Origin of the sequence: Mangrovivirga halotolerans, from assembly GCF_026241165.1 — a bacterium.
GTDB lineage: Bacteria > Bacteroidota > Bacteroidia > Cytophagales > Cyclobacteriaceae > Mangrovivirga > Mangrovivirga halotolerans.
Map to the genome: position 1 here is coordinate 113,846 of NZ_JAPFQN010000007.1, position 57,671 is coordinate 171,516.

At 37.1% G+C, this 57,671-nt stretch carries 45 protein-coding genes and 4 tRNA genes (2 of these 49 running past the window's edge); 15 read left to right on the forward strand and 34 right to left on the reverse strand.

The features are described from left to right. The 14 genes from rpoC to OO013_RS14350 form a co-directional block, all read right to left on the reverse strand. Positions 1–3,428: the 5' portion of a DNA-directed RNA polymerase subunit beta' gene (rpoC, locus tag OO013_RS14285; protein WP_266057593.1), read on the reverse strand. 877 nt of this gene lie to the left of the window's left edge; the window shows 3,428 of its 4,305 coding nt (coding positions 1–3,428); its start codon is at positions 3,426–3,428; its stop codon lies beyond the left edge, outside the window. Positions 3,429–3,474: 46 nt separating this feature from the next. Beyond that, on the reverse strand, positions 3,475–7,341 hold the full coding sequence (gene rpoB / locus OO013_RS14290) for a DNA-directed RNA polymerase subunit beta (protein WP_266057594.1): 3,867 nt from the start codon (positions 7,339–7,341) through the stop codon (positions 3,475–3,477). Between the two features lie 148 nt (positions 7,342–7,489). Then, on the reverse strand, positions 7,490–7,870 hold the full coding sequence (gene rplL / locus OO013_RS14295) for a 50S ribosomal protein L7/L12 (protein WP_266057595.1): 381 nt from the start codon (positions 7,868–7,870) through the stop codon (positions 7,490–7,492). A gap of 49 nt (positions 7,871–7,919) precedes the next feature. Further along, positions 7,920–8,456 carry a 50S ribosomal protein L10 gene (rplJ, locus tag OO013_RS14300; protein ID WP_266057596.1) on the reverse strand — a complete coding sequence of 179 codons (537 nt, stop codon included), beginning with the start codon at positions 8,454–8,456 and terminating at the stop codon, positions 7,920–7,922. A gap of 2 nt (positions 8,457–8,458) precedes the next feature. After that, entirely contained in the window at positions 8,459–9,157 is a 699-nt protein-coding gene (rplA, locus tag OO013_RS14305) for a 50S ribosomal protein L1 (protein WP_266057597.1), read from the reverse strand. A 16-nt stretch (positions 9,158–9,173) separates the two neighbouring features. Continuing rightward, a complete protein-coding gene (rplK, locus tag OO013_RS14310) occupies positions 9,174–9,614 on the reverse strand; it encodes a 50S ribosomal protein L11 (protein WP_137089613.1) in 441 nt (146 codons plus the stop codon). Positions 9,615–9,616: 2 nt separating this feature from the next. Next, positions 9,617–10,174 (reverse strand): transcription termination/antitermination protein NusG, encoded by a 558-nt coding sequence (gene nusG / locus OO013_RS14315; protein ID WP_137089612.1) that lies wholly within the window; start codon positions 10,172–10,174, stop codon positions 9,617–9,619. Between the two features lie 20 nt (positions 10,175–10,194). Then, a complete protein-coding gene (secE, locus tag OO013_RS14320; protein WP_266057598.1) occupies positions 10,195–10,389 on the reverse strand; it encodes a preprotein translocase subunit SecE in 195 nt (64 codons plus the stop codon). 19 nt (positions 10,390–10,408) lie between these two features. Then, positions 10,409–10,484 (reverse strand) — tRNA-Trp (locus OO013_RS14325). Positions 10,485–10,589: 105 nt separating this feature from the next. Next, positions 10,590–11,777: an elongation factor Tu gene (gene tuf, locus OO013_RS14330; RefSeq protein ID WP_266057599.1), complete on the reverse strand. Its 1,188-nt coding sequence runs from the start codon at positions 11,775–11,777 to the stop codon at positions 10,590–10,592. A gap of 130 nt (positions 11,778–11,907) precedes the next feature. Next, positions 11,908–11,979, reverse strand: a tRNA-Thr gene (locus OO013_RS14335). 20 nt (positions 11,980–11,999) lie between these two features. Continuing rightward, positions 12,000–12,072 (reverse strand) — tRNA-Gly (locus OO013_RS14340). 68 nt (positions 12,073–12,140) lie between these two features. Beyond that, positions 12,141–12,223, reverse strand: a tRNA-Tyr gene (locus tag OO013_RS14345). Between the two features lie 148 nt (positions 12,224–12,371). Next, on the reverse strand, positions 12,372–14,924 hold the full coding sequence (locus OO013_RS14350; RefSeq protein WP_266057600.1) for a M1 family metallopeptidase: 2,553 nt from the start codon (positions 14,922–14,924) through the stop codon (positions 12,372–12,374). Between the two features lie 145 nt (positions 14,925–15,069). On the opposite strand from OO013_RS14350, the gene OO013_RS14355 reads away from it, so the two are divergent. The 3 genes from OO013_RS14355 to frr are packed head-to-tail and all read left to right on the forward strand — an operon-like array spanning position 15,070 to position 16,934. Beyond that, complete coding sequence (locus OO013_RS14355; protein WP_266057601.1) at positions 15,070–15,585, forward strand: acyl-CoA carboxylase biotin carboxyl carrier protein subunit; 516 nt, start codon at positions 15,070–15,072, stop codon at positions 15,583–15,585. A 59-nt stretch (positions 15,586–15,644) separates the two neighbouring features. Continuing rightward, positions 15,645–16,349, forward strand: coding sequence for a UMP kinase (gene pyrH, locus OO013_RS14360; RefSeq protein ID WP_266057602.1), 705 nt, complete (start codon positions 15,645–15,647; stop codon positions 16,347–16,349). A 24-nt stretch (positions 16,350–16,373) separates the two neighbouring features. Beyond that, the gene (gene frr / locus OO013_RS14365) at positions 16,374–16,934 is read left to right on the forward strand and encodes a ribosome recycling factor (protein WP_266057603.1); all 561 of its coding nucleotides are present in this window, start codon (positions 16,374–16,376) and stop codon (positions 16,932–16,934) included. Between the two features lie 38 nt (positions 16,935–16,972). On the opposite strand, the gene OO013_RS14370 is transcribed toward frr, so the two are convergent. The 6 genes from OO013_RS14370 to OO013_RS14395 all read right to left on the reverse strand — a co-directional run bounded on the left by OO013_RS14370 (position 16,973) and on the right by OO013_RS14395 (position 25,156). Next, positions 16,973–19,546: a DUF5686 and carboxypeptidase regulatory-like domain-containing protein gene (locus tag OO013_RS14370; protein ID WP_266057604.1), complete on the reverse strand. Its 2,574-nt coding sequence runs from the start codon at positions 19,544–19,546 to the stop codon at positions 16,973–16,975. Between the two features lie 39 nt (positions 19,547–19,585). Continuing rightward, positions 19,586–20,164 (reverse strand): nicotinate (nicotinamide) nucleotide adenylyltransferase, encoded by a 579-nt coding sequence (gene nadD / locus OO013_RS14375; protein ID WP_266057605.1) that lies wholly within the window; start codon positions 20,162–20,164, stop codon positions 19,586–19,588. Positions 20,165–20,169: 5 nt separating this feature from the next. Beyond that, on the reverse strand, positions 20,170–20,742 hold the full coding sequence (gene gmk / locus OO013_RS14380) for a guanylate kinase (RefSeq protein WP_266057606.1): 573 nt from the start codon (positions 20,740–20,742) through the stop codon (positions 20,170–20,172). Positions 20,743–20,838: 96 nt separating this feature from the next. After that, positions 20,839–21,666 (reverse strand): DUF4249 domain-containing protein, encoded by an 828-nt coding sequence (locus OO013_RS14385; RefSeq protein ID WP_266057607.1) that lies wholly within the window; start codon positions 21,664–21,666, stop codon positions 20,839–20,841. Beyond that, complete coding sequence (locus tag OO013_RS14390) at positions 21,667–24,069, reverse strand: TonB-dependent receptor (protein ID WP_266057608.1); 2,403 nt, start codon at positions 24,067–24,069, stop codon at positions 21,667–21,669. A gap of 106 nt (positions 24,070–24,175) precedes the next feature. Beyond that, on the reverse strand, positions 24,176–25,156 hold the full coding sequence (locus tag OO013_RS14395) for a sulfotransferase family protein (protein ID WP_266057609.1): 981 nt from the start codon (positions 25,154–25,156) through the stop codon (positions 24,176–24,178). Positions 25,157–25,241: 85 nt separating this feature from the next. Between OO013_RS14395 and OO013_RS14400 the strand changes: the two genes are divergently transcribed. Beyond that, positions 25,242–26,186, forward strand: a complete 945-nt coding sequence (locus tag OO013_RS14400; protein WP_266057610.1) for a DUF1295 domain-containing protein — start codon at positions 25,242–25,244, stop codon at positions 26,184–26,186. Positions 26,187–26,189: 3 nt separating this feature from the next. Here the strand turns inward: OO013_RS14400 and OO013_RS14405 are convergent, their stop codons facing one another. The 6 genes from OO013_RS14405 to rsfS form a co-directional block, all read right to left on the reverse strand. Continuing rightward, positions 26,190–27,539 carry a sensor histidine kinase gene (locus tag OO013_RS14405; RefSeq protein WP_266057611.1) on the reverse strand — a complete coding sequence of 450 codons (1,350 nt, stop codon included), beginning with the start codon at positions 27,537–27,539 and terminating at the stop codon, positions 26,190–26,192. Beyond that, a complete protein-coding gene (locus tag OO013_RS14410; protein WP_266057612.1) occupies positions 27,529–28,911 on the reverse strand; it encodes a sigma-54-dependent transcriptional regulator in 1,383 nt (460 codons plus the stop codon). Before OO013_RS14410 ends, OO013_RS14405 begins: the two co-directional genes overlap by 11 nt. 160 nt (positions 28,912–29,071) lie before the next feature. Then, positions 29,072–29,857, reverse strand: coding sequence for a hypothetical protein (locus OO013_RS14415; protein WP_266057613.1), 786 nt, complete (start codon positions 29,855–29,857; stop codon positions 29,072–29,074). Beyond that, positions 29,839–30,612, reverse strand: coding sequence for a UDP-2,3-diacylglucosamine diphosphatase (locus OO013_RS14420; protein WP_266057614.1), 774 nt, complete (start codon positions 30,610–30,612; stop codon positions 29,839–29,841). The genes OO013_RS14415 and OO013_RS14420 overlap by 19 nt, the downstream gene beginning before the upstream one ends. Before the next feature lie 106 nt (positions 30,613–30,718). Further along, positions 30,719–32,827 carry an ATP-dependent zinc metalloprotease FtsH gene (gene ftsH, locus OO013_RS14425; RefSeq protein WP_266057615.1) on the reverse strand — a complete coding sequence of 703 codons (2,109 nt, stop codon included), beginning with the start codon at positions 32,825–32,827 and terminating at the stop codon, positions 30,719–30,721. 72 nt (positions 32,828–32,899) lie between these two features. Next, the gene (gene rsfS / locus OO013_RS14430) at positions 32,900–33,256 is read right to left on the reverse strand and encodes a ribosome silencing factor (protein ID WP_266057616.1); all 357 of its coding nucleotides are present in this window, start codon (positions 33,254–33,256) and stop codon (positions 32,900–32,902) included. Between the two features lie 45 nt (positions 33,257–33,301). On the opposite strand from rsfS, the gene OO013_RS14435 reads away from it, so the two are divergent. The 4 genes from OO013_RS14435 to OO013_RS14450 all read left to right on the forward strand — a co-directional run bounded on the left by OO013_RS14435 (position 33,302) and on the right by OO013_RS14450 (position 38,497). Beyond that, positions 33,302–34,072: a biotin--[acetyl-CoA-carboxylase] ligase gene (locus OO013_RS14435; RefSeq protein WP_266057617.1), complete on the forward strand. Its 771-nt coding sequence runs from the start codon at positions 33,302–33,304 to the stop codon at positions 34,070–34,072. A 114-nt stretch (positions 34,073–34,186) separates the two neighbouring features. Next, the gene (gene ahcY / locus OO013_RS14440) at positions 34,187–35,500 is read left to right on the forward strand and encodes an adenosylhomocysteinase (RefSeq protein WP_266057618.1); all 1,314 of its coding nucleotides are present in this window, start codon (positions 34,187–34,189) and stop codon (positions 35,498–35,500) included. A 577-nt stretch (positions 35,501–36,077) separates the two neighbouring features. Continuing rightward, positions 36,078–37,007, forward strand: a complete 930-nt coding sequence (locus OO013_RS14445) for a TraB/GumN family protein (protein ID WP_266057619.1) — start codon at positions 36,078–36,080, stop codon at positions 37,005–37,007. An 80-nt stretch (positions 37,008–37,087) separates the two neighbouring features. Next, positions 37,088–38,497, forward strand: a complete 1,410-nt coding sequence (locus tag OO013_RS14450; RefSeq protein ID WP_266057620.1) for a sigma-54-dependent transcriptional regulator — start codon at positions 37,088–37,090, stop codon at positions 38,495–38,497. Here the strand turns inward: OO013_RS14450 and OO013_RS14455 are convergent. Together OO013_RS14455 and OO013_RS14460 are read right to left on the reverse strand one after the other, a co-directional pair. Then, positions 38,472–41,066 (reverse strand): ATP-binding protein, encoded by a 2,595-nt coding sequence (locus OO013_RS14455; RefSeq protein WP_266057621.1) that lies wholly within the window; start codon positions 41,064–41,066, stop codon positions 38,472–38,474. The genes OO013_RS14450 and OO013_RS14455 overlap by 26 nt on opposite strands. Before the next feature lie 25 nt (positions 41,067–41,091). Further along, positions 41,092–42,540, reverse strand: a complete 1,449-nt coding sequence (locus OO013_RS14460) for an NAD-dependent succinate-semialdehyde dehydrogenase (RefSeq protein WP_266057622.1) — start codon at positions 42,538–42,540, stop codon at positions 41,092–41,094. Positions 42,541–42,676: 136 nt separating this feature from the next. Here OO013_RS14460 and OO013_RS14465 point away from each other — a divergent pair, with 136 nt between their 5' ends. Beyond that, positions 42,677–44,038 carry a M28 family metallopeptidase gene (locus OO013_RS14465; protein WP_266057623.1) on the forward strand — a complete coding sequence of 454 codons (1,362 nt, stop codon included), beginning with the start codon at positions 42,677–42,679 and terminating at the stop codon, positions 44,036–44,038. On the opposite strand, the gene OO013_RS14470 is transcribed toward OO013_RS14465, so the two are convergent. Beyond that, positions 44,035–45,063: a hypothetical protein gene (locus OO013_RS14470; RefSeq protein ID WP_266057624.1), complete on the reverse strand. Its 1,029-nt coding sequence runs from the start codon at positions 45,061–45,063 to the stop codon at positions 44,035–44,037. The two genes, OO013_RS14465 and OO013_RS14470, sit on opposite strands and share 4 nt — an antisense overlap. 121 nt (positions 45,064–45,184) lie before the next feature. Here OO013_RS14470 and OO013_RS14475 point away from each other — a divergent pair, with 121 nt between their 5' ends. Further along, complete coding sequence (locus tag OO013_RS14475) at positions 45,185–47,029, forward strand: LTA synthase family protein (RefSeq protein ID WP_266057625.1); 1,845 nt, start codon at positions 45,185–45,187, stop codon at positions 47,027–47,029. A 14-nt stretch (positions 47,030–47,043) separates the two neighbouring features. Here OO013_RS14475 and OO013_RS14480 read toward each other — a convergent pair whose 3' ends face one another. From OO013_RS14480 to polX, 3 genes are read right to left on the reverse strand one after another with little or no spacing between them, the layout of a single operon-like run. Then, a complete protein-coding gene (locus OO013_RS14480) occupies positions 47,044–47,250 on the reverse strand; it encodes a hypothetical protein (protein ID WP_266057626.1) in 207 nt (68 codons plus the stop codon). A 34-nt stretch (positions 47,251–47,284) separates the two neighbouring features. Then, the gene (locus tag OO013_RS14485; RefSeq protein ID WP_266057627.1) at positions 47,285–48,307 is read right to left on the reverse strand and encodes a glycosyltransferase family 9 protein; all 1,023 of its coding nucleotides are present in this window, start codon (positions 48,305–48,307) and stop codon (positions 47,285–47,287) included. Beyond that, entirely contained in the window at positions 48,308–50,008 is a 1,701-nt protein-coding gene (gene polX / locus OO013_RS14490) for a DNA polymerase/3'-5' exonuclease PolX (RefSeq protein ID WP_266057628.1), read from the reverse strand. A gap of 79 nt (positions 50,009–50,087) precedes the next feature. On the opposite strand from polX, the gene OO013_RS14495 reads away from it, so the two are divergent. The 5 genes from OO013_RS14495 (at position 50,088) to OO013_RS14515 (ending at position 55,665) form a co-directional block, all read left to right on the forward strand. Beyond that, on the forward strand, positions 50,088–50,492 hold the full coding sequence (locus OO013_RS14495) for an EVE domain-containing protein (protein WP_266057629.1): 405 nt from the start codon (positions 50,088–50,090) through the stop codon (positions 50,490–50,492). Between the two features lie 13 nt (positions 50,493–50,505). Next, entirely contained in the window at positions 50,506–52,035 is a 1,530-nt protein-coding gene (locus tag OO013_RS14500; RefSeq protein ID WP_266057630.1) for a hypothetical protein, read from the forward strand. A gap of 56 nt (positions 52,036–52,091) precedes the next feature. Next, positions 52,092–52,631, forward strand: coding sequence for a bifunctional pyr operon transcriptional regulator/uracil phosphoribosyltransferase PyrR (gene pyrR / locus OO013_RS14505; protein ID WP_266057631.1), 540 nt, complete (start codon positions 52,092–52,094; stop codon positions 52,629–52,631). Between the two features lie 7 nt (positions 52,632–52,638). Further along, the gene (locus tag OO013_RS14510; RefSeq protein WP_266057633.1) at positions 52,639–53,589 is read left to right on the forward strand and encodes an aspartate carbamoyltransferase catalytic subunit; all 951 of its coding nucleotides are present in this window, start codon (positions 52,639–52,641) and stop codon (positions 53,587–53,589) included. A gap of 93 nt (positions 53,590–53,682) precedes the next feature. After that, on the forward strand, positions 53,683–55,665 hold the full coding sequence (locus OO013_RS14515; protein WP_266057634.1) for an OmpA family protein: 1,983 nt from the start codon (positions 53,683–53,685) through the stop codon (positions 55,663–55,665). Between the two features lie 70 nt (positions 55,666–55,735). Here the strand turns inward: OO013_RS14515 and rseP are convergent, their stop codons facing one another. Together rseP and OO013_RS14525 are read right to left on the reverse strand one after the other, a co-directional pair. Then, a complete protein-coding gene (gene rseP / locus OO013_RS14520; RefSeq protein ID WP_266057636.1) occupies positions 55,736–57,064 on the reverse strand; it encodes an RIP metalloprotease RseP in 1,329 nt (442 codons plus the stop codon). A gap of 10 nt (positions 57,065–57,074) precedes the next feature. After that, on the reverse strand, positions 57,075–57,671 hold the 3' portion of the coding sequence (locus tag OO013_RS14525; protein ID WP_266057637.1) for a 1-deoxy-D-xylulose-5-phosphate reductoisomerase. 576 nt of this gene lie beyond the right edge of the window; only the last 597 of its 1,173 coding nucleotides appear in the window; its start codon lies beyond the right edge, outside the window; its stop codon occupies positions 57,075–57,077.

The following is a 57,671-nucleotide window of genomic DNA, read 5'->3' on the forward strand; positions in this document are numbered from 1 at the left end:
TCAGTAACTCTTGGAAGACCCCCTGTAATATCTCTGGACTTACCAGCGGTTCTAGGTATCTTAGCCAGTACCTGACCAGCCTTGATAGTTTGCCCCTCATCTACTGCAAGGTGAGCTCCTACAGGAATGTTATATCCCTTAGAATCACCTTTTGTAGGGTTAACTATAACCGTTGGGTTTTTAGTCTTATCTCTGGTTTCAATAATTACTTTTTCTCTGTGTCCTGTTTGCTCATCAGACTCTTCTTTATAGGTTATACCTTCTTCGATACTTTCGAATTCGATTGTACCATCAAATTCTGACAAGATAACAGCGTTATAAGGATCCCAGTAGCAAAGCTCTTGGCCTTTTTCTACTTTTTCACCTTCCTTAACAGTTAATGTAGCTCCATAAGGAACGTGATTACTGCTAAGCATTGTTTTCGATTTTGGATCGATGATCTTAACTTCTGTCATTCGACTCATTACGATCTCGATATTCTTACCTTCCTCATCTTTGGTCTTGATAGCTCTAAGACCTTCGAATTCGATAATACCGCTATTTCTTGCAGTGATTTTAGCATCAACTGCAATGTTTGAAGCAGTACCACCCACGTGGAAAGTTCTTAATGTTAACTGAGTACCTGGTTCACCAATAGATTGCGCAGCAATTACACCTACTGCCTCACCTTTCTGAACCATGTTACCAGTAGCAAGGTTTCTACCATAACACTTAGCACAACCTCCCTGTCTGGTTTCACAAGTTAAAAGAGACCTGATTTCAACTTCTTCAACTCCTGCTTCCTCAATATAATCAGCAATCTCATCTGTGATCTCCTCTCCTGCAGCCATGATTAATTCATCTGTTTCAGGATGGAAGATGTCGTGTACTGCTACACGACCAGCAATACGCTCAGCTAAAGATTCAACTACTTCTTCGTTATCTTTTAAAGCAGAAACTGCAAGTCCTCTTAATGTTCCACAATCTTCTTCTGAAACAACAAGATCCTGAGCAACATCAACAAGACGACGTGTTAAGTAACCAGCATCAGCTGTTTTAAGAGCTGTATCGGCCAGACCTTTACGAGCACCGTGTGTTGAAATAAAGTACTCAATTACATCGAGTCCCTCTTTAAAGTTAGAAAGAATCGGGTTTTCAATAATAGCACCAACAGATCCACTAAGGTTTTTCTGTGGTTTCGCCATCAATCCTCTCATTCCTCCCAACTGTCTGATCTGCTCTCTGGAACCTCGAGCTCCTGAGTGCATCATCATGTAAATACTGTTGAATCCCTGATTATCTTCTTCAAGTTGGGTCATCAAAGTATTAGTCAACTGAGAGTTAATTCTTGTCCAGATATCAATAACCTGGTTATAACGCTCGTTGTCAGTAATCAGACCCATCAGGTAGTTATTCCAAACTGCATCAACCTCTTCCTTGGCCTTATCAACCAATTCTTCTTTCGCTGTTGGAATAATAATATCACCAAGACCCATTGAAAGACCGCCTTTGTAGGCCATCTGGAATCCCAGTTCTTTAATATCATCAAGGAAATGTGCTGTCTTAGCCATTCCTGCGATATTGAATACTCTGGCTATAATCTGCTGAAGTTTTTTCTTTGTTAATAATTCATTAACAAATCCTACTTCCTCAGGTACATATTGGTTAAATAAAACTCTACCGGCAACAGTTTCAATTAATTGCTCTTCCAGTTCACCTTTAGAGTTTCTTGCCTTAGCTTTTACTTTAATATGTGCGTGTTTAGAGATTCTCTTCTCATTAAGAGCGATAATCACTTCTTCTGCACCATAGAAAGTCATTCCTTCTCCTGCAACCGGATGATCATCAGTAGATTTACGTCCTTTAGTAACGTAATAAAGACCAAGAACCATATCCTGTGAAGGTACTGCGATAGGAGCACCATTAGCAGGGTTAAGAATATTGTGCGATGATAACATCAGTACAGATGCTTCCAGAATAGCCTCGTGTCCCAGAGGAACGTGAACAGCCATCTGGTCACCATCGAAGTCGGCGTTAAAAGCTGTACAAACCAAAGGATGCAACTGGATAGCTTTTCCTTCGATAAGTTTAGGCTGGAACGCCTGAATACCAAGTCTGTGAAGAGTTGGAGCACGGTTAAGAAGTACAGGGTGTCCTTTCAATACATTCTCAAGAATATCCCATACTACCGGATCTTTTCTATCAACAATCTTCTTAGCAGACTTAACAGTTTTTACTATACCCCTTTCAATTAGCTTACGGATAATGAAAGGCTTGAATAACTCTGCAGCCATATCCTTAGGAAGACCACACTCATGAAGCTTAAGTTCAGGTCCTACAACAATTACAGAACGACCTGAATAGTCAACCCTTTTACCCAATAAGTTCTGACGGAATCGACCTTGCTTACCTTTAAGCATATCACTTAAAGATTTAAGTGCTCTGTTTCCATCAGATCGAACAGCATTTACCTTACGGCTGTTATCAAAAAGAGAATCAACTGCTTCCTGAAGCATACGCTTTTCATTACGTAAAATCACTTCAGGAGCCTTAATATCAATCAGCCTTTTCAGACGATTATTTCTAATTATAACCCTTCTGTAAAGGTCGTTAAGGTCAGAGGTTGCGAATCGACCGCCATCTAATGGCACAAGAGGCCTTAGTTCTGGTGGAATAACAGGTACCATACGGATAATCATCCACTCAGGTCTGTTTTCAATTCGTGTTTTAGCATCTCTGAATGCTTCAACAACCTTAAGTCTTTTCAGGGCTTCCGCTTTTCTTTGCTGAGAAGTATCAGTTGCTGCCTGGTGGCGTAACTGATAAGATAAATCATCAAGATCAAGTCGAGAAAGTAGCATCTCGATCCCTTCAGCTCCCATTCTTGCGATGAATTTATTTGGATCATTATCATCTAGGAGTTGATTTTCTCTTGGTAATTTATCCATGATATCAAGATATTCATCCTCTGTCAGGAAGTCCATCTGTTCGATACCATCTTCAGCTTTTAAACCTGGCTGAACAACAACGTAGCGCTCGTAATAAATAATTTGATCGAGCTTTTTAGTCGGAAGACCCAAAAGGTATCCGATTTTATTTGGCAATGAGCGGAAATACCAGATATGTGCTACAGGAACTACCAATTCAATGTGTCCCATGCGCTCACGTCGAACTTTCTTTTCAGTAACTTCAACACCGCAACGGTCACAGATAATTCCTTTATATCTGATTCTTTTGTATTTACCGCAATGACATTCCCAGTCTTTTACCGGACCAAATATTCTCTCACAGAACAAACCACCCATCTCTGGCTTGTAGGTTCTGTAATTGATAGTTTCCGGCTGGGTTACTTCACCAAAAGAGCTTTCCAGGATTGACTCCGGAGAAGCAAGGCTTATCGTAACCGTTGAAAAGTCATTGTTAATTTTTTTGTTTTTTCTAAATGCCATAATGTTCCTTATCTATAGGTAGGCACATCGCCTTAATTTAACATTTTTACTTGAGCGTAATTTCTAGAGCCAATCCTCTCAATTCATGAATCAATACGTTGAATGACTCAGGAATGTTCGGTCTTGGAAGATTATCTCCTTTTACAATTGCCTCGTAAGCTTTTGCTCTTCCTACAACATCATCAGACTTAATTGTCAGGATTTCCTGTAGAATATTAGCAGCACCGAATGCTTCGAGAGCCCAAACCTCCATCTCACCAAATCTCTGTCCACCAAACTGAGCTTTACCTCCGAGTGGTTGCTGAGTAATAAGTGAGTAAGGTCCAATTGAACGGGCGTGCATCTTGTCATCAACAAGGTGGCCCAGTTTCAACATATAAATTACACCCACAGTTGTAGGCTGGTCAAAACGCTCACCACTAAGTCCATCATGAAGGTGTGTTCTACCTAAATGCGGAAGACCTGCTTCTTTAAGCTCTGCATCAACTTCATCAGCAGTTGCTCCATCAAAGATCGGTGTAGCATATTTACGACCTAATTTTAATCCAGCCCAACCCAGTACGGTTTCGTATATCTGTCCAAGGTTCATACGTGAAGGTACACCTAGTGGGTTCAATACGATATCTACCGGGCTTCCATCCTCAAGGAATGGCATATCTTCTGCTCTAACGATTTTGGCTACAACACCTTTGTTACCGTGACGGCCTGCCATTTTATCACCAACTTTTAGTTTACGCTTCTTAGCAATATAAACTTTAGCGAGTCTAACAATTCCAGCAGGAAGCTCGTCACCAACCTCCAAGGTAAATCGCTCACGCTTAAATTCACCTGCAAGTTCGTTACGTCTATTTAAGTAATTCTTAACAAGAGTTACAAGTAGCTCATTAGTTTTTTCATCATCAGTCCAGTTTTCAAGGATAACATCTGCAATCAAGTTAACCTCTTCCGGAACTGCATAACCAGATTCGTCTCTGTATATATTCTTTTCAGGGAATAAGTTATTCTCAATATTCTGGTGATTGAATTTAACTCCTTTGCTGAGCAGTTCATCCCCAAATTTATGTTTAACACCCTGTGAAGTTTTGCCTTCAAGAAGAGATACAAGCTTATTAATCATTTTAGCTCTCAATCCTCTAAGGTTTTTAGAGTACTCAGCCATCAGAGTTTGAACCTCTTTTTTAGCTCTTGCTCTTGATTCCTTATCTTTTTTAGGTCGAGAGAATAATTTTGTATCAATTACCACACCTTTAACTGATGGAGGAACGCGTAGAGATGCATCTTTTACATCACCAGCCTTATCTCCAAAGATAGCGCGAAGTAATTTTTCTTCCGGAGTTGGATCACTTTCTCCTTTTGGAGTGATCTTACCGATCAAAATATCTCCTTCTTTAACTTCAGCTCCGGTTCTGATAACACCATTTTCATCAAGATGTTTAACCGCTTCCTCACTTACGTTAGGAATTTCAGAAGTTAATTCTTCTTCACCACGTTTTGTATCTCTAACTTCTAATTCATATTCATCAATGTGAATAGAAGTGAAAATATCATCTCTTACAACTTTTTCAGAAATAACGATCGCATCCTCAAAGTTATATCCCTGCCATGGCATGAAAGCTACTTTCATGTTTCTACCAAGAGCAAGCTCACCCTGATCAGTTGCGTAACCATCACACAATACCTGGCCTTTTTCAACTCTCTCGCCTTTCTTCACGATTGGCACAAGGTTAAGGCTGGTATCCTGGTTAGTTCTTCTGAATTTAATCAGATTATAAGTAACTACATCATCATCAAAGCTTACTAGACGCTCATTTTCAGATCTGTCGTAACGAACTTTGATAACCGTAGAATCTACGAAATCTATTTCACCATCTGCCTCTGCAACAACAAGAGTTCTTGAATCCAGGGCAACTCGCTTCTCAAGACCAGTTCCAACAATAGGAGCTTCTGGTCTTAATAAAGGAACAGCCTGGCGCTGCATGTTCGATCCCATCAACGCACGGTTTGCATCATCATGCTCAAGGAAAGGAATCATTGATGCCGCAACAGATACAATCTGGTTTGGAGCAACGTCCATGTAAGAAAGCTCATGCGGCTCCATTACCGGGAAGTCACCTTCATATCTGGCCTTTACTCTGTCATTCACATAATCACCGTTATCAGTGATTGGTGCGTTTGCCTGAGCAATGTAATGATTGTCTTCTTCTTCAGCAGTAAGGTAAACTACATCACTTGTCACTTTACCATCCTGAACTTTTCTATATGGAGTTTCGATGAATCCCATGCTATTCACTTTCGCGTGAACACAAAGAGATGAAATCAATCCAATATTTGGACCTTCAGGAGTCTCGATCGTACAAAGACGACCGTAGTGAGTATAGTGAACGTCACGAACCTCGAAACCAGCTCTTTCTCGAGAAAGACCTCCAGGTCCTAATGCAGACATTCTTCTTTTATGAGTAACCTCAGCTAATGGGTTAGTTTGATCCATGAACTGAGATAACTGGTTAGTACCAAAGAAAGAGTTGATCACTGAAGATAACGTTCTGGCGTTGATCAGATCAACAGGCTTGAAGTCTTCGTTATCTCTAACATTCATTCTTTCTTTAATAGTACGAGCCATTCTCGCAAGACCAACTCCAAACTGAGAGTAAAGTTGTTCACCAACTGTTCTTACCCTTCTGTTACTTAAGTGGTCAATATCATCAACAACTGCTTTACTGTTGATCAATCCGATCAGATATTTAACAATTAGGATTATATCCTCAGTAGTTAATACTCTTGAATCTTTAGAATGATCAAGACCAAGCTTTGTGTTAATTCTGTAACGTCCAACTTCACCCAGGTCATAACGTTTATCACTAAAGAAAAGGTTTTGAATAATCTCTCTTGCAGTGGCTTCGTCAGGAGCCTCAGTATTACGAAGTTGTCTGTAAATCTGTTCTACTGCTTCCTTCTCAGAATTTGAGTTATCCTTTTGAAGGGTATTATATATAATAGAGTAGTCAGTTACGTTAGCATCTTTTCTATGCAGGATGATTGATTTAACACCTGCATCAAGAATTAAATCTATATCTTCTGAAGTTAGAACAGAGTCACGTTCAAGGATTACTTCGTTACGGTCGATTGATACAACCTCACCAGTATCTTCATCCACAAAGTCTTCAGTCCAGGTACGGAGAACTCTTGCAGCTAACTTTCTATCAATAACTTTTTTAAGGTTTGCCTTAGTAGCTTCAACTTCTTCAGATAGGTCGAAAAGATCAAGAATATCTTTATCAGATCCGAAGCCGATAGCTCTTAGGAGAGTTGTGACCGGGAATTTTTTCTTCCGGTCGATATAGGCATACATGACGTTGTTTACGTCAGTGGCAAACTCTATCCACGATCCTTTAAAAGGAATAATTCTCGCGGAGTACAAAGTAGTACCATTTGTGTGTTTACTTTGAGCAAAGAAAACACCAGGAGAACGGTGTAACTGAGAAACGATTACACGTTCAGCACCATTGATCACGAAAGATCCTTTAGCGGTCATTAACGGAACGCTTCCAAGGAAAACTTCCTGCTCAATAGTTTCAAAATCTTCATTGTCCTCATCGTTACAAGAGAGTCGTAATTTTGCTTTTAAAGCAACTGCATACGTCAAACCACGATCGATACACTCCTGTACAGAATATTTAGGGGGGTCGATAGTATAGTCGACGAATTCAAGAACAAAATTTTCTCTTGAGTCAGAAATAGGGAAATTCTCCATAAATACTTTATAGAGACCTTCGTGATTTCTTTTTTCCGCAGGGGTATCCAATTGGAAGAAATCGCGGAAAGATTGTAATTGTACATCCAAGAAATCAGGGTAATCAATTACTGACTTTATAGATGAGAAATTAATTCTTTCGGTTTGAATCTTATTAGCCAAGACTATCAGAGTTTAAGTTTTCACAAAAGGTGCCGGGTTTCGCTTTGAAACCCGACACATATGCTCTTCAGCAATGTATGTTCGTACAAACAGGAAAAGACCCCAATAAAATATCAGGGCCTAAACAGGGTTGACCAAGACGGTCAAATTATTTCAACTCTACTTCGGCACCAGCCTCTTCAAGTTGTTTTTTCATGCTTTCAGCTTCATCCTTAGGCATAGCTTCTTTCACAGCCTTAGGTGCACCGTCAACTAGTTCTTTAGCTTCTTTAAGCCCAAGACCAGTTAATTCTTTTACTAGTTTCACTACAGCAAGTTTCGCGCCACCAGCAGACTTAAGGATTACGTCAAATTCTGACTTTTCTTCTTCAGCACTGTCTCCACCAGCACCACCGCCAGCTACCATTACTGGTGCCGCTGCAGCTGCAGGCTCAATACCGTACTCTTCCTTAAGGATTTCTGCTAATTCGTTTACTTCTTTTACAGATAAATTAACTAACTGCTCAGCGAATTCTTTCAAATCTGCCATTTTATTCCCGATTTAAATTGTTTCTAATAAAATTGTTAAATAATTGTAATTATGCTTCTCGATCCTGTAACGTTTTAACAATACCGCCAAGTTTGTCGCTACCACTGCTAAGAGCAGAGATAACATTTTTAGCTGGTGATTGAAGCAACGTAATAACTTCGCCGATAAGCTCGCTTTTCGATTTAAGATTACTTAGTGTTTCAAGGTTTTCATCACCGATAAAGATATCAGAATCGATCGATGCACCCTTCAATAAAGGTCTTTTAATCTGTTTACCTTGCTTGCTTCTGAAGGCTTTAATAACTTTTGCCGGAGCATTATTAGATTCAGCTGAAAAGATAATTCCACTGAAACCTTTTAATGCAACATCTAAATCGCTAAAGTCGTTGTCAAGCTGATCAAGAGCTTTCTTGATCAAAGTGTTTTTAACAACTTTATATTCAACACCTTCTTTAAAGCATAACCTTCTAAAGTCGTTTACTTGTCCAACAGACAACCCACTAGCATCAGCGATGTAGAAAAAAGGATTGTTGTTAAACTTTTCAACAAGACTTTCTATTACTTGTGCTTTTTCTTCTCTAGTCATGGTTATAATCCTGCTATAGAGTTTTTATCAATTTCGATACCAGGACTCATCGTACTAGAAATCGAAATCGTTTTAAAATAAGTACCTTTAGCTGAAGCAGGTTTTAATTTTGCGATTGTCTGGATTAATTCCACAGCGTTTTCGTGAATTTTTTCCGGATCGAAAGAAACTCGTCCGATAGATGTGTGAATTATTCCGAACTTATCAACTTTAAAGTCAATTTTACCCGCTTTTACTTCCTGTACAGCTTTTCCTACGTCAAGAGTTACCGTACCCGCTTTTGGGTTAGGCATTAAACCACGTGGACCCAATACTCGACCTAAACGACCAATCTTAGGCATTACAGTCGGCATTGTTATTATTACGTCTACGTCAGTCCAGCCATCTTCGATTTTCTTGATGTACTCGTCAAGTCCTACATAGTCTGCACCAGCTTCTTTAGCCTCTTCTTCTTTATCAGGAGTACAAAGAACCAACACGCGAACATCGCGGCCTACCCCGTGAGGTAAAGCTACGACACCTCTGACCATTTGATCAGCTTTACGTGGGTCTACACCTAATCGAATATCGAGATCAACAGAAGCATCGAATGAAGCATAGTTTACTTCTTTCACTAGTGCCGCTGCTTCGCTAATAGCGTAAGCTTTTTCAGGATCTAACTTAGAAAATGCTTCTTTTTGTTTTTTTGTTAATCTTGCCATGTTACCTTAAGATTAGTTACATCCAAGGAGCTTTTCCCTGAACCTTTATTCCCATACTTCTTGCGGTCCCTGCAACCATTCGCATTGCTGACTCAACTGTAAATGCATTTAAATCCTGCATTTTAGTTTCAGCAATCTCTTTAACCTGATCCCAAGAAACAGATCCTACTTTAACTCGGTTAGGTTCAGCTGAACCCTTCTTAAGTTTCGCAGCCTCTTTTAACAAGATCGCAGCAGGAGGAGTTTTAATCACAAAGTCGAATGACTTGTCAGAATAAATAGTTACTACCACTGGTAGAACCATCCCTTGCTTGTCTTGTGTACGAGCATTAAACTGCTTGCAGAAGTCCATTATATTGAGACCCTTGGCACCAAGAGCCGGACCGATAGGTGGAGACGGATTGGCTTGTCCACCCCTTACTTGTAACTTCAGGTAACCACTAATCTCCTTTGCCATTACTATTCTACTTTTTCGACCTGCATATAGTTTAATTCCACTGGAGTGTTTCTACCAAAGATCTTCACGATAACATTAAGTTTCTTACGATCTTCAAAAACCTCCTCTACGTGGCCGGTAAATCCGCTGAATGGGCCGTCCATTACTTTAACAGATTCACCTACAATATATGGTGTATCTAGTTTTTCCTCGAATTCTTCTGTCTCATCAACTTTACCTAAGATTCTGTTGACTTCAGACTGACGAAGGGGTACTGGATTTTTGGAAGCATTTCCCCCTCCTGCTCCGAGAAAACCGATCACACCTGGAATGCTGGTTACAGTGTGCATAACTTCTCCATGAGAAAGGTTAGCCTGAATCAGCACATAGCCCGGGAAGAAAGATCTTTCTCTGATGCGCTTCTTTCCATTGCGCATTTCATAAACTTTTTCTGAAGGAATCAGGATTTGTGGTACCTGATCTTCAAGTTTTTGTCGAGCTATCTCGTTTTCAAGATAGTTTTTCACCTTCTTCTCCTGACCACTTACAGCTCTCAGTACGTACCATTTATGCTCACTCATAACCTCGGCGTAACAGTCAATTATTTAATATTATTATAATAAAAATCGGTAATGTTCTGGAAACCAGAATCAATAAGACCGATAACTAATGCAAAAATTAAAGAGGCTATCAAAACCAGGACAGCATTATTTTGCAATTCTCTATATCCTGGCCAGCTAACTTTAGTTGTCAACTCGATGTATGACTCTTTAATATATGATACTAACTTATTCATGAATAATATCTTAATAAATTGGCACGGGTGGAGAGACTCGAACTCCCAGCCAATGGTTTTGGAGACCACTACTCTACCAATTGAGCTACACCCGTGTATATAACACCCCGAAAAACGGAATGCAAAGATAGAAAAATATTCTTGATAAACAAAACGCGTTCCCGAAAAATCAGAAACGCGTTTTATATTTTATATCAAAATTACTCTATGATTTCAGTAACCTGACCAGAACCTACTGTTCTACCACCTTCACGGATAGCGAAACGTAGACCTTTTTCCATTGCAATCGGGCTGATCAAATCAACTACAATTGAAACGTTATCACCTGGCATTACCATTTCAACACCTTCTGGAAGTTTAATCTCTCCAGTAACGTCTGTAGTTCTGAAGTAGAACTGTGGACGGTATCTGTTGAAGAAAGGAGTGTGACGTCCACCTTCTTCTTTTGAAAGAACGTAAACCTCAGCTTTGAAGTGGTGGTGAGGAGTTACAGAACCTGGCTTACAGATTACCATACCTCTTTTGATTTGAGACTTCTCAATACCACGAAGTAATAGACCAACGTTATCACCAGCTTCACCTCTATCTAAGATCTTACGGAACATCTCAACACCTGTAATTGTTGACTTAAGGTTTTCTGCTCCCATACCTAAGATATCAACAGGATCACCAGAGTTGATTACACCTCTCTCAATACGACCAGTAGCAACAGTACCACGACCAGTAATAGAGAATACGTCCTCAACAGGCATCAAGAAATCTTTGTCGATAAGTCTTTCTGGAAGTGGAATGAACTCATCCACAGCAGCCATCAACTCATCTACTTTTTCTACCCACTTAGGCTCACCATTAAGTGCACCAAGAGCAGATCCAGCAATAATAGGAGTGTCATCACCTGGGTAGTCATATGAAGAAAGAAGATCTCTAACTTCCATTTCTACTAATTCAAGTAATTCCTCATCATCAACAAGGTCTACCTTGTTTAAGAATACAACAATTGCCGGTACACCTACCTGACGACCAAGAAGGATGTGCTCCCTAGTTTGAGGCATTGGTCCATCAGTTGCAGCTACAACTAAGATCGCACCGTCCATCTGAGCAGCACCAGTAACCATGTTTTTCACATAGTCAGCGTGACCTGGACAGTCAACGTGTGCATAGTGACGATTCTCAGTTGCGTACTCGATATGCGAACTGTTGATAGTAATACCACGCTCCTTTTCTTCTGGTGCGTTATCGATGGCAGAGAAGTCTCTACTCTCTGCAAGACCTTTATCTGCCAAAACTTTTGAAATAGCCGCAGTTAAAGTTGTCTTACCGTGGTCTACGTGACCGATGGTACCGATATTAACGTGCGGTTTCGAACGATCAAAGGTTTCCTTAGCCATTTTCTTATAATCCTCGGTTTAGTTATAAATTCATTTACTTAATTGACAAAAACACCTTAAAAAGAACTTTTTTAAGGTGGTTAAGATTTTATGATTTCCGGATAAATCCGGCAATTATATTTTCTAGTTGAGCCAATGACGGGAATTGAACCCGTGACCTCTTCCTTACCAAGGAAGCGCTCTACCCCTGAGCTACATCGGCTTTAACCGACAATAAAATTGAGCGGGCGACGAGGCTCGAACCCGCGACCTACAGCTTGGAAGGCTGTCGCTCTACCAACTGAGCTACGCCCGCTTAATCTCCTACCTCATTTAAAGATAGCATGAATTGCTCGCTTTAAATAAGATTCTCAAGAGTTTTTGTGGGGGAAGCAGGATTCGAACCTGCGAAGTCATAAGACAACGGATTTACAGTCCGTCCCAGTTGGCCGCTTTGGTATTCCCCCAATTATCGGTTTCAGATATTCAATTAACCTACCTAAAACCCGACATTTTGTGTCTCCGTTTTGTTTTAGGTGGTGCAAAAATATATATCATTTTCTATCTTTCAAACATTCCTGATGAAAATTTAAAAAAAATCCTCGTCCCAATATTTTATTCCTCTGGTGACACCGTCACAGCTTCCAGATTATCAACGACTTCCGGATATTTTTCATTTGATAATTTTTTTTCAATCTTTTCTCTCACTCCTGGCACATCCTCCAGCATCATTAGTAAAAGATAGATAGTCGTTCTGTTATTTATGAATCTTTCGTTCTCTAAAATGCCAAAAAGGAAATCTGCTTTTGAATTCAAGTCAAACGAATCGTCCAGGTTTGGAAGCCACATCATATATAATTGAAGTGCATAAAACCTTTCTGCCCTGGTCATATTTTTAATCTTTTCTTCAAGCCATGAAATTTTTTCAACATGCCCACTATCCAGATAATAAAGCGCCAGAGGAATTACGGTTTCAGTCTGATCGTACTTTTCATAATGCTCAAGCCTCTGGAGCTTATCCTCCTCATTACTTAAGCTCAACGCCTCAATTGATGCTCCTATAACACTGAATGATTTACTCTCAAGTCCTTTTTCAATAACCGAAAGATATGAGTCTGAATCCCATCCTCCAACTGCTGCTATTGCATCGGCCTTAACATAATAGTCTGGGTCGGACATAGCCATGGATGCTATTTTTGCAATCACTTCTTCAGGAATATCCTCAGCTATCGTCGCCCATACATTTATTCCATATTGACGAAATGCCCAAAATTCTTCTTTTAAAACTTCCTGAAACAAATTGTTCACCTTCTCATTTGACAGGGAGTCTGAAAGATATTCCAATGCTTCCATCTTTGATTTGTAAGAAACAGCATTTTTATATTGGGATATCCAATCTGATAGTGGTTTTTCATAAGCCATTTCCACCAGAAGGTCGTGCTCCGGATCAAAGATCACCGCATCAGGGTTATTTTCCATTGGGATTTCAAGTAATTGGTAAGGCTTATCAATTGTTACTGTGTACCTACTTCCTTTTCCATTTGAAAATACATCTATAGTGGCAGGTAGTATAAATACTGGAAATTCCTCAGATTGGACCTGATAAATTTCGATATACAAAGTGTCATTTTCATGGGTATAGGCCATAGTTAATTCAGGATGGCCCTCACTATAAAACCATTGATTAAAAAACCAGCTAAGATCTTCTCCGCTTGTGTCTTCCATTACCAGACGGAGATTTGCTGCTTCAACTGATTCGCCTTTATATTTATCGATGTAATTTCTTAATCCTTTAAAAAATATCTCATCTCCAAGATAAATTCTGAGCATGTGAAGAATTCGCCCTCCTTTGTTATAACTATGTGCATCGAACATTTCATCCGGACTATAATAGTTATGATTGATCAGTGGGTGCGTTTCTTCCAATGCCTCCTCAAAATATCCTGCTTCCTCCTCAACAGCTAGCAGCCCTGCTTCCATTTCGCCGTGTTTGTGCTGGGCCCAAAGAAATTCTGAATAATTGGCAAATGCTTCATTCATTGCAATGTTGGCCCAGGATTCAGCTGTTAACTGATTTCCAAACCATTGATGACTTAACTCATGAATTATTATGCCTTCATAATCTTCATCTAATGCTTCATTTTCATTTAGCTGGACTTCTTCCATAAATACAGAAGCTGTAGTATTCTCCATTGCTCCTGATACAAAATCCTTCACAGCGATTTGAGCATATTTAGACCAGGGAAAGGGTTCATCTAAAAGACTATCCATAAAGTGGATCATCTCAGGAGTATATTTAAATATCTCACTGGCCCTGTCTGCGTATTTAGGATCAACATAGTATTGCAGAGGGATATCATTATAAGTTTCCTCTTCCATAGCAAATTTTCCGGCAGCGATCATAGTAAGATATGCTGCATGGTCCTTATCTAATTTCCAGGTGTCTGTTTTAAGACTGTCTTCATTAACTACACTACTAGTCATTAATCCGTTGCTGAGGGTAATGAAGTCTGCTGGAACAGTTATGCTTATTTCTTGCTTATATCTTTCGTTAGGAGCATCGATTACTGGAAACCACCTGCTATTGTTTTCCGGTTCGCCTTGTGTCCATATCTGGATAACATCCCCGTTTTCATCTTTAATAAAATAAAGTCCTCGTGAATCGTGATAAGAGCTGGCATTCGCCATAGGGCTTTCTTCAGGATCAGCCACATAGTCTATTTCCAGAGAAATAATTTCATCAGGACGATAAGTTCTATCAAGACTTATTAGCAATTCCAGGGAGTCATAACTGTATTTCAACGGAATATTATTATTTCGATCAGGCATTACCACCTTTTTAATTTCTAAGCCCTTAGCATCGAGCGTTACTTCGTTTATAGGATAACCGTAAGGGGTTCCTGTGATAATTGCTTTTCCAATAACTTTTTCCTCTGGAAAATCAAAAGAGAGATCGAGATCAAGATGCAAAATATCAAATACCAGCGGATTAGCTGTGTGGTATGGAACGGCCACCGGAGTAAGTTTAGCTTGTTGCTCTTCCTGAATAGCCGCAGAATCAAGTGTATCATTTTCGGCAACAGTAGTCTGGGGCGTTGTTTGGGAGCAGGATAAAATTAAAAATAGAAAAGCTGAATGAACTCCAAACAAAAATATCTTCTTGTACATAACTGATTATTTTATTCTCAAAGATTACAAAAAAAATGCGGAAAACGTGTTCTCCTGGTTTCATTTTTGAAAGTCTGGTAGCAATTTGCTTACTTCATGCTTGTAAAAAAGATAGAATAACCGTAATTATGCATGAAAAAGCATTATGTACCAGGCACACCTAATTAACGACGAAGAATCTGTTTCTGATAAATCAATCTCAGTTAATTTTGAAGACGAGAACATTCTTGTTAATAATGAAGTTCTCGACTGGGACATTAGTCGCATTGACGATTCTCACTTTCACGTTATTAAAGATGGTAAAGGCTTCAAACTTGAGCATGTAGCTACTGATGCTGAAGAAAAAATCATCACCTTAAAAATAAATGGTAAGGTTTGCCGGTTAAAAATAAAAGATAAGATGGATATCCTTCTTGAGAAAATGGGTATGTCTGATCTTGCCGGAAGTCAGATAACTGATATTAAAGCACCTATGCCTGGAATGATTCTTGAGATAAAAGTTAAACCAGGACAGACAATAAAGAAAGGTGACCCGGTGATGGTTCTGGAGGCAATGAAAATGGAAAATGTTTTGAAGTCTCCTGGTGATGGGGAAATAACCAGCATCGAAGTTAAAGAAGGTCAGTCAGTTGAAAAGAATCAATTATTAATCCGCTTTTAGAGCGGATATTTTATATACGGTAAATTTTAATTTAATAATTACAACTTCGCCATATTTATATGAGATACAAACGGATACTTCTGAAGCTTAGCGGGGAAGCGCTGATGGGACAACAACAGTACGGCATTGATTCTGCCAGATTACAACAATATGCTGAAGAGATCAAGCGAGTGAAAGACATGGGGGTTGAGCTTGCCATAGTTATTGGTGGTGGAAATATCTACCGTGGAGTTCAAGCAGAAAAATCTGGCATTGACCGGGTACAAGGAGATTATATGGGAATGCTTGCTACGGTTATCAATGCAATGGCTTTACAAAGTATCCTTGAGAAAAACAATATCTATACCCGTTTGATGTCGGGATTTGATATTGAAAAAGTTTGCGAACCTTTTATCAGAAGAAGAGCTATAAGGCATTTAGAAAAAGGCCGAGTAGTTATTTTTGGTGCTGGTATTGGCAGCCCTTATTTCACAACTGATTCAACAGCCAGCCTTAGAGCAATAGAAATTGAGGCTGATATCGTATTAAAGGGAACCCGAGTGGATGGTGTATATACTGCAGATCCTGAAAAAGATCCAAATGCCGAAAAATATCATAACATCACTTTTAATGATGTGATAAGCAAGGGACTCAATGTGATGGATACCACTGCATTTACTTTGTGTCAGGAAAATAATTTACCAATCAGAGTATTTGACATGAATGTTCCGGGAAATCTTTATAATTTGATAATTGGAGAAGAAGTAGGTACATTAATTGAATAAATCGAATTAGTTTATATTTGTAATATGGAAGACATAGATTTATACCTCGAAGAGGCCAAAGACCAAATGGAGAAATCTGTTCAGCATACCCAGGCTGAACTAAATAAGGTAAGAGCCGGAAAAGCTATGCCGTCAATGTTAGATGGGTTAAGAGTAGAATATTATGGGAATCCTACCCCATTAAACCAGGTAGCATCAGTAAACACACCTGATGCGCGAACAATCATAATCAAACCATGGGAAAAAAATATTATTCCTGAAATCGAAAAAACTATTATCAATAGTGACCTGGGATTTAACCCTCAAAATGATGGGGACATAATCAGGATCAATATTCCTCCTCTTTCAGAAGAGCGCAGAGAGCAACTGGTAAAACATTGTCGACAGTTAGCTGAGCAGGGAAAAGTAAGTATCCGAAATGCCAGAAAAGAAGCTAACGATGCTTTGAAAAAGCTTCAAAAAGATGGTGTTTCAGAAGATCTCACCAAAGGTGCTGAAGATGAAGTTCAAACTCTTACAGACAAATATGTTTCTAAAATAGATGATATTTTAGAAGCAAAAGAAAAAGATATTATGACTGTATAAGTTGTAAATTAAAGGGAGCATCAGCTCCCTTTTTTATTTTAAAATAAATCCGCAGAAATTCCTACTCGAATACCCCAATACGTATTATTAAAGTTGTCAAAGCCTCCTCCAACTTCAAACCTGAGTACCCTGAATACATTGGTAATACCATATCCTGCTTCAAAATAATTATTCCCATTTGCATGAGTCAAATTATTGAAAAAGAAATATTCTTTCATCCCGATTAATCTCAATTCTGTCAATTGAGTAAATAGCAATTGTCTGAAGCTAAATTTTACCATTCCTGAAAAATAAGGTTCATCCGTACTCCATTTATAATAATCCAGGAAATTATAGCTTCCTGAAGGTTCAAATGGTAAAAACGGTGTTTGATTACCATTAAAATGGTTGTAGTCAATAAATGACAAAGAATCCTTATAGAGAAATCCTCCTAATTCCAGATCATATAAAATTGAAAGGTTTGCAGCAGGAACAAATTTGTGCTTTAAACCTACTGATGCCTTAAGGAAATCAAGGTCATTGAATTTATCTACTGGTAAGGTTCCTTTCCAATTTAACCTGAATTCTGGTTTCTTATCATCTAAAGGTATTAACCGGTCATTGTACATGTTATACCTCAATCCCGGAATAAATCTAACTTCTCCCTGGTGATAAAGTATCTGGTGATCAGGAAAAGAAGTATTATTCAGATACAGGTTTTGGGGAAGGTTTGAACTGTATTCTTTATTAACCCGACCATTAAAAGTATAATCAGTATTATTTTGTAATTGGTTCCTTTGTTCCCATCCAATTGTGAAGCTAGTTTTTACAGAGTGAACAAAGTTTTTGTGAATAGAAAAATCGACATATTTTTTATCATACAATTTCATGTAATTCCCTCTCCAAAATAAAGTACTGATGGAATTGATGAGAGGAGATATCGGGTCTTCATTATTTATTTGATCAACAAAGTGCCCTCCTTCAACTCCAAGTCTAAATGTACTGTCCCTGTCTCCATTGCTCCATTGGACACCACCTTTAACCTGAAAATTTTCAGAAGCAAAATTGTACCTGAAAGTCGGATCTATTTTCCACTCATTTTCTTTTTTTGTTTTTATAGTATAGGTTACCGGCAGGGATATATTCCAACCATTGACGGTATTATAAAATGTATTAAAAAGAGTACCTCCTATTTTAAGACTATTATCGTTCTTGAATTTTATATTATCACCCACTAATAGAAAAAAAGGAGATAACTTTCTTGCATTAACAGAGTCTCTTGCTGATACACTATCAATGACAGCTACTGTACTATCCAGTTCATGATATCCCTTGATTTCTGCTTCTGTCAAAGGAATAGTTCGCATATCATCCCAATAATCTTTGTCTATGGTTTTAAGTGAATTTTCATCCTCAACACTAAACCTCTCAAGGATTTTTGGATTACCACTTTCTTCTTTTTCTTCCTCTACATATGATTCAATATCTTCTTTGAGTTTTTTAACTGTGAAAACAGCTGAATCACTTTTTATTTCCGGGGATGTGTCTTTTATAGATTCTATTTTGGCAGCTTCGGTTTTTTCATCAATTACTTGAACAGATCTTGCCAACTCTTCATTGATTTTTATATCATAATCTGAAACCCCAGCCAGGTAATTATATGAAAATTTAAATCCAACAAATGAACCACTGACAAAAAAACGGTGAGTTACTGGAAGCCATACATTATCTTTTACCGGGGCGAGGTTTTGTTGAATATTTATTTCTATTCCCGATTGTGTGGTGGTCAAATCAACACTATGCAAGTTCCAGAAATCTTCTACAATATACACGTGGCCTTCAAACAGCTCACTGTCTTTTACCCTGGGAATTACCTTGATTTTATTAACTACGTATCCGTTTTCTTCAAAAAGACCTTGAAATTCATATTTGTAATGGGAAAAACATTTCCTTGATAGTGGAGAAGTAATTCCTGCAATGGACTCTTCATAAAAACTACCAAAAATATACTGCCCAGGACTAAATTCCTGACTATCACCTTTACTTCTTACTGCAATTACCTCCTGTTCGTATGTTGAAGGTCTTTTATAAGTGATTTTTACAATACTTTCCCCAATGTATAGCTGGTCCTGATTCAAGCCTTCCTTTTCAAGTCTTCTTTTGACAATGCCTGGAATTTTATCGAATTTCCCTTTCCCTTTAAGATAAACTCTGGCAGTATACTCATCCACCTGCTGGAGGTGATATTTCGCTTTGGCACTCGCTTTCCTGATTATTGCATAAGCCGGATCTTCAAAAGATCCAGTTACTTCAAGTTCAGGCAAACTATAAACCTGGGACTCCATGTCAACATCTATTTCTTTTTTTTCACCTTCCTCCAGGGTGACTGTAATAGTTTTAGACTTAAATCCCATATATTGAAAAGTGATATGGTAATTACCCGGTGAAAGATTAATTTCAAATTCCCCTTTTTCATTTGAGGTGGTACCATCATTTGTTTCTTCAACATAGACAGCAGTAAATCCTAACGGGTTATTTTGTTGGTCTTTAATCGTTCCTTTTAAAGTCTGGCCTTTCATTCCCAATTGGGCAAGAAAAAGAAAAACAATTAATAGAGATGATAACTTGTTCATCTTTGGTGGTAGTAATGGTTTTGGTAATAGAAAAATTATTTAATCATAGAGTTTCCTTGATTTGATCAATAATTCAGTCTCTTTTGGAACGAGATACTTGATAGACTTATCTCCTCTTACTGAATCTCTTATGAACGTAGCTGAAATGTCTATGAATGGAGCATCGATCATTTGAACCCTGTCATCATCGTGCCATTTGGTTTTTCGTGTGCCTGGCCTGGGGTAGCAAATTATCCCTGTTTGACTAATCAGCTCTTCATGGTTTTTCCACTTATGGAACCCTTTCAGATTGTCTTCACCCATGATCAATTTAAACTGATAATCTGAATATTTTTCCCTGAGGTAAGTAAGAGTATCAATCGTATAGCTTGGTTTTGGCATGTTAAATTCGATATCTGTTACTCTGAACTTATAATTATCGAAGATCGCAGCCTGCACCATATCATACCTATCTTGCTCGTGAGCAAGTGATGATCTCTTTTTAAAAGGACTTTGAGGTGAAACAACAAACCAAACCTCATCTACATTATCTGAATCGACAATAGTTTGAGCTATGATCAGGTGTCCGATATGGATAGGATTGAAAGAGCCAAAATATAAGCCGATGGTTTTATTCATTTGATTTATTTTTCCATGAATTCGTCTAGTAATTGCTGAGCTTTTTCCTGTGCTTTAGCCAGATCATCATTTACCAGAACAACGTCAAATTTATCCATGAACTCCATCTCAAACTTTGCCTTAAAAAGCCTTCTTGAAACACTGTCTTCGCTTTCTGTTCCCCTATCCCTAAGCCTCTTGGCAAGTTCATCGATTGAAGGAACTTTGACATAAACAGCTAATGCTTTATCCTTAAAATATTCTTTCAGGTTTAAAGCTCCTTTGACGTCAACATCAAAAATAACTGTTTTACCTTCATCCCAAAGCCTTTGAATCTCTGACTTTAAAGTGCCATAAAAATTGCCTGGATAAACCTCTTCCCACTCAATAAACTCGTCAGCATCAATATTTTCTTTAAACTCATGAGGAGTTAAAAAATAGTAATCTTTTCCGTTTTCCTCATTACGGCCTCTTTTGTCTCGAGTACACGCAGAAATCGAAAACCCAAGAAAATCATTATTTTTAAGCAAGTGCTTAACAATTGTTGTTTTTCCTGAGCCAGACGGCGCTGCAAAAATTATGGCTTTTCCCTCTTTCATTATTTATCCTTTATCTAGGATGCAAAGATAGAATAAGACTTTAACAATACTTAGGCCATTTAAGTTAAATACTATTAAATATCACTTGATTTACTCTTATTCTTCTTTTATTACTAAGGTTTCTGTTATAACACTCGAAACCTGAAAATATCCCAATGGCGGGTTTCCTTCATTGGTTACATTTTTAATGTTAGTTGTAGGATTTACAGGAGCTGGTGAAAATATACCCCCATCATTAAATAGTAAATTAACCAGACCCAGAAAATAAGTGTAGGTTGGCTCGTTCAATGCGTATTGTTCAATTCTTACTGTATCCCCAATTTCAAAAGGGTAAGGTAATTCCAGATTCGAAATATCTTCCTGAACAAACTCATCATCAGCTAGTAGATAGTCCCCTCTATCATTAAATAATGTATCATTTTCGTAAACCATCCACCTATAGTAATTGACCTGACCCTTTGGTGTCTTTCCATAAAAATAGCAATAATAACCAGCCTCTCTAAAGACCCTTTCTTCCTGATATCGAACAACTACCGAATCCAGGATGGGAAATGTCAAAACTTCTCCAGTAGCTGAATACATTTGCCCATTATACTCAACTTCAAGAGTATATTCTTCTCCAACTTCAGCTTGAAATCCCTCCGGAGTATAAAAATAACCCGGATACATTTCATTGAGGGTTACTTCTCCATCAGTTTTTTCTATAAGCCGAACAGTAGCGTTCCTCACGGTATCATTGCCTGATTCTTCATAATAACTAGTGGTTAATCCCAGCTTGATCAGGTGCGGTCCAGGGTCAGTGGTTATTCTAGCTTCAATAACTATTTGCGGATCACCATCTGTAAGATCCAGTCTTACTTCCTCCTGGCATGAAGCAATCAGCAATCCAAAAATAACTGCGATATATAAAAATGATCTTTTCATTTAAAATTTAAAGTTATAAGACACAGAAGGAATAATTCCAAATAAATACGTTTTTACAGATGCAGGCCTACTGCTATATTGTTCTCCGGAATTACCGTCTTCCTGCGGATCGAAATCTACATCGTTATTATAAATTCGTCTGAATTCAATTGAAAATGGATTTTTTCTTGAATACAGGTTATAGATGGAAAAATTCCAGAATGATTCCCATTTCCGATCCGGTTTTTCTTTTGAATTTAAAGTTAAACTGAGATCAAGCCTGTGATAATCTGGCATTCTGGAGCTGTTTCTGTTATTATCATCATAATACGGCACAGATTGGCCATCAACCTCATATCTTCCAACAGGAAATGAAACAGCCTGCCCTGAAGAGTAGACAAAATTTAACCCCATCGAAACCCTTTGGCTAAATTCATGATTTAAAACCAGGGAAATATCGTGTATCCTATCATATCGTGCCGGGTAAGGGTCACCATTGCTAATACCAGGCACTTGTCTGAAAGTTCTTGATAACGTATAACTAAGCCAGCCTGTGGTAGCCCCTTTTTGTTTTTTCATTTGTAATTCTAACCCATAAGCCCAGCCCCTGCCAGCTGCCAGTTCTACCTCAATATTATTACTTAGAAAAACATCAGCTTCTGGTAGAAGGTCAATTACGTTTTCCATATGCTTATAATACAGTTCCGATGAAAACTCGAATGTATTATCCTTAAAATTCCTGAAATATCCGATTGCTACCTGGTTGCCACTAAGGGGTTCAATATATTTATCCGCTGGAATCCATCTGTCAATAGGTAAACCGGCTGTAGAGTTGGCAGCAATTTGCAAATATTGCATCGTCCGCATGTATGATGCCTTTATTGAAGAAGAGTTATTGAGTTTATATCTGATGTTTAACCTTGGTTCGAAACCATCATAAAACGCAATATTTTGTCCTTTTGAAAATGAAACTGTATCTACTATTTCTGCTTCTCGCGAAGGTTCACCCCCTTCGTAGATATATACATCGCCTGGTCCGACATTGGAGAAAAATGAATATCTCAGGCCAGCTTGCACCAATAATCGTTCATTGACTTTTTTCTCATAATCAAGATAAAGACCTTGTTCGAACGCATATTTATTATCCAGAGAAAAGCTCTGTACAATAGATTCATCATTAAGAGGCTCTATTTCTGCAGGTGAAAAAATATGATAGATTGAATGTGATCCAAAGGATAAGGTTACTGAAGGACTGTGAAAATAAGTAAAGTCAAACTTACCGGCAACTTCACTCAGGTTGGCCAGCCATTCAAAATTCTGAGAAGAATTATCTATCTGAAAACCATAATCAAAGCTACTATATAATGCTGTTGAATTCAGGAACAACTTATCATTAAAGACATGGTTCCATCTTCCGGTCAGGGTTGTATTTCCCCATTTCAATCCAAAATCATTATCAAAATTAAAAACATCCCTACCAAAATATCCCGATACAAAAATCTGGTCTTTTTCACTGAACCGATAATTTGCTTTCGCGTTAAAATCATAAAAATATAATTTGTTATTGCTAATATTCGGGTCGTTGCTCAAAGCCAGAAACAAGTCAGCATATGTTCTACGGGCAGTTACAATAAAAGAACTAACATCTTTTTTAATAGGGCCTTCAAGTGTGAGGCGACTTGATATAGTCCCGATACCACCTGAACCAGAAAATTTTTTACTATTCCCTTCTTTCATCTGGATATCAACCACTGATGATAGTCTGCCTCCGTATTTTGCAGGTATTCCACCTTTATAAAGAGTAACTTTTTTAACAGCATCAGGATTGAAAACAGAGAAAAACCCTAAAAAATGCGATGCATTATAAACAGTGGCTTCATCGAGCAGGACAAGATTTTGATCATAACTACCTCCTCTTACAAATAACCCGGTAGTGCCTTCTCCAGCAGATTGAACGCCAGGTAACATTTGTAAACTCTTAACCACATCTACTTCACCAAATAATGCAGGCATGGCTTTTATTTTTTCAATGCTCAATTCCTCTTTCGACATTGAAATATCTTCAACATTTTCATCTTCTCTTTTTCCCGTAACTACTACTTCTTCCAGTTCACGGCCTGCCTCTTCTAATTCAATATTAATTTTCAGGTTGTCATTTAACTCAATATTTTGAGTAATTTGTTCAAACCCTATAAATGAAAAAGAGATTTCGTACTTACCTTCAGGTAAAGTGAGAGAGTAAAACCCATAATTATTTGTTACAGAACCACTTGGAGGGCTAGTATTGGCTACCACAGAAGCACCGATCAAGGCTTCTCCAGTAGACGCTTCCTTAACATATCCACTTATTGTATATTTATTCTGAGCAGATAAATTTATAGTCACCAAAAAAATCAGACTCATTAGAGCCAATATCTTGCGCATAGTATGAAGATGTTTTAATCAATGCAAATATAGGGGAATAACAACAATGAAGTTCATGTTGTTTACACAATGGGTTTATTTATTTTTTAGCTGGCGACCTGCTTATTTAATTAAGCACCTTAAGGTTTTCCGGAATGTCATAGCCCAATTTTTCCATATAGGGTTTAAGATGATTTACAATTTCATCAAGTTCTGTTGATGAAATAGAATATTCATTTTTTTTGTATCCTTTTCTTGAATTAAGATATGCTTCAAAATGAGGTCTTATTTCTTTAAAGTCAACCTGGATAAACTTTGAATAAATTTCTTTTAGCTCTTCAATGGGCTGTTTTTCAAGATCTTCAAATTTGATTTCAATTATTTTATTCTCTGAAATTTCATCTTTTAATTGGAAATAATCATCCATCAAACGCTTATACAGGTCTATTACTATTTCATTAATATACTCCTTATCAATTTCCTGAAGGGTTAGAGAGGGAAATAAACTATAAAAAAATGAACGGGTACTTAGAAAAACAATTATTGGATTTCGGTAAATAAAAATAAATTTTGATTCTTTAAAATATTTTTCCAAATACTTAATTCTAGCTGTATTTACAGGATTCTTCACTATTAAACGTCCATTACCAGTATTTAAAGCTGCTTTTTTCAATAGTTTTTCATATCCTTTTAACCAATGAAAGGCCTCCTCATCCTCTGTAAATACAACTCCACTTTCATAAAAAGTTTTATATAAATGAGGGAAATAAAAAAAATTATAAAATGACTCAAGTCCGGAGTTGCTAACTGCAAATTCATCTTCCTGAGGATAATTGACATTGAGTTTTACATTATCGGAAGGCCTTTTCCCCGGCATGGACAATCTCATGAAGGATTTGAAAATCAGCTTGCTCTTTAAATTATTGGGGAAAACTCCCTGGTATGTAGTAAAATAAGATGCAGCTGGATCCCTGGCTAATAAATTATGTAAATGAGTTGTTCCTGATCTCCAATGCCCAATGATAAATATGGGCGGATTAGAGAATTGGTATTTTTTTAATTTTAGCTTGAAAAATATTTTCTCGTATAAATGAAATGGCGATGCCATCAAGCAAATTAAAAATGTGATAAACACTTTAAAATAATAGCGCTTTTGAATTCTTCCCTTCCTTATTATCTTAAAGAAATTAAAAATGTCTGTACCTGCCAGGGTTGATACTGGTGGTAGATTAAAACCAGCCATAAATTTTTCTATTAACCAAAAGATAATAATGAAAGTTGATAAAACCTCAAGTTTAATAATAGTATCAGCCTGTTACCTGATTGCACTTGTTGTAGCCGTTTTAGTATGGTATGCTACTTCAGAATTCAATTCATTTTATCGAATTCTGTTTGCAGATATAGCAGGAACAATCGTTGTATTTATTGGCAGTTTAATCACGAGGAATTCAAGCATGTATGATCCATACTGGTCTGTTGTTCCACCTTTGATCATTATTGCTCTAATAATTGAAAACCCTGATGGGAATACAAAAAGACAAGGAATGATCCTTACTGCTGTATTAATCTGGTCCATAAGATTAACACTGAATTGGGCCAGGGGATGGAAAGGATTAGAACATGAAGATTGGCGCTACAAAAACATAGCAGAAAAAACAGGCAAATTATATTGGCCTGCAAGTTTCTTTGGTATCCACCTGCTACCGACTATATGGGTATATGCTGGCTGTCTTCCATTATTTTATGCAATTCCCTATAGTTCGGTTATTACTCCGTGGGATTATATAGCTTTCATAGTATGCACAGCCGGAGCTTTTATAGAATTAATAGCAGATGAACAACTCAGGAATTTTAAATCCTCATCATCTACTAATGAATTTATCGACAGTGGGATATGGAAAATTAGCAGACATCCGAATTATTTTGGAGAGCTTCTATTCTGGGCAGGGATTTTCATCTCGGTTATCCCGTTACCAGGTTATGAGGGAATCTGGACTATAGCAGGACTAATCTCATTGATTTTGCTTTTTACATTTATCAGTATTCCAATGATGGAAAAAAGAAATTTAGAGAGAAAACCAGGATATACTAACTATATAAAAAAGGTATCTCCTTTAATTCCCTATATCAAATTTTGATTATCAGAACCTGATTGTAAATTCAGTACCCACATTATCTTCAGATTTTACTGATATAGCAGCTTTATGCTTTCTCAGTATCTGTTTTGAAATACTCAGCCCAATACCAGAACCATACTTTTTGGTGGTAAAGAAAGGAATAAACAATTTCTCCAGGGCCTCCGGATCTATTCCTGGGCCGTTATCTTCAATTTTGATAAGAACCTGGTTCTTAGGACCCTGAGTAGCATGGATGTCGATCATTCTTTTTCTATTATCATCCAGGTTTTCAAATGCCTGGATTGAATTCTTGATCAGATTGATAAACACCTGTTCCAATAACTCCGGATCCGCCTTCAAAGTCAGGTCTTCCGGAATGATGGTACAATTGCATTCGATATCGTTACTGTCAAGGTCATTTTTGAACAAAGTTCTAAGCCTGTTAAATATGCTGATCAGCTGAACATCTTCGAATTTAGGGTCAGGAACACGTGCGAGATTTCTGAAGTCTGAAACAAATTTGATCAATCCTTCACTTCTTCGTTGAATCGTCTGCACTGCCATATGGATTGTTTCGACATCTTCATTAGACATTGTATTCATTTCCATCCCATTTGAAAGCTGCCCTTGCAGCTCACCTTCCACAGTTGCAGCTAACGAACTAATTGGTGTTACGGAGTTCATAATCTCATGGGTCAGTACTCTGATAAGATTTTGCCACGCCTCCATTTCCTTTTCTTCGAGTTCGGATTGAATATTCTGGATTGAAACGAGCTTGAATTCCTCATCTTTTAAAGTCAATTCGATTGCATAAATAGCCAGCTGAACCATATCATCCTGCTGCTTTATTTTAATTAGATCTCTTCCCCCTGTTCTTAATTGATAACAGGAATTAACCAATAATTCACTGATCGGTCTGAGATCTTCCAATGATTTAACCTGTCTCACCTTAAGCAACCTTTTAGCTGCAGTATTCATGATCTGAATCTTTCCATTCTTATCGAAGGTAATTATTCCAATCCCCAAATGCTGGACGATATTTTTCAGATATTGATAATGCGCTTCCTTTTCAGCATTTACTTCCTGAAGCTTTTGAAGAATCTTTGAAGTTGCATCAGGAGAATCTTTAGCGATCTTTTGATTTTCGACTGTAAAATCCTCTTCTCCAAGGCTATCTATAATACCCAGAATCTCCTCATTAGATTTCTCGATATATTTTACAAAAGAAATGATCTGAAATACGATAAGTAAAAGAATCAGTAAGCTCCCTAATAGATTGCCATTAGAATAAACCTGATGCGCTAAAAGGAAAACCGATATCAGTAATATCGCAATTCTAAAAATTATATTAAATCTAAAGGTACTAGAGACCATGCTTTTCTAATCTTCTGTATAACGCAGCTCTTGTGAGCCCAAGCTCCTTAGCTGCCTTGGAAATATTTCCACTATGTTTATTAATAGCCTTTTGAACAACCTGCTTTTCTACTTCATCCAGGTTAAAAACATCTTCCCCTAAAATCGGCTCATCACTCGTTGCCTGGGAAGATAATAAAAAGTTATGTTCGTCTAATACATCGCCATCACTCATGATCACAGAGCGCTCGACCACATGCTGTAACTCTCTTATGTTACCCGGCCATTGATAAGCCTTTAATTTTTTTAATGCATTTGCAGAAACGCGTTGAATAGGCTTTCTGTATTTCTTTGAATATATTTTCACAAAGTGATCTACAAGAAGAGGAATATCATCGCGTCTTTCTCTCAATGCAGGAAGTTTAATCTCAACAGTGTTAATTCTGTAGAGTAAGTCTTGCCTGAATGAATTATCAGAGACCATTTCATACACCGGCATATTAGTCGCACAAATTAACCGGATGTCGATGTTAACAGTTTTATTTGAACCAATACGTCTTATCTCGCGGTTTTGGAGAGCTGCAAGTAGTTTTGCCTGTAGAGGAAGGCTCAGGTTTCCGATTTCATCAAGAAAAAGAGTCCCATTATTAGCTACTTCAAACCTACCGGCTCTATCTTCCTTTGCATCAGTAAAAGCTCCCTTTTTATGTCCAAAAAGTTCACTTTCAAAAAGAGTTTCTGTAATAGCACCCATATCCACAGACACAAATACTTCCTCTTGCCTTAGTGATCTGGCATGTAAGGCTCTTGCTACTAACTCTTTACCAGTTCCATTTTCACCAAGGATCAATACATTGGCATCAGTTTTTGCAACCTTATCTATAAGATTGAACACATCTTGCATTGGCTGACTCTCGCCGATAATATCTTTAAAAGATTGAGATATTTCCTCTTCGAGAGACTTTTTTGCAGTACTTAATTGCTCTACTTTGTTATAAGATTGTTTTAAACGAGACGCTGAAGAAATTGTAGCAACCAGCTTCTCATTTTGCCATGGTTTTAGCACAAAGTCAGTTGCACCTACTTTAAGTGCTCTTACAGCCATCTCTACATCTCCAAAAGCTGTAATAAGAATAACGACTGCGTTAGGATCCTTTTCCTTAATTTGTTCTAGCCAGTAAAAACCTTCTTTACCAGAGGTAATATCCTTACTGAAATTCATATCCAGTAGAATTACATCATAGGTATCATTATTAAGGAGAAAAGGGATTTTCTTAGGGTTCTTTTCTATTATTACTTCCTTCGCATGCTTTTTCAATAGCAGCTTGGCAGCCAATAATACATCCTCATCATCATCTATTATTAAAATCTTACCCAGTTCTTTTTCTTCCATTGTTTTTCTCTTCTTAGTAAAAAATATAAGACTAATAATGTGCCAATAAAAAAAATGCCCGTAATCGTACTATAAAGCAATTAAGAACAAAAGTGGCTGTTCATTATTGAACACAATATAGTCTATTCGTACCATTTTCGGACACGGAGTTATGATTATTTTATCTGCACCGGTAGATTTGAGTGCTTAATGGGAGTAAAAGTCCCTGAGCGGTATAATAGTAGAGTTTCCCATCAATAATTCTGATAGAATCTTTCTGTTGATAGTCAATTTCCAGACCATCGCATTCAAAGAGATAATTTGTCTTTAAATTGAAAATAAAGTTTGCTCCTTCAACCGAATGAAGGATAAGATCTTTACCCTGGAAACCGATCACTTTTTCAAAACGATGTTCTTCACGAATATCTATCCCATCATCTGTAACATAGACCAGTTTATTATCATAAATCATTGCAGAAGGAATACGCGTAGGAATGACAAGTGCGTTTTGATCGACCCGTGAAAGATCGTTATCCCTAACTTCCAAAACCTCTCCTGTTTTCAGATCAATATTGCTAACCTTTTTCTCGTCTAATGATATAGCAGTAAACGCATCAAAACCCTTATAAAATAAATAGTCGATTGAGAAGTTTACATAATCAAAAAGGGATAGTTCTCTAACAAGGTTTAAATTACCATCGAGAAAATATACAGTTTGTGAGAATTTGTCAAAAGTTATTACTTCATTTCCTCCATAGAACACAAGTTGATTTCTGTTTCTGGTTGGTAATTTCTTATCAACGTTACTAAGGGCATCTTTAAAAACAATTTGATTGTCTGTTATTACTGCCAGGTAAGGATTATTTAAAGGTATTAAAACTGTATTGCCATCCTGAGCAAATCCAGCTGGTGAGGTCAGAATTATGAATCCTGTAATAAACGCTATGATCAACCTGTGTAAGTACATAAATGAAATTCCTGACCATCAAATACTCCATAGGGAGCTCCTGTCATCCATTCACCGATATTATAATACTGACTATTCTCAGTTACTTTTAAGTCTAATACCAAATGCCTGTGACCGCAGATATACATGTCATAATGTTGTTCTTTCTCATTCTCACTACAGAACAACCAGATGTTTTCTTTTTCCTTCTCTTCAAATGTTTGTTCGAGACCATTGTTTTTCTTCTTACTCTGAGAGGACCAATAGTGGGCTATTCCCATTCCTATTGCCGGATGCAAGGCTGCAAATAACCACTGGCAAAATGAACTTCGAAAAACTTTCTTAAGCAATTTATAAGATTTATCTCCTGGGCCAAGGCCATCACCATGATGTATAAAAAGCCTTTTTCCGTTAACATTTAATTTTAATTCGTCTGAAATTATTTTTGCCCCGGTCACCTCAGGTAGATAATCAAACATCCACATATCATGATTACCTTTGAAAAGATAAACGGGTATGCCGGAATCAACTGTTTCCCGGATCTGATTGATAAAACCAACAAATCCTTTTGGCACTACTTTCTTATATTCAAACCAAAAATCAAATATATCTCCAACCAGGAAAATTGAATGCGCATCTTTTGAAACACTTTTTAGCCAGGAAATAAGTTTTTTTTCCCTTTCTTCACTTGTGTCAAAAGCATCTACTCCCAAATGAAAATCAGAAGCAAAATATAATTTTTTATCTTCTTGAAGATCAATCTTTAATTCAGGCATTATTGAAAAAATTTGTGCAAAAATGCACTTTTTATGCAATACTTATCAAGTAAAATAAAAAAAGCCGGGCACATTTGTACCCGGCTTTGTGATTTTTATTAAATGATCAGGATTTAGAATCCTCATCATTCTTATCTCCAGTTGAATCAACTTCTGCTGCTTCTGGTTTTTCATGACCGTTGGTCGAAGCCTGATTCTTGTTGTCCTCTTCTTTTTCCTTATTCTCCTTTTCCTCTTTTTCCTTTTCTTCTACCTCACTGGTGAATTTCTGATAAGTTGTCTGATGTTTAAACGGTCTTGGACCAATCAACTTATTCAGATCATTCTGGAAAAGAATTTCTTTTTCAAGAAGCTCCTGAGCTAAAATCTCCAGCTTGTCCTTTTTATCAAGTAGTAATTTTTTAACTCTCTCATAAGCAGACGAAACTATTTTCTTAACCTCTTCATCTATCAACTTCGCTGTGTTTTCTGAATATGGTTTAGTCATCGAATACTCATTTTGACCTTTTGAATCATAGAACGAAACATTTCCGATCTTATCATTCATACCATAAACAGTAACAATGGAATAAGCCATTTTAGTAACTCTTTCCAGGTCAGACAACGCACCAGTAGAAATTTTATTAAAAGTAATTTCTTCGGCGGCACGCCCACCCAGGGCCATGCACATTTCATCGATTAACTGTTCTGTCTGATAAAGGAACTGTTCTTTAGGTAAATACTGCGCATACCCTAATGCTGCAATACCTCTTGGCACGATACTCACCTTCACCAACGGATCTGCGTGTTCAAGGAACCAACCCGCCACAGCATGACCAGCTTCGTGGTAAGCAACAATCTCTTTTTCTTCAGGAGAGATTATTTTATTTTTCTTTTCTAACCCTCCAATAACTCTGTCGATAGCATCTTGAAAATCCTGCATATCAACTTTCTCTTTATTTTTTCTGGCTGCGATCAGAGCTGCTTCGTTACAGACGTTAGCGATTTCAGCCCCTGCAAAGCCAGGTGTCTGAGCAGCTAATTTCTTAGCATCGACCTCATTATCAAGCCTGATAGGTTTCAGGTGAACTTTAAATATTGCAGTACGTCCTACGATATCTGGTTTGTCAACACTTATCTGTCGGTCAAAACGCCCTGGTCTTAAAAGAGCCTGATCTAAAACATCAGGTCTGTTAGTCGCTGCAAGTATGATAACCCCACTGTCTGTAGAGAATCCATCCATTTCAACCAATAATGAGTTCAGTGTATTTTCACGTTCATCATTCGAGCCAGGCATCTGCCCCTTACCTCTGCTTCTACCAATTGCATCGATCTCATCAATAAATACGATACAAGGGGCTTTTTCTTTAGCTTGCTTAAATAAATCTCTAACACGCGCTGCTCCCACTCCTACGAACATTTCCACGAAGTCAGACCCTGATAAACTAAAGAAAGGAACTGCTGCCTCACCGGCAACGGCTTTTGCAAGAAGTGTTTTACCGGTACCCGGAGGTCCTACAAGGAGTGCTCCTTTAGGTATTTTACCACCTAGCTTAGTGAATTTACCCGGGTTCTTAAGAAACTCAACAATTTCCTTTACTTCCTCCTTGGCCTCATCTAAACCAGCGACATCGTTAAAGGTAATTTTAACTTTATTTTCTGTGTCGAATAAAGCTGCTTTGGACTTACCTATATTGAAAATCTGCCCGCCGGGACCTCCTCCACCAGTCATTCTTCTCATAAGGAAGAAAAATCCGATTATCATCAAAAAGATCAATCCATAACTAAAAAAGAATTCTCCAAGAGATTCTCTTTCGGTAATTTCCAGACCTGGTTGATCACCGCCGGCTTCTGCTTCTAGTTTACTGAAATCTTCAGCAAACTTTTCTGCACCAGCCACTTTAAAGAAAAATTGCGGTCCTCCGGTAAACCCGAATGTTGAATTTCCTTTTAAGAGTTCTTTATATTTTTCATTTTCTAATGCTTCTTCCTTCAGGTACACTTCCACGAGGTCCTGGTTTTTGACCAGTTCTACCCTTTTCACATCTTTATCGAGGTACATTTCCTCAAATTTTTTCTGTGTGATTCTAGTAGCTCCTCCGGAGTTGTTTAACATCATGAATCCAACAAGTACCGACAGGATGATCAGAATAATTAACATCTGATAATTTTGCCTGCGCGGATTTTTATTGGGAAGCAAATTCTTTTTGCCTTTATTTTTTCCCTCGTTTGCCATTCTTTACACCTTACAGTTTATGTGTTGATACATTAACGTTCAATATAATACTTTGTTCGTTAAGCCTAAAAATTAAATAGTATTTTCGTAGTGTTTAATATTTGCATCACCCCATAAGTTTTCCAGATTATAATGTTCTCTGTTTTTTGGAGAGAAGACATGAGCCACTACATCAACATAGTCGATGATTACCCATTGATTATTTTGATTACCTTCTTTATTAAACGGATTTTCTGCTGTTTCTTCGTAAACCTTTTTTTCTACGGAGTCGGCAATAGCGTCAATTTGAGTGTCAGAACCACCTGTACAGATGATAAAATAATCTGAAATTGAATTTTTAACCTCACGAAGATCTAGAAGCACTACGTCTTTTGCTTTTTTATCTTGCATTCCCTCTACAACCAATGCAGCAAGTTCTGATGAATTCATTTATTATTGTATAAAAATTGTTTGTTCCAAAAGTACTAAAAATAATTGCATAAAAATTCTACCAATCTTTTAATCTTAGGAAGAACTTCCAATTATCTGCCATCATGTCAGTCTACGAATGACATAGCCGCAGGGTTATCCCAAAGCAAAAACCTTATGGACGGCCATGTTGTCTGGACAACAAATCAAACAGCCGGTAAAGGTCAGCGTGGTAATACCTGGGAATCCGAACCGGGTAAAAATCTTTTATTGAGTATAGTTGTTTATCCCAAATCACTGGATGCGGGGAATCAATTCCTTCTTACAGCAGCCATCAGTCTGGGAGTACATGAAACAATAAAATCATTTGTCCCTGATAAAGATGTATACATTAAATGGCCCAATGATATTTACGTGGGAAAACTCAAGATCGCCGGGATTTTAATAGAAAATATGTTAAAAAACGGAAATATAGACCAGGCGATCATCGGCATTGGAAGTAATATTAATCAGTCACATGGGCTCCACCCCTCTGCTACTTCTTTATATTTAGAGACTAATAAGGAAATAGAAATTGAAGAATACTATATGCGCCTGTTACAAAACATCGAAGCGTTTTATCTAAAGCTTAGAGCGGGAAAATCTTCTTATTTAAAATCACTTTACTACAGAAGAATGCTCTGGTACCAGGAAGAAAATTTATTTCAATCCGGTGATAAATTCTTCCATGGAACTATCCTAGGTGTAAATAACGAAGGCAAGCTTCAGGTTTCGACCGAAGAGGGCATAAAAGCCTTCGGATTAAAAGAAATCTCATTTGTAATAAACAGAAGCTGACCTATTCAGGTTAAAATCTTAAGGAATAAGTGTTTAAACATACAGATTTAAAAACATACTTAGTAAATTTGTGTTTCTAAATTTAGAATTAACATTATCAACAGTAATATCATCATGATAGAAGCAAAGGATACTAAATTAAAGTACAAAGTAAAAGACATAAATCTTGCTGACTGGGGCCGCATGGAAATCGAGCTTGCCGAAGCTGAGATGCCAGGTCTAATGTCGATCCGAGAAGAGTTCGGAAAAGATAAGCCCCTTAAAGGAGCAAGAATTGCAGGTTGTTTGCACATGACAATCCAAACTGCGGTTTTGATCGAAACCCTTGTTGAACTTGGAGCTGAAGTTCAGTGGTCATCATGCAACATTTTCTCTACTCAAGATCATGCAGCAGCTGCAATCGCTGCAACTGGCGTTCCTGTATTTGCATGGAAAGGTTTAACAGAAGAGGAATATAACTGGTGTATTGAGCAGACTTTAATCTTTGAAGATGGTCAGCCACTAAATATGATACTTGATGATGGTGGTGATCTAACTAACATGGTATTGGATAAGCATCCTGAACTTGCTCAGAACATTCAAGGTATTTCTGAAGAAACTACTACTGGCGTTTTGAGATTGATCGAACGTGAGAAAAAAGGAACTTTACCTATGCCAGCGATCAATGTAAACGACTCTGTTACCAAGTCTAAATTTGACAACAAATATGGATGTAAGGAATCGCTAGTTGACGCAATCAGAAGAGCAACTGATGTTATGATCGCCGGTAAAGTAGCAGTTGTTGGTGGTTATGGTGACGTAGGAAAAGGATCTGCTGCTTCATTAAGAGGTGCAGGTGCCAGAGTTATCGTTACAGAAATTGATCCGATCTGTGCTCTTCAAGCTGCAATGGATGGCTATGAAGTAAAGAAAATGGTCGATGCTGTAGAAGAAGCTGATATTGTTGTAACTGCTACAGGAAACAAAGATATCATCACTGGTGAGCATTTCACTAAGATGAAAGACAAGACTATTGTATGTAACATTGGCCACTTTGACAACGAAATTGATGTTGCATGGCTAAACAATAACCACGGTGAGTCTAAAAAGACGATAAAACCACAGGTTGATAAATATACAATCGAAGGAAAAGACATCATTCTTTTAGCTGAAGGAAGACTTGTTAACCTTGGCTGTGCTACAGGACACCCTAGCTTTGTAATGTCAAATTCATTTTCAAATCAGACATTAGCTCAAATCGAGCTATGGAATAAAGGTGATAAGTATGAAAACAAGGTTTATACTTTACCTAAGCACCTTGATGAAAAAGTTGCTAAGCTTCACCTTTCTAAAATTGGTGTTGAGCTTGAAGAATTAACTGACGAGCAAGCAAAATACATCGGCGTTAGTAAAGAAGGTCCTTTTAAACCGGAATATTACAGATATTAATCTGACATTAATAATTACAAATGAAAGGGGAGCGGTGATTCGTTCCCCTTTTTTTTGTAGAAAAATTCCCCAATTTGTAGCTAATATCCATTGGTGCTTTTTTGCTCTTAAAATTTAATCTCTGAATATCAGTCGTTTATACTTTTGGCATGGAAATTTCCTTATAAATATCAGAATAGGTTATTAATGGCGGTTTAGGTTAAATATTTCAGATTAAAAGAAATACATTAATTGTCATAAATAAAGTTTATTGGGACAGGTAAAGGTTATTATTTATTAACCATTCACACACACACACGATCAATTAAATCAGACGTACACACCGTCTGATTTTTTTTGCCATAATATGGGGAATTTTTCTACAATAAGCAGAAATGTTACTCACCCTGCATTTACACACCAGTTGATTTTTTGCTTTTTTGAGGCATTTTACATTTTGGCACGGTTTTGTTATATGAATATGTATTAGCAACAACCGGGCTAATACCATATACTTAACAGATTCCGGCTATGGAATTAAGGATCAGCGCCTGCTGATCCTTTTTTATTTCACTCTGTTGAAATAACCCGAAATTAAATGTATCTTCTATTAAAAAAGTGGATGGGGAAATTTTGCTTTTATATATTAATTATCTTTTTCATTGGTCTGCCTGGAATACTTTCAGGTCAGGAAAATTCAAGTTTACTCTGGAGAATCGAACATCCTGATACTGATAAAATTTCCTATCTGTATGGCACTTTACATTTATTAGACAAAAGTTATATCGATAGTTTGCCAGCGGTAACAGATGCCTTAACACGTGCAGAATTAATTGTCGGTGAAACACTCACCGATTCTACAGATTTACTTAGAAAAGTAATAAAATATACATTAATGCAGGATACTCTCCTCAGTGATATAATGGACAGTGTGAAGTTTAAAAAATTAAACACCCTCCTGAAAGAAAACCTGGGAGTATCGGTTTTATATTTAAATCAGTTTAAACCCGCAATGGCCTGGAGCATGTTTACTCAGGCAATCTATGTACAAGAATTCCCTGTTCTTGCTGAAAAAAATGATGTCCTGATCGATCAATATTTTCTGGATTACGCAAAACAAAATAATATAGAATTAGCAGGTCTTGAAACTACGTCTTTTCAAATGAATTTACTCTTTAATAAAATTAGTGTCTTAAGGCAACTTGAGATTCTTGAAGATGCTGTGGATAATATTGATGAAAATAAAGTTTTATTGAACCTGATGATGCAAAACTATTTTGCTAATAAACTAGAGTCTATCGAAGCAGACCTGATGTCTAATGGCTTAAGTGAAGATGAAAAAAACATGCTATTAAGAGATCGTAACAGAGAATGGCTAAATAAAATACCGGCGTTGATCAAAGATAAAAATTCTTTTATCGCAGTTGGTGCCGGCCACTTGGTAGGTGAGGAAGGGTTAATATCAGGTTTGAGAAAGTTAGGTTTTAAAGTTGCTCCAGTTGATATGAGTCGATCTTTAAACAATTAATTCCAAATTTATCAGTTAACATAGCTGATTCGGAAAATAAGGTCTAATTTTATAATTGCTAAGGAATAGAAAAAGTTTACATGCCCAAGATATTAGTAATAGACGATGATCCTTCTTTCAACATGATGTTGACCACCTTCCTTAAGCGTAATGAGTTTAAGGTGGAAAGTGCTCACTCTGCTGAATCAGGAATAGATCATTTAAAAAATCATCAGGTAGATCTGGTTTTAACAGATTACAAACTTCCTGACCAGGATGGTATTTCAGTTATTAAAAAAGTTAAAGAGAGCTATCCCGGAACTCCTGTTATATTAATGACTCACTATGCTGATATCAGAACAGCTGTGAAATCAATACAGATTGGAGCATTTGAGTTTGTCACCAAACCGGTGAATCCAGATGAACTATTATTATTAGTAAAAAGAGCCCTCAAGGAAAAAAAGGAACCTGTAGAGACTATTAAAACTTCACAAGGATCCAAAAAAACTAAGCATAAAAGTGAATTGGATTATATATCCGGCGAATCAAAATATGCTAAGAAAGTATATGAGCATGCTTCGTTAGTGGGCCCTACGGATATGTCTGTACTCATACTGGGAGAAAGTGGTACAGGTAAAGAATTTGCTGCCAAACTCATATATGAGAAAAGTAACCGCAAAGGTAAGCCGTTTATTGCTGTAGATTGTGGTGCCTTAAGTGACGAACTTGCTGCAAGTGAATTATTTGGCCATGTAAAAGGAAGTTTTACAGGAGCTTTACAAGATAAAACAGGCCAGTTTGAATACGCAAATGGAGGAACTTTATTCCTGGATGAGGTAGGAAACCTTTCGTATGAGGTTCAGGTAAAACTGCTTAGGGCGTTGCAGGAGAAAAAGATAAGAAAAATCGGGTCTAATGCTGACATTAATGTTGATGTCAGGATCATTGCTGCAACTAATGATAATCTAAAGGAAAAAGCTGAAAATGGTTCTTTCAGGTTAGATCTGTATCATAGATTAAATGAATTTAGTATTCAGTTGTATCCTTTGAGAAACCGTGGTAATGATCTTTTTATTTTTGCTGAACACTTTCTTCAGGAAGCAAATGATGAATTGGGAAAAGATATAGAAGACTTCACAGAAGATACAAAGGAAGTATTTAAAAATTACCCCTGGCCTGGAAATCTTCGTGAATTAAAAAATGTTATTAAAAGAGCTGTTCTACTCTGTCAGGATAATAAAATATCTCCTGAACAATTGCCTGAAGAAATCAAGTCTGGAGTTTCAACTTTAGTAACAGAACAAACACTGCCATCGAGCAATGGAAGTACGGAAAACTCTACTACGCCTAATCCTAAAGACTTAAAACAACTTCAGGAAACTAGTGAAAAAGAAACTATAGAGAAAGTATTAAAGGAAACTCACTACAATAAAAGTCTCGCGGCAAAAATCCTTAATATTGATCGGAAAACACTCTATAACAAGATCAAGCGATATGAGATTGACGCCTGAGCCACTTATCGATTAGAGCAATATCTGCTGACATTTCCTCTGCTAGATCATCAGCCATCAGATAAATCTCCTCGGATGCCTCAGGATTAGATTCTATAGTCTCTTCAAGTACTCTCAGCTTTTGTGAAACTGTGTCGAATGAAAAGTGGCTCCAGGAAGGTATCATTCTATGTGCAAGTCTCCTAAGATTATCCATCTCATTATTTTGCGCGTATGATCTGAAATTTGCAATATCATTTTGCATGTTCCCGTATAATCCCTCAATCATATTCCGGATCATCTCAGGATCATCACCAGCAAATACTTTTATTTCTGAGATGTCCAATTCTGAATTATCAACATCTTCAGATTTAGGACTACCTGAAAAAACTTCTTCATCAGGTTCTATTTCAGCCAGATTAAAAACGGTATTGATTAATTCTACCCTGGAAAATGGCTTGAATAAAATATTGTCAAAATTTGATTTGTTTTCCTGTACGTCAGGCCTGCTTTCACCTTTAGCTGTCATTGCAACCAGTTTTTGAAAGTTTTGCTGGTGATTTTCCCGTAATAACTTAGAAAGAGTCAATCCATCAATTTCAGGCATTTGTATATCTGAAAAAATAAAATCGAACTTCTGGTTTTTTATCTCATCAAGGAAATCTTTAGGATTTTCAAAAACTTTGGTCTCAAAGCCAATTGATTTTAGAATTTTAGACATTAACAACCTGTTGTTAGGATCATCATCAACTACGGCAGCAGACAATCCTTTCAGACTTTTAATTTTTTCATCTGCCTGCGGTATCTCCTGAAATTCCTTACTTGCCAGTTGCATAGGAATTCTAACAGTAAAATCAGACCCTTTTCCTTTTGTACTGATCAGATCAATAGCACCATCAAATAGCTCAATCATTTTTTTAACAATGGCCAATCCCAGGCCAGTACCTCCATATTTCCTGGTGATACTGGCGTCTGCCTGTGAAAATGAACTAAACACTTTCCCCTGTTCCTCAGGAGTCATCCCGATACCTGTATCTGAAACATTGATCTTTGCTACCTTATATTTATCGTTCCAATGAAATATTAAACTAACGGAGCCTTTCTCCGTGAATTTAATTGCATTGCTTAGCAGATTAGTTATGATTTGTCTGAATCTGAAAACATCAGTTTCCAATGCCAGATCATTTTCCGCTTTAAAAGTATAATTTAATTCGATGCCTTTTTCATCAGCTTGAGGCTTAAAGGAGTCAATGATTTCCCTGAGTAGATGAGAAGGATAAAAACCTTCCTGATGCAAGGTTACTTTTCCTGCATTTAATTTAGACAAATCAAGCAAGTCATTAACCAGGCGAAGAAGAAAAGATGCACTTCCATTAATAGTGCGTAAATATTTCACCTGATCTTCATTTAGTTCAGTATCTTGTAATAATCCCAGAAATCCATTGATTGAATGTATTGGGGTCCTGATTTCATGACTCATATTTGCCAGAAATTCTTCTTTAATTTTTGCCAGACGCTCAGCCCGGTTTTTCTCCATTTCAGCTCGCTGTCTATAATAATTACTTCGCGAAACCCCTCTAAATACAAGCGTGAGCAAAATTCCAGAACCAACAAGTCCTACCAATCCAATGGCAAACAAAGTGTTAGTTGCCTCATCAGCAACATTTTGAGCTTCCTCCTGTTTACTTAGATTTGCTCTTCGTTCTATGGAAGTTAATTCATTAAGCGTCTCCTGAATTTGAAAAAGCAAATTTTGATCCTGCTCTAACAATCTATATTCGCGAAGAGAAAGAAGGTTTCTGTAATATCTTTCTTCTGCCCTCAGATCTGTCAGAATTTCTTCAATTCTATTAATTAATGAATCACCATCAACCATCCTTTTAACATAACCAGTACCATTGGTTACCAGAACAGAATCATTTCCAGCATCAAGTACAGGAATGGTGTCGTAAACCACTTCCCGACTCCCGAATAATCTCTTCAATGAAGCTATTATCCCTTTGGTTTGCTTTTCCCTTTCGACAACCCTGTAACTAACCTCTCCATTAACAAGTGAATCAGACTTAGGACTAACAGAAGTTGATTGTAGTTCGCGCATTTGGTCATCTGACTTACCATCAAGATTTAATTCTCTGAGAGCTTTGTCAGTGTAGGCATTCTTTAGTTGTCTTTTCTTTAATGCCAGAAAATCAGTAAGCATCTCCTGTTTAAGATCGAAAAGGGACTTTAGAGTATCAACTTTTCTTCCTCTTAACGGGTCATCTCCAATTGCTTTTTGAAGATCTTTCAATCCCGTATTTATAGAATCCTTTAATTGATTATACTCCCTGAATGTTGAATCATCTTCAGTAATTATATAGATTCTGATCAGGTTTTCAGCTTTCATCATATCTCTAAACAGTTCATTTAGCTGTTCAGAGGTTTCTTCAGCTGAAGCCAATGACCGCACAGAATTATTCAGGGTATTAAAGCTTTTGTAGGATATATACCCAAATCCTCCAACCACTAAAAAAATGATCAAAAAGACTCCTATCACTCTTGTGGTAAGGTTGCCAATTTGATTTTTTCTTACTGATTGGAATTTCTTCATTTTTAAGTATACTTAATTTGATCGGCTATAACCCTCCCATTAGCATATATTTTACATTAATATATTCTTCGATCCCATATTTAGATCCTTCACGACCCATACCTGATTCTTTAACGCCACCAAACGGAGCTACCTCAGTGGAGATTAATCCCTCATTAATACCCACCATTCCATACTGGAGCTTTTCAGCAATTTTCCAGATACGCCCAATATCTCTGGAGTAAAAATACGAAGCTAAACCAAATTGAGTTTTATTTGAAAGTTCTATCGCCTCCTCATCGCTGCTAAACTTATAAACTGGTGCTACGGGACCAAATATCTCCTTATGGAACATTTCTACTGAATCATCCACATTTGTCAAAACTATAGGCTCAATAAACCTGCCATCGGGTTCATTATTTCCAGTCATCATTTTAGCGCCCTTATCTAGCGCATCCTGAACAAGGTCAGTTACTTTTTTTACTGCATCATCATTGATTAAAGGACCAATATCAACACCAGTTTCCAAACCATCCCCTACTTTTAATTTTCTGACATTAGCAGCAAACTTTTCAACAAATTCATCATAGACGTTTTCATGAACTAATATTCGGTTTGCACAAACACAAGTCTGACCCGCGTTTCTAAATTTGCAATCTACTGCTCCTGAAGCTGCTGCATCAATATCAGCATCTTCAAAAACTACAAAAGGGGCATTCCCTCCTAATTCAAGAGAGATTTTTTTAACTGTGGAAGCACTTTGTTCCATCAGCAACTTACCTACCTTAGTTGATCCGGTAAAAGATATTTTTTTGACCTTGTCGCTGGTTGTTAATTCTTTTCCCGCCTCAGACGAGGAACTGGTTGTTATAATATTAAGTACACCAGCAGGAAGGCCTGCTTCTTCTGCAAGATAGGCTGCAGCTAACGCACTCAATGGCGTGTCTTGCGCAGGTTTAATTACTACCGGGCATCCCGCAGCAAGTGCTGGTCCAACTTTTCTGGTTATCATAGCAAGAGGAAAATTCCATGGAGTAATAATCCCTGCCACACCTACAGGTTGCTTTATTACAATAATTCTTTTACCAGGAGCATGATTAGGAATTACATCCCCGTAAACTCTTTTGGCCTCCTCGGCAAACCACTGGATAAAAGAAGCTCCATAAGCAATCTCTCCTCTGGATTCTTTTAAAGGTTTGCCCATTTCCTTAGTCATCAAAATGGCAAGATCCTCCTGGTTTTCCATTAATAGGCGGTACCACTTATTTAATATTTCGCTACGTTCTTTCGCTAACATTGATGACCATTCATCAAACTTTAGATTTGCAATATCAATTGCTTTTTTCACATCTTCCTTACCCATATCAGGAACACTTGTGATCACTGAATCGTCGACCGGATTTTTAACATCATAGGTTTTCCCTGATGTTGCTCCGGTCCAATTACCATCGATGTACGCTTTACTTCTTAATAAATTTTTATTATTTAATGACATAAGTTCTGGCATTTAGATCAGTTCAATTTACAAATAATCAAGCCAAGATGTAGCAATTACGACCTTGAATTAGGCTTTAAAACTAATTTTTGTTTATTTGGTTAAACAAAAGAAACCGACACAAAAATTCCTTTTTATGTATAAAAGAATAATTGCTCCGATTTTATTTATTCTCAGTTTACCTGTTTTTTCACAGAGCGGTGTTACTCAATTCAATCCACTCATGTATGAAATCATAGATGAAGTCTCTGCTGAAAGATTAGAGTCAGATATCAGAACTCTTGCCGGTTTTGGTACGCGCCACACCTTATCTGATACAACATCTGATACCCGAGGTATTGGAGCGGCGAGAAGATGGATAAAGTCCACATTCGATGATATTTCTAAAGAATGCGATGGGTGCCTGGAAGTATCTTATCAAAGAAACCTGGTGAAGAAAGGTGAAAGTGAAAGAATACCTGAGGACACTTATGTTGTGAATGTGCTGGCAATTCAAAGAGGCACAAAATACCCTAACCGATATATCATTATGTCGGGAGACATTGATAGTCGAATATCGGATGTGTTAAATTATAAAGATGATGCTCCAGGCGCTAACGATAATGCTTCAGGAATGGCTGGAGCAATTGAAGCTGCCAGGGTTTTGTCTAAATACGAATTTGAATGTAGTATCATTTATGCTGGCCTAAGTGGAGAAGAGCAAGGTTTATTCGGAGGTAAGTTTCTTGCTCAAAAGGCCCAAGATGAAGGCTGGGATATTGTTGGTGTTCTCAATAATGACATGATCGGAAATATTGAAGGAGTTGACGGTGTAATCGACAATCGTTCGTTCAGAATTTTTTCAGAACCAGTCCCTCCTACAGAATCAGAGCGCGAACGCAGATTAAGAAGGTTTTTTGGAGGTGAAAATGACGGTAACAGCAGGCAGCTTGCAAGGTATGTGCATTACGTTACTAAAAAATATATGCCATATATGAACCCAATAATGATCTATCGCCTGGACAGATTTGGGAGAGGCGGACACCACAGACCATTCAATGATCTAGGCTTCGCAGGAGTGAGAATCATGGAAGCACATGAAAATTATAACAGGCAGCATCAGGATCTCAGAACTGAAGATGGAATAAAATATGGAGATGTGGTCGAAGGAGTTAATTTTGAATACACAAGACTTTTAACAGCTGTTAATGCCATTACAATGGCATCTGTTGCTTTAGCTCCTCCATCTCCTGATAGTGTAAATATCGGAGGAATAGTTGAACCTTCAGCTAAATTAAAATGGAATGCCGTAGAAAGTGATGACCTTAAGGGTTATATCATTCATTATAGAGAAACAATCTCACCCCAATGGCAGTATTCAGTTTTTGTTGATAAAAACACTACAGAATATACCTTGAAAGGAGTTGTGATTGATAACTATCTTTTTGGTATATCAGCAGTAGATGAAGAGGGAAACCAAAGTATAGTAAGTTATCCGGATGGAATTATCCGTGATTAAATATTTCTTAATAACATTTTAAGACTTTGCTTCACAATTTCTCCCATGGATTTACATTCTAGAAATTGTGGCGCTTCATAATGATCAGCTAACTCTTTTTTTAGACTTTCTACATGCTCGGGCAAAGAAATTTTATCCACCATCATAACATCCATTAAATCTTTTAAAGCGTATCTTGAGGCACGTATTCTGTGTACGATCAACGCCCGCTCTTCTTTTTGATATTGCCTCACTGATTCAGGAGTCATTGTTTCCAACCCTAATTTTATCAATGGATAATTCTGTTTAAAATATTTGGGCATATATATTGCCTTTCGACCTTCGTAAGACTGCTGGTCAAAATCAATGGATCTTATTCGATAATGTATTTCTTCAAAATCAGGTGTTATATCAATAACAAAATTACTGCTATGCATATCCCCTAGCAGCCTTACAAAACATCTTTCATTAAACTTCACAAACTCCTTGGCTAAGCGGATCTTATTCAACTGATGATTATTTTCCAAATAAGTAACGATGAACTGGTCACCTGGTACACCAGCAATATGTTCCTCAATTAATGTATCGCCATCCACGAGATAATTAATCCGATTAGGAGATAAGAGGTGCTCCAGCTCCAGACCATATATCCTGCTCGCATCAGCTTTTTTCACATAGAAATAGTCGAAATTATCATTAATCTGATTTACGATCCTTACTCGAAAAGGCATACTATTTCCATAAGGACAGATATCAACTCTATCGATAAATAAATGTTCTATTACAGAAAGATCGCCATCAGACTTGAGGAGTGCATAAATCTTTTTAAGGCTTTCATTGATGTGCCCCATCTCACTCGCTGCATAAAAAACAGTTTCCCAAAGGGTATCTTCTCCCTTCCTATCATATAAAGCAATAGTACTGTTAAAGCGCAACAGATCAGCATAATGAATAGGAGATTGGAATGACCGATCGTGTTTATTTAAATAATTTCGAAGGCCATTGCTGATTTCAAAAGGTATTTTCTTTTTACTTATTAGTGCCATTAAGGACTTCTCGTTTCGACTAAATTATAAATATACAAATGGTTATCCCACTATTTATTAATTTTACGTTTTGTTTGACAGATTATTAAATCTGTATCCATCATTACCCGGAGAATAATTTATGAAGCAACGCCTTTTTTATCTTCTAAAAGTATTTGGACTTTTTGTGTTTGCCGGTTTATTGATCAGACTGGTTTTTTTATTGTTTCATTTTTCGGAAATGACCCGAAATGCTGAAGCTACTGACGTGCTTATGGCTTTTGTCCATGGTTTGCGAATGGATTTGTCTATTGCTTCCTATATTATCGTTATTCCGGTAGTCTTGTTTATTATCGGATTTCTGTTTTCCAATAAATTTCAGTTTTATGCCAATAGGGTTGCATTAATATTATTTACCGTAATTCTGTCTTTGATGGCGGCAGTTGATCTCAAATTATTTCAATTCTGGGGCTTTCGCCTGGATACCGCGCCGTTACTTTTTTTAGATACACCAGGTGAGGCTTTAGCGAGTGTTGGATTTGCTGAGATCATTATACCTTTTTTATATTTTATTTTGCTTTGTGGCTTTCTTGTATTCTCTATCTTATCCCTGACAAGAAACATACTGATATTTCCGAAGTTCAAGCCTCTCTATTCATTGGGTTTTATGCTATTACTCGGGTTTCTGATAATTCCTGTTAGAGGGGGAATAGGAATAGCTCCACTTAATCCGGGCTCAGTCTTTTTTAGTAATTATTCAGAGATCAATCAGCTGGCTCTTAATCCTGCATGGAATTTTAATTATGCTCTTTCCAAGTATGATCCCGATGCATTAAAAAAAGATTGGTATGATGACCAGAAAGCAGATTCTTTGATCAGCAAACTCAATATCAAAAAACCCTTCCTGGAAGTTTTAAATACAAAAAAGCCAAATATTCTTTTGATCATTATTGAAAGCATGGCGTCTAAATTCCTGCACAAAAACTATAATGAACGGGAAGTAACACCTTATCTTGATCAGCTTACCAGGGAAGGCATATATTTTGATAATTTTTATGCATCCGGAGACCGCTCTCATAAAGGAATGACTGCTATTTTTAGTGGTTTCCCAGCTCACCCGGTTGCTCCTGTAATTAAATACCCAGCTATCGCATATGGTTTACCCCACTTAACAAAGGATCTTAAAAAACATGGTTATTATACCAGCTTTTTTTACGGTGGTGATCTCTCCTTTGCTAATTTTAAAGGATATTTCCTATCTGCCGGAACAGATGAATTAGTTACTGAAAGTAATTTTCCAGACTCTTTAAGCACAACTAAATGGGGTGTCCATGACAATATTGTCAGTGACACTCTTATCGATAGAATTAAAGATTACAGAACTCGAAACCCTTGGTTTGCTACATGGTTTACCCTTTCGAACCATCCTCCCTATGAGGTGCCTGGTCAATATGAATTCGGTAACAATTCATTACAGGAAAAAGTATATTCAACTTCTCATTTTACTGACCTGCAGATCAAAAAAGTCTTGGAAAGCCTTAAAGAAAATGAAAATTTATGGAATGATCTCCTGGTCATAATTATGGCTGACCATGGGGTAAGAGATCCTGACGGGTCAGAATATTACGCAGAAGAAACTTTTAAAATACCGATGATCTGGACAGGCGGAGCATTAAATCAAACAGGATTTACGATCGACAGGCTTTCTTGCCAAACAGATTTCCCGGCCACTTTACTTGGAGAGATGGATATTGATTATTCTAAATATTATTTTTCTAAAAATCTATTTCAGGTCGATTTCAAGCCAATGGCCTGGTATAGTTTCAGCCAGGGATACAGCTTAAAAGTGCCAAACGGGACTTATAGTTTTAGCACATCAAGTGAAGATTTTATCGTAAAAGATTCATCGATAACTGATGAAGATTTTGAATTAGGTCAGGCATATCTTCATAAGGTTTATAAAAAATTTACCGAAAAAAGGGAATAGCAAATATCCCTCCACTATCTATCTGATCGATATATTGTATAAGATAATGCTGAGAAAAAAACACCGGTAGCCAACAAAGTAATTAATTTCATATAATCAGGATGTTCATAACCGAGTAGCATTTTAATCCCGAAAAAAGTAAATAACACGATGGATACTATTCCTCCCAGGACTCCTCCCACCAAATAATACCCTTTTAAATAATCTTTTTTCTTAGCCATATTTTGGTTTTATAATAAAAATCAAACCGGAATATTAAGGCAAATAAAAATCAAAAACCTGATCTTCCATGCATTTAAAATGTCCCTTCGGACACTTTTTAAATCCCATTTTTGAACAAGGACGGCAATCAATTTTGTTATTTTCAAACACTACAAACTTGGTTTTATAAGGGTAAAAACCGAATGCAGGAACAGTGTTTCCCCAAATGCTGTAGATCTTTTTCTTGAGAGCTGCAGAAATGTGCATCAATCCCGTATCGTGGGCAAAAACAACAAGGGATTGCCCTGCAAGGGAAGCTGATTGATTCAGATTATACTTACCACAAGCATTAAAAATTACTGTTTTCTTACCTAGTTCCTTTAGCTTTTCTTCATAAGGTTCAGATTTCTCTGTTTTCTTAAAAAACCTCTCAATTTTATTTGCCACTTCAACATCATCGGGACCACCGATCAACACAACGGGTTTAGCAATTTTATCACATAATTCAACGAGCTTGTGAAATGGAAGTCTTTTAGTGGCATGAGCACCGCCGATTACTACAGCAACATATTCCTTATGATGTGTTTCTGGAAGATCATTTTTAATGTCTACTTCATCTTCTGGAGGAATGAAATAGTCGAGTCCAAGCTCATCATTTTTTACACCTAATGGTAAAGCAGCAGTCATATACCTGTCTACTACATGATTTTTAGGCATTTTATTGATCTTAAATTTAGTAAGAAGAAAACGCTCAATATTTGCCTTGTAATATGAAAAGGAAGGGATTTTCCTCATTCTCAATTTGATGATACGCGTCCTTAAATTATTATGCAGATCAACAATGTAATCAAAGTTTTCAGCTTTCAATTCTTTAATCAGATCTCCAAGTGATCCGGTTAAAGTATGGACCTTATCGATATAAGGGTTAGGCTTAACTATTTTTTCGAATGCAGGCTTAGTACAATAATGAACCTCTGCATTTAATTGACTTTTTAAAACCCTTACCACGGGAGTAGTCAGTACAATATCACCTATAGATGAAAATCTGAGAATAAGAATCTTTGGATTTTCCTTCATTTATATTTTTGATTTCCTGTTGTTAAAGTAATCGGACAATTCATTTACTCCCATCGCATTCAGTGTCATATCTTCTGTCAGCCCTCCTTTTCTACCTACGATCACACCAAATTTAGTATGGTCGTACCCAGCCAATTCATGGGCATCCGGATTAATTGATAATTTCACTCCTTTATCCAAAGCATATTTAACCCAGATCCAATCGAGATCAAGCCTCCATGGATTAGCGTTTATCTCAATCACTACATTATTTTCAGCAGCAGCATCAATTACTTTTTTGTGATCGATGGGATAACCTTCCCTTCTTAATAGTAATCTTCCTGTAGGATGACCAAGTATGGTGGTGTAGGGATTGTTTATAGCTGTTAACAACCTGGCCGTAGCTTTGTTTCTATCCATATTTAAGGGAGAGTGAATCGAAGAAACTATAAAATCAAATCCACTCAGAATATCATCACTATAATCCAAAGCTCCATCAGTAAGAATATCTGATTCAATTCCTTTAAATATTTTAAAAGGGGCCAGTTCCTCATTGAGTTGATCAATTTCTTCCCACTGCTTTTTAATTCTAAACTCCTGAAGACCGTTTGCATAACCGGCTGTCTTACTGTGATCGGTTATTCCAAGGTATTCATAACCACGCTTTTTGCAATCTTCAGCCATTTCTTTGAGCGTATTCTTGCCATCACTGTAAGTTGAATGAGCATGAAGTATCCCTTTAATGCTCTTATCTGAAATCAGGCTATTAAGTTTGTCTTTCTCTGCATACTCAAATTCAAATTGTCCTTCACGACATTCAGGTTCAACATATGGCAGTTCAGCTTCCTTATAAATTTCCTCTTCGGTCGAGTAAGGCTTCGATCGATTAATATTGAATAAAGAAACATCATCTTTTAACCGATAATTCAGATGAAGTGGAGAACCAGTTACTTCAAATAATCTTTGAATATATTTTTCCGGTGAGGTATAAAAAACTTCAGTAGCCATCCCTGAATCAATATGTATCCCTCTTAAAGTAAAAGGTGAAGAATCTTCCTCAACGAATGAAAACTCCTCAAGAGACATTAATTTCTGTTCCCAGTCATCCGGATCATCTAAAGCTGTCACGAATGATAATTTTTCAACTACAGGCATCTTTCTTCTCAATTGTCCTGCAGAAGAAACTTTATCAATATTTAATTCTTTTTTTAAAGTTTCTGTGATTTCCTTTTCCAGATCAACTACTTCAGCATAGTGTTTTTTACCCTCATTTTCCCTGATATAATAAATTTGTTCGATAATTTTCTCTTCAGTTTTGGCTCCAAAACCTTTCATCTTTGATAAATTACCTGCTTCAGCAGCCTCGAGGAGCTTATCCACTGAATCGATTTCCTGGTCTTTCCAGAGGGCAGCAATTTTTTTTGGACCAATACCTTTCACCTGCATCATCTCTAATACTCCTTCCGGAGTTCTGGCTATTAACTCATCCAGAAATGCAAAAGTGCCCGTATCTTTAATTTCATAAATAGCTTCTGCGATACTTTTCCCAACTCCTTCAATTTCTGCTATTTCCTTATCTGACAACTGAGATAGCACGCCATCAAACCGCTCAAGTTTAAATGCTGCATTACTATAACCTCTTACTTTAAACTGATTCTCACCATGAAGTTCCATGAGGTCTGCCGCTTGCTTGAGTAACTTAATTATCGTTTTATTATCCAAGATTTTTATTTATTTTAATCACCAATTGAATACGCAAATTTAAGATTCTACCTGGTTTAAAATACTAAAGGATTAATAAATGAACTACTGGATCATAAAATCCGAACCTGAAGAGTACAGTTTTGATGACCTTATCAGAGATAAAATTGGTGTGTGGAGTGGTGTGAGGAATTATCAGGCAAGAAATAATATCAGGGATATGAAAAAAGGTGATCAGTTATTATTTTATCATAGTGGAAAAAATGCAGGCGTTGTTGCAACAGCAGAAGTAGTGAAAGAATCTTATCCCGACCCTACTACAGATGACAACAAATGGCTAGCTGTGGATGTTAAGCCTAAAAAAAGATTAAATAAAAAAGTTACCTTAAAAGAAATAAAAAAACATACTGAATTAGCTGATTCACAGCTCGTAAAGCAATCCAGATTGTCAGTTATTCCGTTAAATAAAGAAGAGTACAATTTTATTATTAACTTATCTCAATAAATAAAGGAGATTAATGAGGATATTTTTATTATCAACCATACTGATCTATTTTTCATGTCAATCATTAAATGCCCAAATAAAACAGCCTCTTAGATTAGAGATCGATATAGGATTCAATGAGGACATGTATGAGGTATATAGTGCCGGAAGGGAAGGGATTTTTATTTATAGAAATACAAATGAAAGAGGTGATGGCGGCTTTATATGGGAATTATCATTGTATGATACGCAGCTTGAACTTAAATGGACAAAAGCTTTTAAAGTCGATTATGGTTATGACGTAATTGGTCATGATTATAATAATGGCAGGATATTTTTACTTTTTTCCAAAGGAGGAACTGAAAAAGGTGATTTAAAAGTAGCGCGACTATTATCTTCCAATGGGGACATTTCTATTCACGAGATCGAAAGACCTATACCGATTATTCTTACCCATTTTGAAACCATTGATGACGTTTTACTTTTTGCAGGGAAAACAAAATATAAAACCAATGCTGCACTATATAATCTAAAAGAACAACGCTTTATTGCTCTTCAAGGACTGTACAGTGACAACAGTGAACTACTTGAAATTCAAAGAAACTTTTCTCTGGGTGTATTTCAATTGACTTTTCTTGAAAGAAGGCCGAGGAGAAATCAATATATTACTGTTAAATCATATGACAAACAGGGAACTTTATTATTCGATACAGAATTAAATCCAGGCCAAGAGCATAACTTTATCGATGGTACTGCCACCTCATTTCTCAATGATGAACCATTTATTATAGGAACATGGTCAAATAATAAATCTCAGTACAGTCGGGGAATGTTTTTTGGAGAAATACACCCTAATCCTGGTGAAGAGGATATTGTGAAATTCTATAATTATGCTGATCTAGAGAACTTTTTTTCTTATCTAAAAGACAAAAAAGAAAAGCGAATCAGAGAAAGAATTATTCGAAAAAGAAATAAAGGCAAAAAACCAAAATTTAATTACCGGTTACTCATTCACGATGTAATTAAAAGAAACGATCAATATATCATTGTTGGAGAAGCATTTTATCCTACTTACATCAGGCAGGATTATATGCCAGGTACTTCTTATAATCCTTCCACATTTGATTATTATCCTGGAACAGGGCAGATTATTAGTGAATTTAATTTTTCGCATGCTGTAATTTTAGCTTTTGACGAAGAGGGCAATATGCTTTGGGATAATAGTTTTGAAATAGATGAGATAAAGACCTTAACCCTTGAGCATCAAGTCAGTATTGACGTAGATCCAAACCGGATCGCTTTATTATATTTCTATGAGGGCAAAATTAAAAGCCAGGTAATAAAAGGTGATGAAGTAATAGAAGACAAGACAGATACCGAAATTAAGTTAAAATATGAAAATGATGACGTGAGAGAAAGGTTTGATGAGCTTGGAAAGATTGAAAAATGGTATGATAAATATTTTTATGCTTCGGGATTGCAAAGGATACGAAATAACTCACTGGAACCTTCAGAGGTGGTAAGAAAAGTTTTTTATATAAATAAAATTTACTACGAAGACTAATGGTTAAGTGATTACACTAGAATTTTCATTGGTTTATTCTATCTTTGTTCAAGTTTATGCAAAAGCGAAATCTTCTACATCATGAACTTTTGGAGATCACCATTCTCAGGCTTTGTCAACAGCTGATAGAGAATCATGGTGATTTTGAAAATTCCGTCATTCTCGGGCTTCAACCGCGAGGAAGTCACCTTGCACGTATAGTACAACAAAAATTAAAAGGGCTTACCAATATTGATGTTCCTCTAGGATATCTCGACACAACTTTTCATCGGGATGATTTCAGAAGAAGGGACACCCCTATTACAGCCAATCAAACCGATATACCTTTTTTACTTGAAGATAAAAAGGTTATTCTGATAGATGATGTATTATTCACAGGAAGAAGTGTAAGGGCTGCAATGGATGCGATGATCGCTTTTGGAAGACCATTGACTGTGGAATTACTTGTACTGGTAAACAGGAGATATAGCAGGGACCTGCCTATTGAACCTAAGTATACCGGGAGAAATGTAAATACCATAAAATCACAAAAAGTGCTTGTTGAGTGGAAAGATCAGGGAGCAAATGAAAACAGTGTTTGGCTCATAGACAATTAACTAATTAATGAACCGGCTAAGCGTAAAGCATTTACTTGGAATTAAAGATCTGACCCGGGAAGATATAGAACTTCTCTTTCAGACAGCTTCTTCATTTAAAGAGGTAATCAACCGACCTATCAAAAAGGTGCCCTCACTACGTGATATCACCATTGCTAATGTTTTCTTTGAAAACTCTACAAGGACCAGGCTTTCTTTTGAACTGGCGGAAAAAAGGTTAAGTGCAGATGTAATTAATTTTTCATCATCTAACAGTTCTGTTAAAAAAGGGGAAACACTTGTAGATACCGTTCAGAATATTCTGGCGATGAAAGTAGATATGATCGTTATGAGACATGGAAGTCCCGGAGCGCCGCACTTTCTGGCCAGGAGTCTTGCTAATACAAAAACAGGTAAGCACGCTGTCGTTGTAAATGCCGGCGACGGAACTCATGAACATCCCACCCAGGCTCTTTTGGATACTTTTAGTATACATGAAAAACTTGGTACCCTTGAGGGTAAAAAGGTAGCGATCATTGGAGATATACTTCATTCAAGAGTTGCCCTTTCGAATATCTTTGCTCTGCAAAAACTTGGAGCTGAAGTAATGGTTTGCGGACCCAATACTTTACTTCCTAAATACATTTCTGACCTCGGGGTAAAAGTTGAATTGGATGTAGATAAAGCCCTGCAGTGGTGTGATGTAGCCAACGTACTAAGAATTCAGTTAGAAAGACAGCAAATTAAATACTTTCCTAGTTTAAGAGAATATTCATTATATTTCGGAATTGATAGGAAAAGATTAGCAAGATTGGATAAGGAGATAATTCTAATGCACCCGGGTCCGATAAACCGAGGAGTTGAATTATCAACTGATGCAGCTGATGCAGATAACGCAATTATACTAGATCAGGTAGAAAACGGAGTAGCTGTCCGTATGGCAGTATTATACTTACTTGCATCAAAGAAACCCGATTAAAGGGCAATTATAACTTTTCTTAACCGTTAGGAGTTCACATTTACGGTATTATTTTTGTACATTTATCTAAATAATTGTATTTAAACCAGTTTAATGAGGTTTTTTTTAGTTTTTACATTTTTATTTCTAACTGTTACCGATTTAGCGATAGCGCAGAAGAAAGACAAAAAGAAGGGACGGAGCTATAATATCGTTTCCCCTGAACAGTCTCTGCTAAAAAAAACTGACTCCACTTACGTATTTGAATTTTCTAATATAAATCGCCTCGATTATTTCGCGGATGCAAAACTTCAGAAAAAAATTCTTGAATGGGATAGAAAAAAAGACTGGGAAAACCTCTATCCTGCCTTGGAAGTGTATGTCGCTAATTTTGGAGTAGAAAATTTCTTCAAGGACAATTATCTGCTTTGGAGACTAGCTAAATTAGCTGAACATTTCGGAGAAATTGAAAAATCAAAATACTATTACAGGCTGGTACTTAAGCATCATAGAGAAGATCTCGATATAGGTAAAACTGAACTTCACTATGATTCAATCACTAAAAATGAGAAAGATTACTATGTTCCATTAGAATACTACTATGAGCTGGTAGATTTCAGAAAAGAGATCGACACATTAAGACCGCCCCGTGGAGTACTTTTAAATATGGGAAAAGAGGTAAATAGTAAAACACCTGATTACGGTCCCACCCTTAGTGCTGATGATGCCACTTTGATTTTTACTTCCAAGCGGAATGTACAGAAAACCTCAATGATGGAGGTAAGAGAAAATGAAGATCTTTTCTTCACCAAATTTAAGGATGGCGGCTGGGAAGAATCACAACCCTTCATTGGTGTGAATACTCAATATAATGAAGGCTCAGCATGCATAAGCAGAGACGGAAAAACCTTGTATTTTGTCAGATGTAATAGCCCTGATAGTTATGGCAATTGTGATATCTTCGAAGCTAAATTACAATCAGACAGTACCTGGGGTGAAGTAAAGAATTTAGGACAAAAAGTGAATTCAGTAAACTGGGATTCACATCCAAGTCTTTCTGTTACTGAAGATACTTTGTTTTTTGCCTCTGACAGAATTGAAGGATTTGGTTTGTCTGACATTTATTATACAGTTAAGCAAAATGATAACTCCTGGGGTAAGCCTTACAATTTAGGCCCGGTAATAAATACCAATGGTAATGAAGTGAGCCCCTATTACGATCACAAATACAAAGTATTGTACTTCAGTAGCACTGGTCAGTTATTAAGGTTCGGTGGGTTTGATATATATAAATCTTATTATAAAAAAGGTGCCTGGGCAGAGCCTAAAAATGTTGGTCCGCTAGTTAATGGCCCTGGCAACGAGTATTATTTCACTATTGACAGCCAGGCTGATTTACTTTTTTACGCAAAATCTTCAGATACCCAGAATAATGATTTGGATCTCCACTCATTCCCTCTTCCAATGGGTGCTCAACCGGCTGCAAATACAATGTTTGCTGGTAAGCTCGAAGGAATAGATGGTCAGAAATTTGAAGGCATTGTTTCGGTTATAGATATAGAAAACGGTATCGAGGTAGCGCCAAAATTTCTGCGAGATGATGGTACTTTTGCTTTTGATCTCATTGATAACCAAAAATACCTGATCATACTACAGGGAGATAACTTTTTCCGAATAGAAGAAATATTTACTGTGGAAGGTGATATGACTGTAGAATTTGAAGCACAGGAGATCAATGCAACCATGGAGTTTGAATCTGTTGTATTTGACAATGGTAAAGCGGAGATCAAACCGGAAATGCATACTGACCTTGACAAGGTAGGAAACTTTCTAATAGACCATCCTAATTATCTGTTAACAATAGCAGGGCATACTGATAGTGATGGTAATCCGGCAGCAAACAAAGATCTCTCTCAGCGAAGAGCTGAAGCAATAAAAGACTTTTTAATTGGCTTTTATCGTATAGATGAAGATAGAATTGACGCTGTGGGTTATGGGTCTGACAGACCACTGGTCAAAGAAAAAACTGAAGCTGATAAACAGCTTAATCGCAGGGTTGAATTTCATATTGAACGATCTGCAAAGATTAGTAAATAAGAAATAAAAAAACACATAAAAAAAGCCCAAAGGAGATCCTTTGGGCTTTTTGCTATTTCATATCTAAATATTATCCAAGGAATGAATCTCTGATCCACTGCCAGATATCATTTCCGAATATAAATACCATCAGAGTCAATAATATAGCCATTCCGACTTTCTGTGCTCCCTCAAGGAACTTATCACTAGGCTTTCTGCCCGACACAATTTCATACAGTAAGAATACCACATGACCACCATCAAGTGCTGGAATCGGCAATAAATTCATAAAAGCCAGTACCATAGAAAGCAATCCGGTCAAGGCCCAAAATCTGGTCCAATCCCAGGTTCCTCCAAAAGTTCTCATGATACCAATTGGCCCTTGAAGTGATTTTGTAGGATCCAGGTCTCCACTAAACATTTTTCCAAATGCCCTGATGTTAACCCAAACTACCGTAAAGGCTTTTGAAGTTCCCATTGGTATGGCTTGTCCCAGGCTATATTCTTCTCTTTCAAAATTCACACCTTCAACCACTGGAAGAAATCCAATAATGGCACTATCACCTAAGGCAACATTCATCTGCTTCGTTTCACTGTCTCTTTTTACAGTGAGGCTAACTTCTTCTCCTGCATATTGACTAATCTCTGATTTAAACTCGTCAAAATAAGTGAACTCCTGGCCATTAATCTCAAGTATCTTGTCTCCCTCTTTCAGACCGGCTTTTGCACCAGGGCTATCTTTAGAAACATTTCCTACCACAAAAGGATGTCGGTAAAAAATAAATTGCCCTTTCTTTTCTGAAAGATCATTCATGAAATCAGAAGGCACATCTACAGTGATTGTATCGCCATCTCTTAAAACAGTATAATATGAATCATCTTCAAGAAGTACTTCGATGTTACTTAAGTCTCCGAATCTTTCCCAGTCTTTCCCATTTACATTCAGAATCTTATCACCTGTCTGTAATCCGATTTTTTCTCCTAATTCCAAAGCATAGATACCGGCCTTATTCACTTCAGACTTCGGTAGATATTCTTCACCATTGACATATAGCAAGCTGATGAAAATAATTATACCGGTAATTACATTGATAATAATTCCACCTAGCATCACTATTAATCTTTGCCATGCTGGTTTTGCTCTGAATTCCCATGGTTGAGGTTCTTCATCAAGGTTTTCAGTATCCAAAGATTCATCTACCATACCGGAGATCTTTACAAATCCACCTAAAGGTATGGCCCCGATACTGTACTCAGTTTCTCCCCATTGGAAACCAAATATTTTAGGAGGAAAACCAATTGAATACTTCTCCACTCTCATGCCAAAAACTTTGGCTGCCACTAAATGGCCCAACTCATGTAATCCTACTAAAATAGATATGCTCAGAATTAACTGAGCGAACATAATAATTCCTTCCATTATAAAATATTTATCCTAAATACGCATTTGCTAAACTCCGGGTTTCTTTATCTGTTTCTACATAGTCATCAAGACCCGGAGATGATATGTAATCTATTTTCTCTAAACAATGCTCTATTAAATTCGACATCTCTAAAAATCCAACCTTGTCTTTTAAAAACGCATCGACTGCAATTTCGTTTGCGGCATTTAAAATACAAGGCATATTTCCTGATTTTTCTAATGACTCAAATGCTAATGCTAAATTTCTGAATGTATCAGTATCAGGCTTTTCGAAAGTAAGTTGTGGATATTTGGCAAAATCAAACCTTGGAAAATCTGATTTGATCCGGTCAGGATAAGTCAGGGCATATTGGATAGGCACTTTCATATCTGGCAAACCCATCTGAGCTTTCATGCTGCCATCTTCAAACTGCACCATCGAATGAATGATAGACTGAGGATGGACAACCACTTCTATCTGCTCGGGTTTTAAACCAAATAACCATTTTGCTTCTATCACTTCAAGACCTTTATTCATCATAGATGCAGAATCGATAGTGATCTTCGCTCCCATTTCCCAATTCGGATGTTTTAGAGCCTGCTCCCTCGATACTTTTTCAAGTTC

Coding starts and splice junctions, on each gene's coding strand:
- rplL (WP_266057595.1), bottom strand. CDS start 7,870: ATGGCAGATTTGAAAGAATTCGCTGAGCAGTTAGTTAATTTATCTGTA.
- rplJ (WP_266057596.1), bottom strand. CDS start 8,456: ATGACTAGAGAAGAAAAAGCACAAGTAATAGAAAGTCTTGTTGAAAAG.
- rplA (WP_266057597.1), bottom strand. CDS start 9,157: ATGGCAAGATTAACAAAAAAACAAAAAGAAGCATTTTCTAAGTTAGAT.
- rplK (WP_137089613.1), bottom strand. CDS start 9,614: ATGGCAAAGGAGATTAGTGGTTACCTGAAGTTACAAGTAAGGGGTGGA.
- nusG (WP_137089612.1), bottom strand. CDS start 10,174: ATGAGTGAGCATAAATGGTACGTACTGAGAGCTGTAAGTGGTCAGGAG.
- secE (WP_266057598.1), bottom strand. CDS start 10,389: ATGAATAAGTTAGTATCATATATTAAAGAGTCATACATCGAGTTGACA.
- tuf (WP_266057599.1), bottom strand. CDS start 11,777: ATGGCTAAGGAAACCTTTGATCGTTCGAAACCGCACGTTAATATCGGT.
- OO013_RS14350 (WP_266057600.1), bottom strand. CDS start 14,924: ATGTACAAGAAGATATTTTTGTTTGGAGTTCATTCAGCTTTTCTATTT.
- OO013_RS14355 (WP_266057601.1), top strand. CDS start 15,070: ATGTACCAGGCACACCTAATTAACGACGAAGAATCTGTTTCTGATAAA.
- pyrH (WP_266057602.1), top strand. CDS start 15,645: ATGAGATACAAACGGATACTTCTGAAGCTTAGCGGGGAAGCGCTGATG.
- frr (WP_266057603.1), top strand. CDS start 16,374: ATGGAAGACATAGATTTATACCTCGAAGAGGCCAAAGACCAAATGGAG.
- OO013_RS14370 (WP_266057604.1), bottom strand. CDS start 19,546: ATGAACAAGTTATCATCTCTATTAATTGTTTTTCTTTTTCTTGCCCAA.
- nadD (WP_266057605.1), bottom strand. CDS start 20,164: ATGAATAAAACCATCGGCTTATATTTTGGCTCTTTCAATCCTATCCAT.
- gmk (WP_266057606.1), bottom strand. CDS start 20,742: ATGAAAGAGGGAAAAGCCATAATTTTTGCAGCGCCGTCTGGCTCAGGA.
- OO013_RS14385 (WP_266057607.1), bottom strand. CDS start 21,666: ATGAAAAGATCATTTTTATATATCGCAGTTATTTTTGGATTGCTGATT.
- OO013_RS14390 (WP_266057608.1), bottom strand. CDS start 24,069: ATGCGCAAGATATTGGCTCTAATGAGTCTGATTTTTTTGGTGACTATA.
- OO013_RS14395 (WP_266057609.1), bottom strand. CDS start 25,156: ATGGCATCGCCATTTCATTTATACGAGAAAATATTTTTCAAGCTAAAA.
- OO013_RS14400 (WP_266057610.1), top strand. CDS start 25,242: ATGTCTGTACCTGCCAGGGTTGATACTGGTGGTAGATTAAAACCAGCC.
- OO013_RS14405 (WP_266057611.1), bottom strand. CDS start 27,539: ATGGTCTCTAGTACCTTTAGATTTAATATAATTTTTAGAATTGCGATA.
- OO013_RS14410 (WP_266057612.1), bottom strand. CDS start 28,911: ATGGAAGAAAAAGAACTGGGTAAGATTTTAATAATAGATGATGATGAG.
- OO013_RS14415 (WP_266057613.1), bottom strand. CDS start 29,857: ATGTACTTACACAGGTTGATCATAGCGTTTATTACAGGATTCATAATT.
- OO013_RS14420 (WP_266057614.1), bottom strand. CDS start 30,612: ATGCCTGAATTAAAGATTGATCTTCAAGAAGATAAAAAATTATATTTT.
- ftsH (WP_266057615.1), bottom strand. CDS start 32,827: ATGGCAAACGAGGGAAAAAATAAAGGCAAAAAGAATTTGCTTCCCAAT.
- rsfS (WP_266057616.1), bottom strand. CDS start 33,256: ATGAATTCATCAGAACTTGCTGCATTGGTTGTAGAGGGAATGCAAGAT.
- ahcY (WP_266057618.1), top strand. CDS start 34,187: ATGATAGAAGCAAAGGATACTAAATTAAAGTACAAAGTAAAAGACATA.
- OO013_RS14445 (WP_266057619.1), top strand. CDS start 36,078: ATGTATCTTCTATTAAAAAAGTGGATGGGGAAATTTTGCTTTTATATA.
- OO013_RS14450 (WP_266057620.1), top strand. CDS start 37,088: ATGCCCAAGATATTAGTAATAGACGATGATCCTTCTTTCAACATGATG.
- OO013_RS14455 (WP_266057621.1), bottom strand. CDS start 41,066: ATGAAGAAATTCCAATCAGTAAGAAAAAATCAAATTGGCAACCTTACC.
- OO013_RS14460 (WP_266057622.1), bottom strand. CDS start 42,540: ATGTCATTAAATAATAAAAATTTATTAAGAAGTAAAGCGTACATCGAT.
- OO013_RS14465 (WP_266057623.1), top strand. CDS start 42,677: ATGTATAAAAGAATAATTGCTCCGATTTTATTTATTCTCAGTTTACCT.
- OO013_RS14470 (WP_266057624.1), bottom strand. CDS start 45,063: ATGGCACTAATAAGTAAAAAGAAAATACCTTTTGAAATCAGCAATGGC.
- OO013_RS14475 (WP_266057625.1), top strand. CDS start 45,185: ATGAAGCAACGCCTTTTTTATCTTCTAAAAGTATTTGGACTTTTTGTG.
- OO013_RS14480 (WP_266057626.1), bottom strand. CDS start 47,250: ATGGCTAAGAAAAAAGATTATTTAAAAGGGTATTATTTGGTGGGAGGA.
- OO013_RS14485 (WP_266057627.1), bottom strand. CDS start 48,307: ATGAAGGAAAATCCAAAGATTCTTATTCTCAGATTTTCATCTATAGGT.
- OO013_RS14495 (WP_266057629.1), top strand. CDS start 50,088: ATGAACTACTGGATCATAAAATCCGAACCTGAAGAGTACAGTTTTGAT.
- OO013_RS14500 (WP_266057630.1), top strand. CDS start 50,506: ATGAGGATATTTTTATTATCAACCATACTGATCTATTTTTCATGTCAA.
- pyrR (WP_266057631.1), top strand. CDS start 52,092: ATGCAAAAGCGAAATCTTCTACATCATGAACTTTTGGAGATCACCATT.
- OO013_RS14510 (WP_266057633.1), top strand. CDS start 52,639: ATGAACCGGCTAAGCGTAAAGCATTTACTTGGAATTAAAGATCTGACC.
- OO013_RS14515 (WP_266057634.1), top strand. CDS start 53,683: ATGAGGTTTTTTTTAGTTTTTACATTTTTATTTCTAACTGTTACCGAT.
- rseP (WP_266057636.1), bottom strand. CDS start 57,064: ATGGAAGGAATTATTATGTTCGCTCAGTTAATTCTGAGCATATCTATT.